We start from the raw sequence: 49,720 nt of genomic DNA, 5'->3' as shown, positions 1-49,720 counted from the left end.
AGGCAGATGCGCAAGCCGGGCTTGCTCCCTGCCGAATGGCCAAATACCACTGCGCGCTTCGCGCTTGCGGTATACTAACCGCAAAGCAGCTATTATACCTGGGGATGGCCAGGCAGATGCGCAAGCCGGGCTTGCTCCCTGCCGAATGGCCAAATACCACTGCGCATTTTGTGCCGGCGGGATCATCGCGGCGATTGGGAATTGACAAAACAGGCGGCACGGCTTCTGTGCCGCCGCGGAAGGGGGTGGGGAGATGGGGCGCGCCAGTGCAGAGGAGATGCTGTCCACCTGCCCGCCTGCGGTGGCCGCCGGCATTGAGCGGCGCACCTTTCCCCACGGGGCCCACCTGGTGGAGATGGGGCAGCGGGGCGGCCAGGTCTATCTCCTCTTGGAGGGGGCGGCCACCGTCTCCACCGTGGGGGAGAGCGGCGCCGCCATGGTGCTGAGCATCTACCGCGCGGGGGACATGGTGGGCGAGGCCGAGGTGGTGGACGATTTGCCCGCCATGGGGGAGGTGGCCGCCCTGGGGGAGTGCCGGGTGGCCGCCATGAGCCGGGAGACCTTTCTGCGCTGGTTGAAGGCGGATGACCGCTTTGCCCGCTTTGTGGTGGGCGGCCTCTCCCGCAAACTCTACGACTTTTCCGACAAGGCGGTGACCAACATCACCACCCCTTTGCGCCACCGGCTGGCGCTGCTGGTGGCAGAGGCCCCCGGCGGGGTGTTGCGGCTGGACAAGGAGATTGTCGCCGCCCAGCTGGGCACCAGCGTGCGCAGCCTCAACCGCACCATCAAAGAGCTGGTGCAGGAGGGGCGGCTGCGCTACCGGGCGGGGGTCCTCTCCCTAAAGGAAGGGGAAGAATAAATTACAATCTTGTCACATTGCTCCAAAAACAGCCTGGAGGAGTTGTGCAATCTGGTAAAGTGCGGTATAATGACCGCGTAAAGATGGGGGCTCAGCGCGGGGCCGAGTCCTCTGGTTTGCCCTGCGGCCGAAATTGTAACCAAATCTTCATTTTCGTTTCATTGGTTTGGTGAGCGCCGTCGGGTATAGTGATGGTACACAGTGGATACCACAGCGACAACATGGGGGAGAATCACAGATGAATGTGTTGATTTTAACAGGTCATTTTGGGCAGGGCCATTTTTCCGCTGCCCAGACGCTGGGCGATGAGATACGGCGTTCCTTCAGCGATGTGAAGATCACCCTGCGGGACATCTTTGAGTACACCATCCCCAACTACAGCAGCCGGCTCTACCAGGGCTACACCCTGCTGGTCAACCGGGCAGGGCGGCTTTACAACTGGTACTACAAGTTCACCGAGAACTGGAAGCGGGACATCCACCCGCCCTTCTGCCGGTACTTTCAGGCCAAGCTCAAGACCCTCATTGCCGAGACCAAGCCGGACATGATCGTCTCCACCCTGCCGTTTTGCTCCCAGTTGGTGAGCCAGTACAACCTGAAAAACGGCCAGAACATCCCCCTCATCACCTGCATCACCGACGTGAGCACCCACCGGGAGTGGATCAACCCCGGCACCACCATGTACCTGGTGCCCTGCGAGGCGGTGCGCCAAAACCTGATTGAGAAGGGGATCGCCCCGGGCAGGGTGTTCATCAGCGGCATCCCGGTGCAAGAGCAGTTCAAGGCCAACGTCCACCCCCTGGCAAAAGACGGCAAGCACCTGCTCATCATGGGCGGCGGGCTGGGGATGCTCCCCCGCGCCAAGTCCTTCTACCAGGGCCTCAACGGCCTCAAAGACGTCAAGACCACCATCATCACCGGCAAAAACCGGGACCTCTACCAGCGCATCCACGGCAGGTATGAAAACATCGAGGTGGTGGGTTACACCGATCAGGTCTACCGCTACATGCAGGAGGCGGACCTGGTCATCTCCAAGCCGGGCGGCATCACCCTGTTTGAGACCATCTTCTCCGAGCTGCCGATCCTGGTGTTCAGCCCCTATCTGCAGCAGGAGATCAAGAACGCGGCCTTTATTGAAAACCAGAAGATCGGCCTGGTGCTCCCCACCCGGCCGGAGGAGTGCGTGGAGGAGATCGAGCGGGTCATCCACAACGACACCCAGCTGGAGCGGCTGCGCGCCAACATGCAGACTTTTAAGGCTGGCATCGACTCCGACGCCATCCTCAAGATCGTCACCGGGATGCGCAGCGGGCTGGAGGTGCACGCCTCGTGATCCCCCTCGTGACCACCCAATCGGTACTGGCGGCCGGCGCAGCCTGCGCGGCCGCTTATTTTGTGGCCCCCAGCCTCTCCTGCAAGGCCCTCAACCGCTCGGTCTGGCGGCAGACCGGCCGCCCCGGCAAGCTGCTGCTCACCTTTGACGACGGCCCCGACCCCCGCTACACCCCGGCCCTCTTGGACCTGCTGGGGGAGTTGGGCGTTCCCGCCTGTTTCTTTGTGGTGGGGGAGAACGCCGCCGCCTGTCCGGATCTCATCCGGCGGATGGCGGCCGAAGGGCACGAGGTGGGCATCCACTCCTACCGGCACGAGAACGCCCGCTTTCGCCGCCCCTCCTTTGCCGGGGCGGACCTGGAACAGTCCCTCGCCGCCCTGCGGAGGCTGGAAGTCGAGCCGCGCTACTACCGGCCGCCCTGGGGCAACTGCAACCCCTTTACCCTCTACGAGGCCCAGTCCCGGGGGCTGGAGACGGTGCTCTGGAGCCTTATGGCCCAGGACTGGGAGCGGAGGGCCACCCCCCGCCGCACTGCCCAGCGGCTGCTGGGGCGGGTGGGCAGCTCGTCGATCATCTGCCTGCACGACCGCAGCATGGGAAAGAGCGCCGACGACACCGCCCCGGGCCGAACCATCCAGGCCCTGCGGCTGGCGCTGCCCGCCCTGCAGCGGGCCGGGTTCACCTTTATTCTGCCGGAGGAGATGGCGCGATGAACCAAAAGTCCCCCCTGGGCGACAAGAAGAAATTCGCCCTCAACCTGACCCTCTTCGGCGCCCTGATCGCCCTGACCTTTGTGGTGCTGCTCTGGGGCAGCGACCTGCCCGCCCTCTGGGCGGTGATCCGCCGGGCCAACCCCCTCTACCTGCTGCTGGGGCTGGGCTGTATGTTCGCCTTTGTCAGCTGTGAGGCCTGCAACACCCACCTGGTGCTGGGCTCCCTGGGGAAAAAACTCCCCTTTGCCCACTGCCTGCAGTCGGCCTTTGTGGGGTTTTATTTCTCCTCCGTCACCCCTTCGGCCACCGGGGGGCAGCCCGCCCAGGTCTACTACATGCAGCGCGACAAGGTGCCCCTCTCCCTGGCCTCCCTGAATTTCCTCCTCATCACCGTCTGCTACCAGGTGGTGATGCTCGGCTACGGCGGGGCGATGTTTCTCTTCCAGCGCGACTTTGTGAGCCAGAACGTCAAGGGGATCGGCCTCCTGCTGGTCTACGGCATCGCCGTCAATGGCCTGTGCATCGTCGGCATCACCTGCGCCATGTTCTCCCACAAGCTGGTGCGGCGCTTTTGCTACTTTGTGCTGCGCCTCCTCTGCCGCCTGCGGCTGTGCAAGCACTTTGAGGAGACCGCCGCCCGGCTGGACAACCAGCTGGAGCAGTACCGCGAGGGGGCGGCCCACATCCGCCGCCACCCCACCGTGTTGCTGCGGGTCCTCCTCTACACGGTGGCCCAGCTCACCGCCCTCTACCTGGTGCCGGTCTGCGTCTACAAGGCGCTGGGTCTCTCGGGTCACTCGCCCTTGCAGATTCTGGCGGTGCAGGCCCTGCTGACGGTGGCGGTCTCCTCCCTCCCCCTGCCGGGGGCGGTGGGCGCCCAGGAGGGGGGCTTTGTCACCCTCTTTCGCCTCTTCTTCGGGGCCGAACTGGTGCTGCCGGCCATGCTCATGAGCCGGGGAATCAGCTTTTACGCCTTCCTCCTCATCAGCGGCGGGGTCAGCATGGCGGTCCACATTCAGTTTTTAAAACACCGCCAGCGGCAGCGCGCCGAGGGGAAGACAGAGGGATGAGGGCAGAGAAACAGACCCTGGCGAGGGCGGCGAAAGCCGCCCTTTTTTTGGCGCCGGGCCGACAGCCCCAGTGAGGGGGACGGCAAAAAAGAGGCGGGAAGACTTCGGGCCTTCCCGCCTCTTTTTTAAGCATTGGTGCGTGGCTATATCTTGCGGCCGTCGTCCAGGGTGAAAAAGCCCTCATAGGTGGCGCCGCAGGCGCGGGCAATGTGGTGCAAGTCGCGTTCGGTCAGGTTGTCCCGCTTGAGTTTGGCCCCGATATTCTGTGCGGAGGTGGGGGGATCTAAGCGACCGGCCAGGTCGCTGACAGACATCCCCCGCGCGGCCAGGAGCATTTTTACCTTTACAGCAAGTCCCATCTGCTTTAGTCCTTCTTTGCTCCGGCCTCCCCCATGTCCTCCATTTCGGGGGCGAGCTCCAGACGCTCCAAGGCGTAGCGCAGGGCCATGCACATGACCTCGTTGCGGGAGCGGCCACTTGTGGCGGCAAGCCGGTCAAAAGCCTCTTGTAGCTCCCGCTCGAGGCGAAGGGTCATGATAACGGATTTATCTTCTTTCGGCTCTCGTTTTTTGGGGGTGACAATGAATTTGTCTTCTATGGCGTCCACCTTCTTCCTGTGTAATTTAGTATAATATTTATGGATTGACGTTTATATAACAAATTATATAATACAAATAATAATATCAAAATAGAGAGTGACATTGTGAAACCCATTTTGGAGATGCTCTACAACGGGGAGATTTTTCCAGCGGAACAGTTTTGCCCACAAATAGGGGCGCATCGGGAGGCGTACCGACGGCATGCCATGCACCAGCGGGCCTTTATTGAGCGGTTGAAGGGGTTGAACCCTCCGCTGCACAATGAGTATATGGACATTGTGGATGAACAGCTGGACGAAGACCCACTGGAATTGGAGGAGGCCTTTGCCGACGGCTTTCGGCTGGGGGCGCGCATCGCGATAGACGTGTTCTCTGCCCCTTATGAACAGGGGGATTGAGGGACAGAGAAAGGGGCGGAAGCGGGCCTTCTGGGAGCCCGCCTCCGCCCCTTTCGGAAAAGAGGAGAAGAGAAAATGAAAAAAGTGGGAAAGCGCTGGAAAGGGGCCGCCCTCTAGTAGAGCTGCTGTCTGCCCCAGGGGAAGGTCTGTGTGGCGTCAGACCCGCCGCCATGGGTTTCCTGGCTGCTCTGCTCGTCCCCGCCGCCGGCCATCAGCTGTTCGAGGATCGGCTTGGCGGTGTCGATGGGGATGGCGAATCCCAGCCCCTCGATGCCGGTGCCTGAGGACTTGGCGTTGACAATGCCGACGAGTTCGCCGTTTTTGTCAAACAGCCCGCCCCCCGAGTTGCCGGGGTTGACAGCCGCCGAGGTCTGCAGCAGGGTCATGGTCTCGCCGTCGATGGTGATGCTGCGGTCCAGGGCGCTGATGATGCCGTCGGTGACGGTGCCGCCCAGCTCGCCCAGCGGGTTGCCGATGGCCACCGCCAGGTCGCCCACCTGCAGGGAGGAGGAGCCGCCCAGCACAGCGGCCTGCAGGCCGCTGGCCCCGATCTTGATGACCGCCAGGTCGTTTTGCGAGTCGGTCCCCACCAGGGTGGCGGGGTACTGAGTGCCGTCGGAGAGGGTGACGGTGATCTTGGAAGCGCCGCTGATGACGTGGTTGTTGGTGGCGATGTAGCCGTCGGCGGTGAGGATGACGCCGCTGCCGGCGCCGGTGGCCACCGATTGCTGCACCCGGCCGTAGTAGCCCTGCATCGTCTCGGTGGTGATGGCCACCACCGAGGGGGCGGCTTTGGCGGCCACCGAGGAGACCGCGCCGCTCTCGCCGCCGGCGCTGGTGTTTTGGGTGGGAACGCCCTGGTAGAGGACCGGGGAGCTGCCCGAAAGCTGCTGGGTGAGCAGGTTGCCCGCCACCGCGCCGCCAAAGCCGAAGAGGCCGGCCCCCATGCAGCAGGCCGTCACCAGGGCGGCGGTCTTGGCCTTGGCCCCCATCTTTTTCCGCGCCTTTTTGGGGGGCGGCGCGAAGGGGGCGGGGCCTGCGGCATGGGGGGCGTAGGGCGAATAGGGGGCCGCCTGCTGGGACAAATTGGGGGGAGGGGGTGTGGAGTGCTGTTGGTTCCAAGATTGATCGTTCATGGCGGGTGGGCCTCCTTTTGTCTTGTTCGCTTTCGGTGATTTTAGAATACCGGCCCTCTGTGAAAGCTGGATGATGAAAAAATGAAGCAAAAAGACGCATTTTGTAAAGGATTTGTTTCCAAAACCGCGGGTTGAGGCAGAGGTGAACGGGGCGTTAAGAGGCGGTCCAAAGGGACGAAAAGCGGGCCCCGAGCCAAAGCTCGGAGCCCGCTTTTGCGCTGATAGGGACAGGGCCTGCTACCGGCCGGAGACCGAGAGGCCGTCCACCCAGACGGTGGGGGAGCCGATCTGCCCGGCGCCGCCCGGCGCGTCGAAGGCCAGGTCGTCGGCCAGCCCCCGCACGTCCTTTAAGAGCTGGTAGAAGTTGCCCGCCACGGTGATGCCCGAGACCGGCCGCCCCAGCTGTCCGCCGGCGACCAGGTAGCCCTTGGCCTCCAGGGAGAAGTCGCCGGTGGTGGGGTTGGCCCCGGCGTGCAGCCCCTTGACATTGGTGATGAAGACGCCCTCCCCCATCTCCTTCAGCAGCTGTGCGCGGCTGCGCTCCGACGGGGTAAAATAGAGGTTGGTGGGAGTCACCCCCAGGGGGGCGGAAGCGCCGGACTTGTAGGCGTTGGCGGTGGTCTTTGCCCCCAGCAGCGCGGCGGTCTTGCGGTTGTGCAGCAGGGTTTTGAGCACCCCTTTTTCAATGAGGTTTTTGCCGAAGGTGGGCACCCCCTGATCGTCAAAGCGCCGGTGGAGGATGGCCTCCATGCAGAAGGGGTCGTCCCGCAGGGTGAGGCAGGGGGCGGCCACCGCCTCCCCCTCCCGCCCCTTTAGGAGGGAGAGCCCCTTTACCGCCGCCAACCCGGAAAAGACGCCGGAGAAGGTGCCCAGCAGGTCGCAGGCCACCGCGGGGGCCAGGGCCACGGCGTAGCGGCCGGTGTCGGCGGGCTCGCTGCCGATGAAGGAGAGGGTGGCCTCCACCGCCTTTTGAGCGGCGCTTTGCAGGGAGAGGGCGGACGGGTCGGGGGCGGAGGCCACCTCGTACTCGTTGTAGGAGCGCCCCCCCTCCTTGGCGGTGGGGCCGATGACCCCCACGGCGTAACAGGTCTCGTCGGAGAGGTCCAGCCCCCGGCTGTTGTAGATGGCCCGGGTCCCGCCGCCCCAGGCGGCCTGAGCGTCGCTGACCGAGGTGATGCGGCTGTCGGCGGCGAGGCAGGCCCGCTCGGCCGTCAACACCTGGCGCTGCAGCTGGCTGTAAAGGGCCTCGGGCTCCGAGAGGCCGCCGGATCGGGCGGCAAAGCCCTCGGCCGGGGCGCAGATCTCGTCGATGTCTGCATTTTGGGTGGCGCGGGCGCTGTCCAGGGCGCTCTCCACCAGCCAGCTCGCCTCCTCGGGGGAGAGGACCTGGGTGGTGGCGTACCCCATCCGCCCGCCGGCGAGCAGCCGCAGGTTGACGGCGAAATCCTGGTCGCTGGAAAAGGTGTCCACCTCGCCCTCGTGGGCGGCCACCTCCATGGTCTTGTTGCGGACGCTGTAGAGTTCAAACGCCTCCGCCCCTGCCTCTTTGGCCCGGCGGGCCACCTCTTCCTTAAACGAATCAAAGGTCATCTCATTTTCCCCCCACTGTGATCTCTCTGACGCGGATGAGCGGCTGGCCCACATTGGTGGGCACCGCGCCGCTGGCGGCCCCGCACATTCCCTGCCCGTGAGCCAGGTCCCTGCCCACCATGTCGATGTCCAGCAGCACCTGGGAGCCGGTGCCGATGAGGCTGGCCCCCCGCACCGGGGTGGTGATCTCCCCGCGCTCCACCAGGTAGCCCTCGCTGACGGCGAAGTTGAATTCCCCGGTCACCGGGTTGACCGAACCGCCCCCCATCTTCTTGCAGTAAAGCCCCCTGTCCATGGAGCGGAGGATGGCCTCGTTCTCGTCGGGCCCGGGGGCGATGAAGGTGTTGCGCATCCGCGAGACCGGGGCGTAGCGGTAGGACTCCCGCCGGCCGCTGCCGGTGGAGGGCAGCCCCATCCGCCGGCCCCCCAGCCAGTCGACCATGTAGTTTTTGAGGATGCCGTTTTCGATGAGGACGGTGCGCTGGGTGGGGTGTCCCTCGTCGTCGATGTTGGTGGAACCCCAGGCCCCGGGGAGGGTGCCGTCGTCGATGGCGGTGACCTTCTCCCCGGCGATCTTTTCCCCCAGCCGCCCGGCGAACTCCGAGTTGCCGCGGCCCACCGCCTCCGCCTCGAGGGAGTGGCCGCAGGCCTCGTGAAAGAGCACCCCGCCAAAGCCGTTTTCAATGGCCACCGGCATCCGCCCGCCGGGGCATTCGGGGGCGTGGAGCATGGTCAGGGCGGTGCGTGCGGCCTCCTTGGCGGCGGCCTCCACGTCGATCTCCCCGGCAAAAATTTCGTACCCGGCGCTGCGGCCGGGCCCCTCGAAGCCGGTCTGGTTTTGCACCCCGTCGGAGGCGATGGCGCTGATCCCCATCCGGGTGCGGGCGCGCCGGTCCTCGGCCCACAGCCCCTCGGTGTTGGCGATCAGCACCCGCTGTACCCGGTCGGCCAGGGTGGCGCTGACCTGGGCGATCTCGTCCCCACAGCTGCGGGCGGCCCGGTCGGCCAGGTGGAGAAGGGCTGCCTTCTCGCCGGTCTCCACTGTGGTGGGGGAGAGGCGGCAGGGGTGCAAGTCGGCAAATTGCAGGGGGGCAAAGGGCAGGGGCCGCACCAGGGCGGGGCCATCGCAGCAGGCGGCAGCGGCCTCCCGGGCGGCCTTCAAAAGCCCCTCTCTGCCCACGTCGGCGGTGGAGACATAGGTGGAGCGCAGCCCCTTCACCACCCGAATGCCTGCCCCGCGGATGTGGTTTCGCAGGGCGTTTTCGATTTTTTGGTCGATGAGGTTGACCGAGTGGGTGTGGGTGTCCTCCCAAAAGAGTTCGGCAAAATCCGCCCCCCGGGAACAGGCGGCGGTCAGCACCTCCTCCACCAGGGCGGGGGAGGGCGGTTGGCAACGGCGATCGGACACGGCGTATTACCTCCTTTATCGCCCGCCCCCGGCGGGGCGGGCGGGTGATTTGTACCATCACCTGTTATTATAGTCAAAATTGTGCTAAAATACAAAGCGAATGGGCGCTCTTTCCGCCGCCGGAGGGGGATTGTAACCAAACGGTAACCCAATCGGGGCGGCGGGTGTGATACAATACCGACAGAGGGACGAAAACCGGAGGGGGGATGACCTGTGGCTCACAAAAGACATCTGTCAAGGCGGGTTCTGCCGCTGCTGTTGGCGGCGCTCATCTGCTTGAGCGGCTGCACCTTCGGCCTCTCTGCCTCGGTGGAGGATCTGATGAAGGCCCCCCTCTTTTCCAAAGAGCAGCAGGCCATCATCCAGGCGCTGAATCGGGGCACCAAGGGGGAGATCAAACTCAGCTACCCCAAGGAGGGGGCGTACCGCACCCCCGTCGTCCTCTTTGACATCAACTCCGACGGGGTGGAGGAGGCGCTGGCCTTCTACACCGAGAAGGACAAGGTCAACGTCCACCTGGCGGTCCTACAGCTGCAGCAGTACGGGGACGGGGACAGCGAGTGGAACATCGTCTTTGACCAGGAGGGGCGGGGCAACCAGATCGGCTTTGTCCGCTTCGACCACATCAGCCACCTCTCCTATTACAATATCCTGGTGGGGTGGAACGTCTTTGGCGAGAGCAACAACAGCCTGGCCATCTACGGCTACCAACAGGGGGAAGACGGCGAGCACATCGCCGAGTTCATGAGTCGGGAGTACGAGCAGTTTATCTGCGAGGACATGGACGGCGACTACTTTTCCGAATTGGTCTTCCTCTCGTCCTCCCGCACCGAGGAGGGGGTCAAGGCCTCGGTCTACAAAGACGTGGGCCGCTCGGCGGTGGAGAAGGTGACCGAGCAGACCCTGGACCCCCGCATCGTCGCCGTGCGGCAGTTGAAGACAGGCGGGGGAGAGAGTGGCAAACTGCTCTACATCGACGGGCTGACCAGGGAAAACCTGCTGGCCACCGAGGTGCTGGCCTATCAAAACGGCGTTTTGAGCTTGGTGCAGCAGGAGGCGGTGGTGAGTCAGAGCCAGCGCCAAAAGACAGAACTGTACAGCCAGGACATCGACCGGGACGGGAAGATCGAGGTCCCCATCTTCACCGCCGACAAGAAAGCCAGCCTGGTGCAGATGCGCCCGGCCTCCGGCTACCAGGTGGACTGGTACGAGGTGGGGGAGAAGCGGTTTGTCTACGACCGCACCACCTATGAAAACGAGGTCTATAAATTCCGCCTGACCCTGCCCGCCCAGTGGCAGGTCGGGGTCACCTTTGAGAGCAACCTGGACAACACCGTCATCACCTGCAAGCGGGGAGATGTGGCCCGCTTCTCCATCCTCCGCCTCCCCCGGGACGAGAGCGCCCAGAGCTACCAGTCCTCCGGCTTTGAAAAGATCGGCAGCAGCGGCAACTACATCTACTACTGCAAGCCGCAGGAGGACAGCAACCGGGAATCCATTCTCAACGTGGTCAAGAGCGGGTTCTCCATTCTCAACTAACGACAGACAGGAGGGGCTTTGCGTGGCAAAAAAGACGATCTTGGTGGTGGAGGACGAGGAGAACATCCGCGAACTCATCTGCCTAAACCTGCAAAAATCGGGCTTTGAGGTGCTGGAGGCCGGCACCGGCGAGCGGGCGCTGGAAGTCTTTGCCGAGCGGGGGGAGGGCATTGACATGGTGATGCTGGACATCATGCTCCCCGGCGTCGACGGGTTGAGTGTCTGCCGCCAGATCCGCGAGAAAAACAGCGCGGTGGGGATCATTATGCTCACCGCCAAAACCCAGGAGATGGACAAGATCAGCGGGCTGATGCTGGGGGCGGACGACTACGTCACCAAGCCCTTTAGCGTCTCCGAGCTGATGGCCCGGGTGGACGCCATCTACCGGCGGGTCTCGCTGCAAAACAGCCGCCCCCAGGAGGAGCTGGAGGTGGGGCCCTTCACCCTCAACCTCAAGAGCCGGATGCTCTTTAAAAGCGGGCAGCCGGTGGAACTGACCCAGGTGGAGTACCAGATCATGGAGCTGTTTTTAAAAAACCCCGACACGGTGTTGGGGCGGATGGAAATTTTGCAGAAGATCTGGGGCGACAACTACTACGGCGACGACAAGATCATCGACGTGAACATCCGCCGGCTGCGGATGAAGATCGAGGAGGAGCCCTCCCATCCCCGGCACATCAACACCGTCTGGGGCGTGGGCTACCGGTTCAAAGCGTAAAGAAAGCCCGCCCCGCCGCTGTGCGGGGCCCGGGCGCGAAGGGGCGTTTTCATGCAGAGCGTAACCAAGCGGTGGATGCTCAATTTTCTCACCATCATCGTTGTCATCCTCACCGTCATCATGCTCCTCATCGTGGTGGGGGTGCGGGAGTTTTACTACTCCAGCGCCCAGCAGGTGCTGACCTCCCGCATCGAGGTGATGGTCAACGCCATCAAGTACCGCACCAGCGACGCCCTCACCCCCCAGGAGCGGGTGGAGCAGGTGATCACCGGCTTTGAGGAGAAAACCAAATACGAGGTGATGGCCCTGGACCGGGACGGCAACCCCACCGTCACCTCCAGCGGGTTTTACCCGGGGGAAGCCTTCACCGGGGTGGACTACGCCCGCGCCCTGCAGTCGGACAACGGCTATGGGGTCTACACCGGCCGGGCAAAGGACGCGGGGAATGTGATGTCGGTGTGCTATGTCTCCGACAGTTTGGGGGACGGCGTCGGCGGCATCCGATTGGTCTGCGACCTCTCCCTGGTGGACGGGGAAATTTTTAAGACCGCCCTCTTCTTCCTCCTCTTCTCCACGGTGGTGGTCCTCTTTGTGGTCCTCTCCAGCACCTACTTCATCCGCTCCATCGTCACCCCCATCGGGCAGGTGGGGGTCATCGCCACCAAGATCGCCTCGGGGGACTTCAGCGTCCGCCTCAAGACCCAGCACAACGACGAGATCGGACAGCTGTGCAACATCATCAACTACATGGCCGATGAGTTGCAGAAGGCCGAAGAGGTGAAAAACGACTTTATCTCCCAGGTCTCCCACGAGTTGCGCACCCCCCTCACCGCCATCAAGGGCTGGGGGGAAACGGTCCTCGACGCCGACCCGGTGGAGAACCGGGACACGGTGGAGCGGGGCATCCACGTGATCCTCAGCGAGACCGACCGCCTTTCGGGGATGGTGGAGGAACTGCTGGACTTCTCGCGGATGCAGAGTGGCCGGCTGACCCTGGTGCTCTCGAAAATCGACGTCTTGGCCGAACTGGAGGACGTGCTCATCATGTTCGGCGAGCGGGCAAAAAGAGAAGGGGTCACCCTGGAGAGCGAGCTGCCCGAATTTGTCTCCCCGGTGTTCGGGGACAGAAACCGGCTGCGGCAGGTCTTTGTCAACATCCTCGACAACGCCCTCAAGTACAGTGAAAAGGACGGGGTCATCCGCACCTCGGCAGCCGAGGAGACCGGCTATGTGGTCATCCGCATCGCCGACACCGGCCTGGGCATCCCCCGCAGCGACCTGCCCCACATCAAGGAGAAGTTTATCAAGGGCGCCAACAGCCGCCGGGGCACCGGTATCGGCCTGGCGGTGGCCGACGAGATCATCGCCCTGCACAAGGGCCTTTTGACCATCGACAGCACCGAGGGGGAGGGGACGACCGTCACCATCTCCATCCCGGTGATGGACAAGAAGGTGGATTCCACCACCATGCAGATTGCAAAAATAGACGAAGAGGAGATACGGCGCTATCGTGAACAGCAACAACGGGACAAATAGCGGGCCCCGCCGCACCAAGATCGGCGGCCAGGCCCTGATGGAAGGAATTATGATGCGGGGGCTGGACTGCTACAGCGTGGCGGTCCGCCGCCCCGACGGGGGGATCGAACTGGAGGTCAAACCCGACAAGCACCTGGCGCGGTGGTACAGCCGGGTGCCCTTTGTGCGGGGCATCTTCAACTTTGTCTCCACCCTGGTGCTGGGCTATACCTGCCTGATGCGCTCGGCCGAGATTTCGGGCGCCCTGGACGAGGAGGAGCCCGCCAATGCAGGCGAGGAGAGCGGCGGGGTGGAGTTCGCCCCGCCCGCGGCCGCCGCGTCAGAGGGGGCTGACGGCGAAGGGGAGACTGCTGTTCCCCCGGCCGCCGCCCCCGCCGAAGAGGGCGCGGGGCAGCCCGCACCCCTACATACCGCCGCCCCGGCGGCGGAGAAAAAAGAGGAGAAGGGCCTGGGGGCCGGCTTCTCGGTGGCGGTCAGCGTGCTGGCGGTCTTTTTGGCCCTGACCCTCTTCATGGTGCTGCCCACCGCCATTGTGGGGGGGCTGGGCAAACTGGTGGAACTGGGCCGCTGGCGCACCCCGCTGGAGGGGCTGGTCAAGCTCTGCATCTTTCTGGGGTACATGGCCCTGGTCTCGCGGATGAAGGAGATCCGGCGGATGTTTGAGTACCACGGGGCCGAGCACAAGACCATCGCCTGCTACGAGCACGGCGAGGCCCTGACGGTGGAGAACATCCGCCGCCACCGCCGCTTCCACCCCCGCTGCGGCACCAGTTTCCTGCTGATCGTCATCCTGGTGAGCATCCTGGTCTCCTCCTTCGTCTCCTGGCAGAGCCTCTGGCTGCGCATGGCGCTGAAGGTCCTCCTCCTGCCGCTGGTGATGGGCATCTCCTACGAGATCATCAAGTACGCCGGCGGACACGACAACCTTCTGACCAAGGTCCTCTCGGCCCCCGGCCTCTGGCTGCAGCGCCTCACGGTCAAGGAGCCGGACGACTCGATGATCGAGGTGGCCGTGGCCGCCATGGAGGCCGTCATCCCCCAAAACGGGGAGGACGACCGGTGGTAGAGCCCCTCACCGTCCGCGCCCTCTGGCGGGAGGGGGAGGCCCTGCTGCGGGAGCAGGGGGTGGACGCCCCCAAATTCGACGCGGCCGAGCTCCTCTGCCACGGGGCGGGCTTTCCCCGGGGCGAGTTGCCCCTGCACCTGACGGAGGAGCTCCCTCTGGCCGCGGCTGGGCGGGTGCGCGACCTCTTTGCCCGCCGCGCCCAGAGGGAGCCGCTGCAGTACCTGTTGGGCAGCTGGGAGTTTTACGGCCACCCCTTCCGGGTGGGGGAGGGGGTGCTCATCCCCCGGCCGGACACCGAGTGCCTGGTGGAGGCGGTGCTGGCCAGGGCCCCCCAGGGCCCCTGCACCATCGCCGATCTCTGCAGCGGCAGCGGCTGTATCGCCGTCTCCCTGGGGATGGCCCTCCCCCAGAGCCGGGTGCTGGCGGTGGAGAAGAGCGGGCGCGCCTTTGGCTATCTGCAGGCAAACATCCGCCTGAACGGGGCGGCAAACGTCTGGCCGGTGCGGGGGGACGCGCTGCGCTACCAGGGGGTCTGCCCACCGCTGGATGTGCTGGTGGCCAACCCCCCCTACATCCGCTCGGAGGAGATGGAGACCCTCTCCCCCGAGGTGCTCGCCGAGCCGCGGGAGGCGCTGGAGGCCCCCGAGAGGGGGCTGGCCTTCTACCGCCACTTTGCCGCCGCCTACCGGCCGGTCCTCCGCCCCGGGGGCCTGCTGGCGGTGGAGATCGGCTGCGGCCAGGGGGCCGAGGTGTGCGCCCTCTTTCGGGATCAGGGCTATGAGGGGATCGCCTGCCTGCAAGACCTGGGCGGCCGCGACCGGGTGGTGTTGGGCAGGCGTCCCAAATAGGGGGAAGAGGAGGGCTGCAGCCCTCTTTTTTTGCCCTTTGGGGGGCGGGCGGCCCGGGCAGACCGGTTTTTTCTGCCAGGGGCGGCAAAGGCCTTTCAGCGCTTGCGGCAGCGGGAGAAATGCAGTATAATAACCCTGTAATGGCAGTCGCGGCCCGGGCGGCGCGGCCGTCTTTTTTGAAACAGCTGTCTGCGCCATGCCCGCCCCGGCGGGAATGGTTCTATTTTTATCAACAGAGCGAACGAACGTTTGGGAGGACGATCCATGGCGGAAAAGAACAAGGCCAAGGAGACGGCTCAGGAGAGCCGCCAGAAGGCGCTGGAAACAGCTCTGGCCAACATCGAAAAACAATTTGGCGCGGGCGCTGTCATGCGCCTGGGCCAGCACTCCACCCTGAACATCGAGGCCATCTCCACCGGCAGCCTGTCGCTGGACATGGCCATCGGTGTGGGCGGGGTGCCCCGGGGCCGGGTGGTCGAGATCTACGGCCCGGAGAGTTCGGGCAAGACCACCGTGGCCCTGCACATCGCCGCCTCCGCCCAGAAGGAGGGGGGCACCGCCGCCTTCATCGACGTGGAGCACGCCCTCGACCCGGTCTATGCCGCTGCGTTGGGGGTCGACATCGACGCCCTGCTGGTCAGCCAGCCGGACACCGGTGAGCAGGCCCTGGAAATCTGCGAGGCCCTGGTGCGCTCCGGCGCCATCGACGTGGTGGTCATCGACTCGGTGGCGGCCATGGTCCCCAAGGCCGAGATCGAGGGGCTGATGGGCGACAGCCACGTGGGGCTGCAGGCCCGGCTGATGAGCCAGGCCCTGCGCAAACTCACCGGCATCATCGGCAAGACCAAGTGCGTGGCGGTCTTTATCAACCAGCTGCGCGAGAAGATCGGCGTCATCTACGGCAACCCCGAGACCACCGCCGGCGGCCGGGCGCTGAAGTACTACGCCTCGGTGCGCATCGACGTGCGCAAGGCCGAGACCCTCAAGGTGGGGGGCGAGTTTGTGGGCAACCACACCAAGGCCAAGATCGTCAAGAACAAGGTGGCCCCCCCCTTCAAGATCGCCGAGTTCGACATCATGTACGGCACCGGCATCTCCAAGGAGAGCGAGATCCTCGACATCGGCGTCAACATGAATATCATCCAGAAGTCCGGCGCCTGGTTCAGCTATAAGGGCGAGCGGCTGGGCCAGGGCCGCGACAACGTGAAGAAGTACTTTTTGGAGCACCCGGAGGTGGCCCAGGAGATCGAGGCGACCATCCGCCAGAACGCGGCCGAGGCAGAGAAGTCGCTGATGCCCAAAAAGCCCGCCGCCCCTCCCCCTCCCCCTGCCCCCAGCGCCGCCCCCGCCCAGCCCGCCTCGCCCGTGATGGACATCGACATCGAGGTAGAGGACTAGGCCATGCCCGAGTGCGGCGAGATCACCGGGCTGGAAAAGACCAAGCGGGGCCGGTACAGCGTCTTTGTGGACGGGGAATTTCTCTGGTCGCTGGACGGGGAGACCCTGCTGAAAAGCCGGGTGCGCCCGGGCGCGGTGCTGGAGTACGCCTATTTGGAGGAGATCAAGGCCCAGTCCGACGCCGTGGGCTGCCGGGAGAAGGCCCTGTCCCTGCTGGGCCAGCGGGCCTATGCCCGGGGGGAGCTGGTGGAGCGGCTCTGCCGCGACTGGCCCCGCCCCACCGCCCGCCAGGTGGTCGCCCAGCTGGAGGAGGCCGGACTGGTCAGCGACGGCGACTACGCCCTTCGCCTGGCCGACGAGCTCTACCGCTACAAGCACCTCTCCCGCCGCTTCATCGAGCTGGAGCTGCAGAGGCGGGGGATCGCCCCCGAGCTCTGCCGGGAGGTGTTGGAATCCGGCAATTTTGACGACGGCGAGAGCATCCGCGCCCTGCTGGAACAGAAGTACGCCGCCCGCCTGGGCGGCCGGTCAGACCGGCAGAAGGTGCTGGCCGCCCTGGCCCGCCGCGGGTTTGCCTACGGCGACTGCCGGGCCGCCATGGAAGAATACGACACCGATTACGAGACAGGAGACCCTTATGTCGATTAATGTGGGAATGGTCTCGCTGGGCTGCCCCAAAAACCAGGTGGACGGCGAGATCCTCTTAAACCTCATCCAACAAGACCCCGAGTTTGCCCTGCAGGGCGATCCCGAACAGTGCGACGTGGTGCTCATCAACACCTGTGGCTTCATCGACGACGCCAAGCAGGAGTCCATCGACACCATCCTCGAGTTCTGCGCCCTCAAAGAGACCGGGCGGCTGCGGTGCGTCATCGTCACCGGCTGTCTGGCCCAGCGCTACAAGGAGGAGATCCTGCGGGAGATCCCCGAGGTGGACGGGGTGGTGGGCATCGGCTCCAACGCCGAGATCGTCTCCATCATCCGGCGGGCCCTGGGGGGCGAAAAGGCCCAGTCCTTCGGCAGTGAGTACGACCTGCCCCTGGGGGGCGGCCGCATCCTCACCACCCCGGCCCACTACGCCTATCTAAAAATTTCCGAGGGGTGCTCCAACCGCTGCACCTTCTGCGCCATCCCCTACATCCGGGGGGACTTTCGCTCCCGCCCCATCGAAGAGGTGGTGCAGGAGGCCGGTGAGCTGGCCGACTTCGGCGTCAAAGAGCTGATCGTCATCGCCCAGGACACCACCCGCTACGGGGAGGACCTCTACGGCGAGCCCAGCCTGGCCCGGCTGCTGCGGGAACTGGTCAAGCTGCCCTTCCGCTGGATTCGGCTGATGTACTGCTACCCCGACCGGATCACCGACGAGCTGCTCTCCATCATCCGCGACAGCGACAACATCGTCAAGTACATCGACATCCCCCTGCAGCACACCAACCGCGAGGTGTTGCGGCGGATGGGCCGCAAGGGGGATGACCGCTGGGTGCGCTCGGTCATCGAGCAGATTCGCCGGGAGGTCCCCGGGGTATTCATCCGCACCACCCTGCTGGCCGGCTTCCCCGGTGAGACCGAGGAGCAGTTTGAGGAGCTCTGCCGGTTTGTGGACGACATGCGCTTTGAGCGGCTGGGCTGCTTTGCCTACTCCCAGGAGGAGGGGACCCCCGCCGCCCGGCTGGACGGCCAACTCGAGGAGGAGGAGAAGCGCGCCCGCGCCCAGCTCATCATGGACAAACAGACCCTCATCATGGGCGAGTACTGCCAAAAAAAGGTGGGCGCCCAGGTCGAGGTAATGGTGGACGGCTACGATCCGGAGGAGTTTTGCTATGTGGGGCGCACCCAGTACGACGCCCCCGAGATCGACGGCACCGTCCGCTTCACCTCCCAGCGGGAATTGGAGCCCGGCGAGTTTGTACAGGTGCTGGTGGAGGAGGCCGACGACTTCGACCTCTACGGCCGGCTGATAGAAGAGGAGGGAAACGGCGATGAATCTGCCCAATAAACTCACAGTCCTGCGGATGTGCATGGTCCCCTTCTTCGTGGCGGCGCTGCTCTGGCAGGGGCTGTGGCAAAACAGCTTCATCGCCCTGATTCTCTTTGCCGCGGCCTCCCTCACCGACCTGCTGGACGGACAGCTGGCCCGCAAAAACGGCCAGGTCACCACCTTCGGCAAGTTTCTCGACCCCCTGGCGGACAAACTGCTGGTGGTCTCGGCCATGATTTGTTTCATCGACATGGGGCTGGCCCACAGCGTGGCAGTCCTCATCGTCATCGCCCGCGAATTTGTGGTCAGCGGCATCCGGCTGGTGGCCGCGGGCGAGGGGACGGTCATAGCTGCCAACATTTGGGGCAAAGTAAAGACGGTGGCCCAGATGGCGGTGATCATCGGGGTGCTGCTGCTGTTGGGGCTGGGGCAAAACGGCCTGCTCCCCGCGGGGATCGACGTCCCCCTCATCAGCAACATCGGCATGTGGTTGGTGGCGGCGCTGACGGTGATCTCCGGCGCCACCTATGTGGTGGACAACATCGGCTGTATCAACGCCACCAAGTAAAAAGCCGGTTTTTGAGAGCAGAGAATGAAATGGAATACTTTTTCATTCCTGCGCATTCTCTTCATAAAATGTTGTAAACCCCGTTTTTCGCTTCCCAGTTCCCGTTTTATCGCCGCTTTTTGGTATTTTTAGCAGACGAATGAAAAAGCATATAAAAGAAGACGGATCGCCGTGGCCTGTGTGGCGGCGCTGGTGGTGCTGGCGGCGGCCGCGGGACTGACCCTGCTCCTCCACCCGGCCCCCCGATTCACCTTTGACGGGGAGAAGGCCACTGCCGGGACCATCACCGTCTCCTCGGCCGACATCAGCGGGGAACTGGGGCGGGTCAAGGCCCACGACTGGCTGGGAAAAGAGCGGCCGGTGCAGTGCCCCGGGATCGGCTTTGCCGGGCCGGGGGAATACGCCCTGACCCTCACCGCCGAGGACGGCCTGGGCAAACGGACCCAGTTTGCCCTGACGGTGGTCTGGGAGGCGGTCCCTGAAGTTCCGGCCGAGCCGGAGGAGGAGCCCGAGGTCCCCTCCGGCGGGGCGGGAGGGGGATCCTCCCAGGGGGGGCAGTCCTCCGGCCAGGTGGTCTATGAGGGCGGGATCGTGGAGCCCGCCTCCATCACCCCGGAGATCATCTCCAACCCCTCCGCCATCACCGCCATTGTCAACAAGTACCACGCCCTGCCCGAGGGCTACGCCCCCAGCGACCTGGTGGCCATCACCACCAACTGCGGCAAAAACCTGCAGCTGCGAGAGGAGGCGGCCGCGAGCTGGGAGCAGATGATGGAGGCGGCCAAGGCCGACGGCATCACCCTCAAAGCCGTCAGCGCCTACCGCACCAGGGACTATCAAAACGGGCTGTTTACCAACTACACCAAGAACAACGGCAAGGAGTTTGCAGCCCTTTACAGCGCCTATCCCCGCCGCTCGGAACACGAGTTGGGGTTGGCTCTGGACATCAGCAACACCGCAGGCATCCCCGACAACTTTGAGACCACCGCCGAGGGCAGGTGGCTGATGCAAAACGCCCACCGGTACGGCTGGATCCTGCGCTACCCCGAGGACAAGATCAAGATCACCCAGTACGGATACGAGCCCTGGCACTACCGCTATCTGGGCAAAGATTTGGCCGAGACCCTCTACAAGAGCGGCCAAACCTACGAGGAGTACCTGGGAGTCAAATAGCAAATAAAATGACGCGATATGCGATGACGCGGGAAAGAGTACCCGGCATGAGAGGGCGGCGACAGAGAGGCGCGCAGCGAGCTGAGAGCGCGCCGGCCGCACCCGCCGGGGAAGGTGCCCCCGCCAGCACGCGGGCCGAACGCAGAGGACGATCCCCCTTTCAGTAGGCCGGCGCGGCTGGGCCCCGTTAACGGCCCCAAGAGCGAGAAACAGAAGTGGAACCGCGGACTTTTGGTACCCAAAAGCCGCCTTCGGTCGCGCGCCGGTGGACCCGGCCGCGCCGGAGGCGGCTTTTTTGATAGAAAGAAACGAGAAACCCAGTTGCGAGAGAAAGGGAGAAGGGCTTTTATGAAAATTTTTAACACCCTCACCAGACAGAAAGAGGAACTGCAAACCATCACCCCGGGCCAGGTCAAAATCTACGCCTGCGGCCCCACCGTCTACAACTACATCCACATCGGCAACGCGCGGCCCATCTGCGTCTTTGACACCCTGCGCCGGTTTTTGGAGTACATCGGCTACCAGGTGATCTTTGTGCAGAACTTCACCGACATCGACGACAAGATCATCCGCAAGGCCAACGAGGAGGGGAGCGACTTCGCCCAGGTGTCCGAGCGCTTCATCGCCGAGTACAAGGTGGACGCCAAGGGCCTGGGGGTCAGGGAGGCAACCTACCACCCCAAGGCCACCGAGAACATCCAGAACATCATCGACTTGATCTCCTCCCTCATGGACAAGGGCTTTGCCTACCGCGCCGAGAACGGGGACGTCTACTTCCGGGCGGCCCGGTTTGAGGAGTACGGCAAGCTCTCCCACATGCCGCTGGAAGACCTGGAGGCCGGCGCCCGCATCAGCGTGGGCGAGATCAAAGAGGACCCTGTGGACTTCGCCCTCTGGAAGGCCGCCAAAGAGGGGGAGCCCTACTGGGAGTCCCCCTTTGGCAAGGGCCGCCCCGGCTGGCACATCGAGTGCTCGGCCATGGCCAAACACTACCTGGGCGACACCATCGACATCCACTGCGGCGGCCAGGACCTGATCTTCCCCCACCACGAAAACGAGATCGCCCAGTCCGAGTGCGCCAACGGCTGCGCGTTCGCCCACTACTGGATGCACAACGGCTACATCAACATTGACAACCGCAAGATGTCAAAATCCCTGGGCAACTTCTTCACCGTCCGCGAGGTGGCCGAACAGTTCGGGTACGAGCCCATCCGCTTTATGATGATCGCCGCCCACTACCGCAGCCCCATCAATTACAGCGCCGAGGTCATCAGCCAGTCCATCTCCGCCCTGGAGCGGCTCTACAACTGCCGGGATGAGTTGGACTTCGCCCTCTCCCAGGCGGGGGCAGAGGGGAGCGACGCCCTGCAAAAGGCCGCGGACGATGCCAAGGAGAAGTTCATCGCCGCCCTCTCGGACGACCTGAACACCGCCGACGGCATCGCCGCCCTCTTTGACCTCTGCAAGGAGATCAATCTCCGCCTCAACGGGGAGGAGCCCCAGCAGAAGGCCGCCCTGGAGCACGCCGCCCGGATCTTTGACGAATTGGCCGGGGTGCTGGGCCTGCTCTACAACCGCAAGAAAAACGAGGTCACCCCCGAGATCCAGGAGCTGGTGGACCGCCGTCAGGCCGCCCGCAAGGCCAAGAATTTCGCCGAGGCCGACGCCCTGCGCGACCAGTTGGCCGCCATGGGGGTCACCCTCAAAGACACCCCCGAAGGGGTGCAGATCACCGTCAAATAGCCCTGCCGGGACAAAGGGCAGTGGAAAAGGCGCGGGAATCGAGCGATTCCTGCGCCTTTTTTGGTTTGGCAAAACCGGCGGAGAGGGGTGACATCCCCGCCATCGCTTCTTGTACAGACAGGGCGGGGAAATCAGGCCAAGGCGATCTCCCCGGCCAGGTCAGTCTCGAAGAGGGCCCGCACCCGGGCGGGGTCCTGGGTCTGGCCCAGGGCCCAGATTAGCTTGGTCACCGCCGCCACCGAGGTCATGTCCCGCCCCTGTATGACCCCCTTTTCCAAAATCCGCTTGCCGGTCTCGTAGACGGAGAAGTCGCTGGCCTCGTAGAGGCACTGGCTGCAGACCACCACCGAGATGCCGGCCTCGGTCACCTTTTGCAGCTTGCTCACCAGGTCCCGGTGGATGAAGTGCAGCCCGCCAATGCCAAAGGCCTCGATGACGATGCCGCGGTAATCCATCCCCAGCAGCATGTCGAAGATGTCTGGGTTGAAGCCGGGGGTCAGCTTGATGAGGATGACCCGGCAGTCCAGCTGGTCTTTCAGCTGGCAGAGGCCGGCCGCCGGCCGCACCACCGAGGGGTTGATGCGCAGCCCGCGGGAGTCCACCTTGGCGGCGTAGGGGCAGTTGACGCTCTCAAAGGCGTCAAAGCCGGTGGTGCGCACCTTCACCGCCCGGCAGCCCAGGGACACCTTGCGGTTGAAGCAGAGAAAGACGCCCGGCTGGCCGCTGGCAGCCATGGCAAAGGCGTCGCGCAGATTTTCCCAGGCGTCGGAGAGGGGGTCGGCCAAGGGGAGCTGGCTGCCGGTGAACACCACCGGGATGGGGATTTGCGGCAGCATGAAGGTCAGGGCCGAGGCGGTGTAGGCCATGGTGTCGGTGCCGTGGGTGATGACGATCCCGTCGTACCCCAGGTGCCGCTGGTAGACCCGGCGGGCGATGACCTGCCACTCCTCCGGCTGGATGTTGGAGGAGTCCAGGTTGAGCACGTCCTCGCTCTCCAGCTGGTACTGCTGTACCGAGGGGGCGATGCGCGACAGCAGTTCCCGCCCGTCCACCGCCGGGGCGAGCCCGTGTTCGGTGAGGGCCGAGGCGATGGTGCCCCCGGTGGAGAGGAGGAGAATCTTTTTTGACATGTTCGAAAACCCCTTTTCAGGTGAGATGAGGGCCCCGCCCTCTCCCTTGCCCCTGTCGGGAGGACAAGGGGCAGATGGCAATGGGCGATGGGCAAAAAAAGAGAGGGGAACAACCTTCCCCTCCATTTTACATGGGGCCGCCGGCCATTGCAATGGCGGCGGGAAAACCCTTTCCTTTTTAAAGGGAAGGGGGGCTCTGGCTCATCTTTCTTCGGTTTTTGAGAAAGAAGTCCCGGCGCTCCCGGTGGGCCATCCGCCGCAGAAGCTCCTCTTCCTCTACAAATTCCAGGGTGTCGATCTCGCTGTCGGCGGGCGTCAGAGGGAGCTGACCGGTATAGCGCAGCAAAAACATCCGGGTCTCCTGCCCGGCAAAGCCCAGGCGCTCCGCCATCTTTGGCGGGAAGGAGAAGGAGATGGGTCCTGCAAAAGCCGCCTCCAACACAAACGACCGGCTGCCGGTCTCCTCCCACAGTTCCCGCCAGAGGGCTTCCCCGGCCCCCTCTCCCGGCTGAACACCCCCCTTGACAAATCCCCACTCGGGGGGGGGGGATGGCGCCCTCGCCCTGCCGGGCGTCCACCCGCACCTTTCGCGCCAGCAAAAACCGGCCCGCCCGGTCCCTGACGATTGCCCCTACCGCCTGTCGAATCACTCCAGCCGCCTCCTTTTCTAAAAGGCAGCACACCGGCGTCCGGCAGCGGTGGACAGTTTGTAAAATATTTTTTCCGGCGAGGGTATAATGAAGCGCTTTTGGGGCAATGCTCTCACTGTCAACAGGAGAAGGGGGAAGCGAGGATGAAGCAGTACATAGAGGACAGGGATCGGGCGCTCTTTTCACTGGACCGGCGGCGGATCGAGGCCTACGCGCAGAAGTACCAAATCCCCATGCCGGGGGACAGCCGCTCCTTCTGGGCGGTGGTCTACAAGGCCATCCTCCAAATCGAGGGTGCGCCGGCAAGTCTGCGCCGGGCCGCCCAGGCGTGGCTGCAGTGCTGGGGGTACCGCGGGGCTGCAGCCTAGGCGCTTTGGCGGGACATAGGACAAAGGACAGAGAGCAAGGGCGAAGGGAGCGGGGAGAGAGAAGGAGAAAGGGGGCCGCCCGGACGATCGGTCGTCCGGGCGGCCCCCTTGGCCGTCGGCGAAAAAATAGACGCAAAAAAATGCCGCCCCCGCTATTGCAGGAACAGCACCCCTGGTGGACGATGAGGGACTCGAACCCCCGACTTCCTGCACGTCAAGCAGACACTCTACCAGCTGAGTTAATCGTCCATATACCCTTTGTCCATTCGGAAAAAGAACAGAACCAGATTGTTAAAAGAACTTTAACTTCTCTTGTCCTGTGGTTGAAATTATAGTACAAGACAGCAAAAAAAGCAAGTCCTTTTTTTCGTTTTCTGCAACTTTTTTTGGCGGGGGCGGTCGCGCCTCCCCTCGCCGGGCGGCACCGGGAGGGGAGATCTTGGCTGGAGGCCGGTGCGGGCCACCCCTCCCCCCTGGCGGCCCACCCGCTGGGCGGGGGGAAGGGGGGCCTCTCTCTTCCCTTGGGGCAGGGCCGCTTTTTCGGTTGTTGTGCCGGGGAGTTTGTGCTATACTGATACCGTTCAAATTCTAAGATGGAGAAGTGTGCGTATGAAGATTCTGGGCATTGACCCCGGCTATGCCATCGTGGGCTACGGGGTGGTGGAGTATCGGGCCAACCGCTTTACCACCCTGGACTACGGGGCCATCCTCACCCCGGCCCACACCCCCTTTGGCGGGCGGCTGTGCACCATCTACGAGGAGATGTGCCGCATCCTCGACCTCCATCGGCCCGACTGCATGTCGGTGGAAAAACTCTACTTCACCAACAACAAGACCACCGGCATCGACGTGGCCCAGGCCCGGGGGGTGGTTCTCCTGGCGGCGGCCCAGCGGGGGGTGCCGGTGGCCGAGTACACCCCCATGCAGGTCAAACAGGCGGTGGTGGGCTACGGCAAGGCCGTCAAGAGCCAGGTGATGGAGATGACCCGCGTCCTCCTCAACCTGAAGGCCGTCCCCAAGCCCGACGACACCGCCGACGCCCTGGCCGTGGCCGTCTGCCACGCCCACAGTTCCGGCTCCCTGCTGCAGGCGGCCATCGCCCGCCAGGGGCGCAGATAGCAAACACTTCCATTTTACACTGCCGAGAAAGGGGACATGTGCCCGTGATTTACAGCCTCACCGGCGAGGTGGCCGTCAAGACCGACAAGCTGGCCGTCATCAACTGCGGCGGGGTGGGCTTTTCCTGCAAGACCACCCGCAACACCATCGCCGACCTGCCCCGCACCGGGCAGACGGCCACCCTCTACACCCACCTGGCCGTCAAGGAGGACGCCCTCGACCTCTACGGCTTCTCCACCCAGGCCGAGCTCTCCTGCTTTCAGCTGCTGGTGACCGTCTCGGGGGTGGGGCCGCGAAACGCCCTCTCCATCCTCTCCAGCTACCCCCCCGACCGGGTGCTCCTCTGCATCGCCAGTTCCGACGCCAAGAGCCTGACGGCCGCCCCCGGCGTGGGGCAGAAGCTGGCCAACCGCATCGTCCTCGAGCTCAAGGACAAGATAAAGGGCCTCGACTTCGGGGGGAGCCAGGGGGTCTCGCTGGAGGACATCACCCCCGCCGGGGAGGACAGCGAGGTGGGACAGGCTGTGGCCGCCCTCACCTCCCTGGGCTACACCCAGTCCGAAGCGGCGCTGGCGGTCTCCAAGCTGGAGCAGAGCCTGCCGGTGGAGGAACTGATCAAGGGGGCCCTCAAGGCCCTGGCGGGAAGGAGGTAGCGCGCCTGTGGAAGGGTATGAGATGGACTTTGAAAACCGGCTGGTGACCCCCGAATACACCCCCGACGAGGCCCAGTTGGAGCAAAACCTCCGCCCCCGCACCCTGGAGGAGTACGTGGGCCAGACCAAGGCCAAGGAAAACCTTTCGGTCTTTATCGAGGCGGCCAAGAAGCGGGGCGAACCGCTGGACCACCTCCTCCTCTACGGCCCCCCCGGCCTGGGCAAGACCACCCTGGCCTGCATTGTCGCAAATGAGATGAACGTGGGCATCCGCATCACCTCTGGCCCGGCCATCGAGAAGCCGGGGGACCTGGCCGCCCTGCTGACCAACCTGGCCGCCGGGGACATCCTCTTTATCGACGAGATCCACCGCCTCAACCGCAGCGTCGAGGAGGTGCTCTACCCGGCGATGGAGGACTACGCCCTGGACATCATCGTGGGCAAGGGGCCCAGCGCCCGCTCCATCCGCATCGACCTGCCCCCCTTCACCCTCATCGGGGCCACCACCCGCGCCGGGCAGCTGACCGCCCCCCTGCGGGACCGCTTCGGGGTGGTGCTGCGGCTGGAGATGTACACCCACCCCGAGCTGCAGAAGATCGTCTCCCGCTCGGCCGCCATTCTGGAGATCCCCTGCGAGGAGGGGGGCGCCCGGGAACTGGCTGTCCGCTCCCGGGGGACCCCCCGCATCGCCAACCGGCTGCTCAAGCGGGTGCGGGACTTCGCCCAGGTCATGGGCGACGGGGTCATCACCGACCAGATCGCCGACGAGGCCCTTTCCCGGCTGGAGATCGACCCCCTGGGACTGGACCAGAACGACCGGCGGATGTTGGAGATCATGATCCACAACTACGGCGGGGGGCCGGTGGGGCTGGATACCCTGGCCGCCGCCATGGGGGAGGAGTCGGTGACCATCGAGGACGTCATCGAGCCCTTTCTCATCCAGCTGGGCTTTTTGGGCCGCACCCCCCGGGGGCGGGTGGCCACCGCCAAGGCCTACGCCCACCTGGGGCTCCCCGACCCCCGGCAGGCCCCGCCGGCCGACGACGGCCAGCAACGGCTGCTCTAAAACGGGGCAAAATCGGCAAAAAATCACGGCTGCCGGGGCAAAAGGCGTCCGCTTTTTGCAATTTGTTCATATCCTGGTGGTATCTTATAGAGAATTCATTTTGGAGGAATCGAAATGGGCAAGTACTTTGGGACCGACGGTGTGCGCGGCGTCGCCAACACCAGCGAACTGACCTGCGAGATGGCGCTGGCCATCGGCCGCGCCGCGGCCACCGTGCTCACCGAGCACAGCCACAAAAAGGCGCGGATCATCATCGGCAAGGACACCCGCATGTCCTCGGACATGCTGGAGTCGGCCCTGGCGGCCGGCCTCTGTTCGGTGGGGGCCGACGTGGAGCTGCTGGGGGTGGTCCCCACCCCCGCCGTCGCCTATCTGGTGGGGGCCTACGGCGCCGACGCCGGGGTGATGATCTCCGCCTCCCACAACCCGGTGGAGTTCAACGGCATCAAGATTTTTAACGGCCAGGGCTTCAAGCTGCCCGACGCCATCGAGGCCGAGATCGAAGAGCACATCGACCACCCGGAGAAGCTGACCCTCAAGACCGGCACCGAGATCGGCAAGGTCCACGTCAGCACCACCGCGGTGGAGGACTATGTGGCCCACATCCTCTCCACCGTGGAGGAGCGGGCGGCTGCCGGGCTCAAGGTGGCCATCGACTGCGCCAACGGCTCGGCCAGCGCCACCGCCCGCAAGCTCTTCACCGCCCTGGGGGCCTCCTGCACCATCATCAACGACCGGCCCGACGGCACCAACATCAACCTGCACTGCGGCTCCACCCACATGGAAGAGCTGCAGCGGTGTGTGGTGGAAAACGGCTGCGACATCGGGGTGGCTTTTGACGGTGACGCCGACCGCTGCCTGGCGGTGGACGAGACCGGTGCGCTCATCGACGGCGACAAGATGATCGCCATCTTCGCCAAAGCCCTCAAAAAGGGCGGCCGGCTCAAGCGGGACACAGCGGTGATCACCGTCATGACCAACATGGGATTTTTCGAGTTTGCAAAAAACAACGGCATCGAGACCGCCGTCACCACCGTGGGCGACCGCTATGTTTTGGAGGAGATGCTCAAAGAGGGCTACAACATCGGCGGCGAGCAGTCGGGCCACATCATCTTTTTGGACCATGTGACCACCGGTGACGGCCAGCTCTCGGCCTCGCAACTGCTGCAGACGCTGGCCCAGAGCGGCCGCCGCGCCAGCGAGCTGGCCTCGGTGATGGCAGTCTACCCCCAGGTGCTCATCAACCTGGAGGTGCCCAGCGACAAAAAGGACATCGCCGCGAGCCCGGCGGTGGCCGCCGCCATCGCCGCGGGGGAGAGCGAGCTGGGGGAGAGCGGCCGCATCCTGGTGCGCGCCTCCGGCACCGAACCGCTGGTGCGGGTGATGCTGGAAGGCAAGGACAGCGACCAGATTCAGCGCATCGGCAATGCCATCGCCGACGCCATCCGGGGGCAGCTGTAAGCCGTGCGCCCGGCTGCCAACTGGCGGGACTACCAGGTGCTGGACTGCTCCGGCGGGGAGAAGCTGGAGCGGTGGGGGGACAAACTCCTCATCCGCCCCGACCCGCAGATCATCTGGAACACCCCCAAAGACCCCGCCCTCTGGGACAGGGCCGACGCCCGCTACCTCCGCTCCAAGACCGGCGGCGGCCGCTGGGAGTACCGCAAAAAACTCCCCGAGAGCTGGCGGATTTGCTACCGGGAGCTGACCTTTAAAATCTCTCCCACCGGCTTTAAGCACACCGGCCTCTTCCCCGAGCAGGCCGCCAACTGGGACCTCTTCGACGGCTTGATCCGCGCCGCCGGCCGGCCGATAAAGGTGCTCAACTTGTTTGCCTACACCGGCGGGGCCACCCTGGCCTGCGCGGCGGCCGGGGCCAGCGTCTGCCATGTGGACGCCTCCAAGGGGATGGTGGCCTGGTCGCGGGAGAACGCGGCCCTCTCCGGCCTGGGGGAGCGCCCCATCCGCTGGATCGTGGACGACTGCGAGAAGTTTGTCGCCCGCGAGATCCGCCGGGGCAACCGCTACGACGCGATCATCATGGATCCGCCCTCCTACGGCCGGGGGCCGGGGGGCGAGGTGTGGAAGCTGGAGGACCAGATTTACGACTTGGTCTGCCTCTGCCAACAGGTCCTCTCCGACACCCCCCTCTTCTTCGCCCTCAACAGCTATACCACCGGCCTCTCCCCCTCGGTGATGGCCCACCTGCTGGGGGCCGTCCTCATCCCCCGCCGGGGCGGCCGGGTGGAGGCGGACGAGATCGGCCTGCCGGTGCAGTCCACCGGCCTGGCCCTCCCCTGTGGGAACACGGCGCTCTGGCTTCGCTCAAACGCTAAAAGCGTTTGAGCTTTGACACCCCCCTTCGCCAAACACCGTTTGGCGATTTTGCCACAGGCAAAACCGGGCCGTGTCCCGCCGCTTGGGGCTCCCCGGTGAGACAGTGCCGTCAGGGGCGGGCGGCTTCCCGCCGCCCGATGGCGTTTGCGCTTTGACACCGGCTTCCCGCCGCGGCCCTGTCGCGGAGGACGGTTTTTTTGATTCGGCGGGGCGGTTTCCTCCCGCCGGCAGTGTTGGCCCGGGACTGGTTCCCGGCAGCCCTCGATTCGGCCCAGCGCCCCGCTGCACAGCGGGGGCCTTCATCCACAGACAACCAGTTAGGAGATACATTGGAAAAAATGGCAGAGAATTTACTCGAGTGCAGAGACCTGGTCTTTCGGTACAGCAGGGAGGGGCGACAGGGCGAAACCGTCCTCAAAGACCTCACCCTCTCGGTGCCGGGCGGCCAGTTCTTGGCTGTTTTGGGGCACAACGGCTGCGGCAAATCCACCCTGGCCAAGCACCTCAACGGCATCCTCCTCCCCACCGAGGGGACCGTTTTGGTCGAGGGGATCGACACCCGCGACGACGAGCGGATCTTCGACATCCGCCAGAAGGTGGGGATGGTCTTTCAAAACCCCGACAACCAGATCGTCGCCACCATCGTCGAGGAGGACGTGGCCTTCGCCCCTGAAAACCTGGGCGTTGCGCCGGAGAAGATTCGCCAGCGGGTGAATTGGGCGCTGGAGCAGACCGGGATGGCGAGCCGGCGGGAGAGCGCCACCTACCAGCTCTCTGGCGGGCAGAAACAGCGGGTGGCCATCGCCGGGGTGCTGGCCATGGGGCCGGACTGCATCGTCCTCGACGAGCCCACCGCCATGCTCGACCCCCACGGCCGCCGCCGCATCCTCGCCACCCTGCGCGAACTCAACCGGGCGGGGATGACAGTGGCCCTCATCACCCACTACATGGACGAGGCCGCCCAGGCCGACCGGGTGGTGGTGATGAACGACGGCGAAATCCTCATGGACGACAGCCCGGCGGCGGTCTTTGCCCGGGTGGAGGAGCTGCAGGCCATCGGCCTGGACGTGCCCCAGACCGCCGAACTGCTCTACCAGCTGCGCCGGGAGGGGATCGACTGTCCCGAGGACGCCCTCTCGGTGACAGACTGTGTCGAGGCCCTCTGCGGCCTGTTGGGGGAGGTGGAGAGATGAGCGCGCCGGTGATTGAGACCCGGGGCCTGGGGTATGTCTACAACCCCGGCCTGCCGACGGAAAAGGTGGCCCTTCAGGACGTCAACTTGCAGATCGAGCGGGGGGAGTTCGTGGGGGTCATCGGCCAGACCGGCTCGGGCAAATCCACCCTTATCCAGCAGCTCAACGGGCTGCTGCGCCCCACCTCGGGCCAGGTCCTCATCGACGGGGAGGACATCTGGCAGGACAAGGAGCAGCTCCGCAAGTTCCGCTTTAAAGTGGGGCTCTGCTTTCAGTACCCCGAGTACCAGCTCTTCGAGGAGAGCGTCTACAAGGACATCTCCTTTGGCCCCAAGAACATGGGCCTTTCCCAGGGGGAGGTGGACGCCCGGGTGCGGGACGCGGCCCGCTTTGTGGGGTTGGGGGAGGAGATGCTGGACAAGTCCCCCTTTGAGCTCTCCGGCGGGCAGAAGCGCCGGGTGGCCATTGCCGGGGTGCTGGCCATGGACCCCGAGGTCTTGATCCTCGACGAGCCCACTGCCGGTCTGGACCCCCGGGGCCGGGATATGATCCTGGGCCAGATCAAGGCATACCACGCCGAAAAGGGGAACACGGTGCTGCTGGTCTCCCACTCGATGGAGGACGTGGCCAAGTTCGCCACCAAGGTGCTGGTGCTAAACGACACCGGGGTCCTCCTCTACGGCACGGTGGACGAGGTCTTCTCCCGGGCCGAGGAGATCCGCGCCATCGGCCTGGGCATCCCCCAGATCACCCAGGTGTTCAGGGCCCTGCGGCAGCGGGGCTACCCGGTGAGCGACACCGTCTACACCGTGGCCCAGGCCAAGGAAGAAATTTTGCGCCTGCTGGCAGAGAGGGGGGCGGCGAGATGATCAAGGACATCACCATCGGCCAGTACTTCACCGGCCACTCCCCCCTGCACCGGATGGACCCGCGGGTCAAGCTGCTGCTGACCATCGCCTATGTGGTGGCCCTCTTTCTGACAAACAGCTTTTGGGGCTACCTGCTGGCGGGGGCCTTCCTGCTCTTCTGTTACGCCCTGGCCAAAATCAAGATCAAGGTCATCCTCCGCAGCCTCAAGCCGGTGATCCCCCTGGTGATCTTCACCGGCGTCCTCAACATGTTCTTTGTCACCGGCGAGCCCATCTGGGAATTTTGGGTCTTTCACATCACTTGGGAGGGGCTGCGCTTTGCCGCCGTCATGTCGGTGCGCATCGTCTGCCTCATCGCCGGCACCTCGCTGTTGACCTACACCACCTCTCCCATCGCCCTCACCGATGGGCTGGAGCGGCTGCTTGCCCCCTTGAGCAAGCTCCATTTCCCCGCCCATGAGCTGGCGATGATGATGACCATCACCCTGCGCTTCATCCCCACCCTGGTGGAGGAGACCGACAAGATCATGGCCGCCCAGAAATCCCGCGGGGCCGACATCGACTCCGGCGGGCTGATGAAGCGGGTCAAGTCCCTCATCCCCATCCTCATCCCCCTCTTTGTCTCCTCCTTCCGCCGGGCGGACGAACTGGCCCTGGCCATGGAGTGCCGCTGTTACCAGGGGGGGGAGGGCCGCACCCGGATGAAGCAGCTGCGGCTGCGGCTGGTGGACGGCGGCGCCGTCCTCTGCATGGCCGCGGTGGTGGCCGGCTGCATTCTGCTCAACTACCTCTAAACCACCCATGGGAGGGGCCTATGCGAAACATCCTCATCGCCCTGTGCTATCGGGGTACCGCCTACCACGGCTTTCAGGTGCAAAAAAACGCCCCCAGCGTCTGTGCGGCCATCCAGGACGCGCTGGAGCGGGTGCTGGGCCACCGGCCCGACGTGAAGGGCTGCTCCCGCACCGACGCGGGGGTGCACGCCAACATGTTCTGCCTCTCCTTTGGCACCGAGCGGCCGATCCCCTGCGAAAAGATCCCCCTGGCACTGAACTTTCATCTCCCCCCAGACATCGCCGTCTACCACGCCAGGGAGGTGCCGGCGGGCTTTCATCCCCGCTATGACTGCCTGGGCAAGGCGTACAGCTACCGCCTGCTGGAGAGCCACTGCCGCCCCCCCTTTGGGGCCGACCTCTGCTGGCAACAGGCCGGGCGGCTGGACGAGGGACGGCTCAACGCCATCTGCCGCCAGTTTGAGGGCCGCCGCGACTTTCGGGCCGTCTGCTCACCCAAGACCGAGCAGGAGGACACCGTCCGCTGTCTGGAGGAGTTCTCGGTGCGCCGGGAGGGGCCGCGGCTGCTCTTCACCGCCCGGGCCGACGGCTTTCTCTACAACATGGTGCGCATTCTGGTGGGCACCGCGGTGGAGATGGAGCGGGGTCTCCTCCCCGCCGACGTCAACGCCCTCCTGGCCGGCAGGGACCGGCTGAAGGCCGGCCAGACCGCCCCGGCCCGGGGCCTCTACCTGGACCGGGTCTTTTACGACCTCCCCGGCTGGGAAGCGGTGCGCTCCCTGGCCCCCACACTCTGGTGAGAAAGAAGGTGACTCCCCGTGCGGGAACTCTCTGACATCGAAATCGCCCGCCGCAAGAAAAAGCGGAAGAAGACCGTCAAAAAATTGATTCTGCTGGCCCTGTTGGCGGTGGTGCTGGTGGTGGGGTACAGCTACCGCCACCTCCTCACGGCGGAAAACCTGGGCGCCCTTTGGGGCAACATGACCTCCAACTGGCAAAAGGGGGAGGGCTATCCCCTGGATCTGGGCAGCGGGGTCCCCCGGGATATGCAGTGTTCCACCATGGGGGCGCTGGAAGTCCTGACCGACAGCGAGATCATCACCTACAACAAGAGCGCCAAACAGGTGAAGAACATCCCCCACAGTATGGACGAGCCCCAGATGAAGGTGCGGGGGGGGAACACGGTGGTCTTTGACCGGGGCAACCGGGAGTTCGCCCTCTACTCCAAGACCACCCAGGTCTACAAGAAAGCCGCCGAGACGACCATCGTCGACGCCGACGTGGACGCCAGCGGCAATGTGGCGGTGGCCACCGGCTCTGATCGGTACCTGGGTCAGGTCTCGGTCTACGACCGCAACCAGCAGCTGCTCTTCAGCTGGTCCTCCTCCAAGGAGTACATCCTCTCGGTCTCCATGGGCAGCGGGGGGAATCTGGCGGTGGCCTGTGTGGGCGCGGTGGACGGGCGGATCACCACCGTGGTCTATGCCCTGAACATCCACCGGGAGGAGGAGCTCTCCCGCACCGCCTTTCCCGGATCCCTCGCCCTGCAGATGCAGTGGGAGGGCAGCTATATCCAACTGGTCTGTGACGACCAGGTCTTTGCCCTGAAAAAAGACGGCTCCCTGGCGGGGAGCACCGCCTTCGAGGGCAGTGTTCTCGCCATTGGCAACATCGGCAGCGGCGACTACGCCGTGGCCCTGGGGGACAACACCCAGAGCCACCTGAACAAGGTGCTGCTGGTGGGGCAGAAGGGGCAGGTCAAGGCCACGGTGGAGGTGGGCCACGAGATCGTGGGGGTCTACGCCGCCGGGGGGAAGATCGCGGTCCTCGGCCACAGCGAGCTCACCGTCTACAAAAAGGACGGCTCTGTCCTCTCCACCACCGACATCGGCAAGCCCTGTCTGGACCTGAGCGGGACCGGCAAGACCCTCTTTGTGCAGACCAACGACAGCCTGGAAAAATTGACCCTGTAGCCCCTTTGAGGCTGTCCGCACCCAAATAGACAGAGAAAGGGGGCCCGCCGGTGATCTGGCTTGTATACGATTTGACCGCCCTGCTGGTCGTCATCATTGCCGCCTGCGCGGCCGCCAAGCGGGGTTTTATGCGCACCCTGGTGAGTTTTGTGGGGGGGCTGGCGGCCCTGGCCGGGGCCTATTTTGCCAGCGAGCCGGCGGCCCGCTGGGTCTTTGCCCGCTTTGTCCGCCAACCGGTCTACGACAGCGTGCTGCAAAACCTGCAGGGCTTTACCGGCGCCGACGCGGGGGCCGCCCTCCAGCAGGGGATGGGGAAATGGGCCGGCTGGCTGGCCCACCTCAGCGGCGAGGAGGGACAGATCGCCGCCCACCAGCTGGAGCAGTCCCTCTCCAAAGGGGCCGAGGGGATGGCCGCCGCCGTCACCGACTACGCCTGCAGGCCGGTGGTGGTGATGGCCCTGCACATGGCCTTTTTTCTGGTCTTGCTCGTCCTCTTTGGCATTGCCGTGGGACTCATCGCCCGGGCCTTCGACATCTTCAACCACCTCCCCCTCATCAGCGGGGCCAACCACTTTCTGGGGGCGCTGCTGGGGGTGTTGCAGGGCTGCCTCATCCTCTTTCTGTCGGCGGCGGTGCTGGGGCTGCTCATCTCTCTCACCGGCGGCTGGCCGGGCGTCAACGGTGAGGTCATCTCCCAGTCATATCTTTTTAACATTTTCTACAAAATGGGTCCATTTATTTAGGGCGGATATTTGGTATACTGTCCATCGGGCACCAGTGAACAATCAATTTGTCGGCGGGAGGGCGTGTGCTCTCCCGTTTTCTTGATGATTCCAGTACCCTTTTTTACCAGATTGGTGTATAATAGTCTCGTTATTTCGCGCCCCCGGGCGAGCTTGCCCGGCGGGGACCTTTGAGTTTAGGAGTTATTGTTATGCTTTGTTCGCGCTGTAAAAAACGTATGGCCGTGGTCTTTATGACCCGGATGGAGGGGGACAAGACCATCAACGAGGGCCTCTGCCTCACCTGCGCCAAGGAACTGGGGGTCAAACCGGTCAACGACCTGCTGGATAAAATGGGCATTGGGGACGACGACATCGAAGCCATGAGCGAGCAGCTCATGGAGCTGGCCGGCCAGAGCCCCGAGGGGGAGGAGTCCGACTTTGAGGCCGGCGGTTCCGCCACCTTCCCCTTCCTCAACATGTTCCAAAACGGCGGGGTGCCGGAGACCAGTGCCGAGCCCCCCAAGGAGGGCCAGAAACAGCCCCCGAAGAAGAAAAAGGGAGAGGCGCGCCCCAAGCGCAAGTACCTGGACACCTACTGTGAAAACCTCACCCAAAAGGCCCTGGACGGGAAGCTGGACAACATTGTCGGCCGGGACAGCGAGGTCTACCGGGTGACCCAGATTCTTTCCCGGCGCACCAAGAACAACCCCTGCCTCATCGGCGAGCCCGGCGTCGGCAAGACCGCCATCGCCGAGGGGATTGCCCAGCGCATCGCCTCGGGAGACGTCCCCGCCCGGCTGGCCGACAAGGAGATCTACCTGATGGACCTGACCTCCCTGGTGGCGGGCACCCAGTTCCGGGGCCAGTTCGAGAGCCGGATGAAGGGCCTCATCAGCGAGGTCAAGGGCCTGGGCAACATCATCCTCTTCATCGACGAGATCCACAACCTGGTGGGTACCGGCGACTCCGAGGGGTCGATGAACGCCGCCAACATCCTCAAACCCGCCCTCTCCCGAGGGGAGATTCAGGTCATCGGCGCCACCACCTACGACGAGTACCGCAAGTACATCGAGAAGGACGCCGCCCTGGAGCGCCGCTTCCAGCCCGTCAAGGTGGAGGAGCCCTCCATCGAGGACGCCACCGAGGTGCTGCGGGGCATCAAGCAGTACTATGAGCGCTACCACAAGGTCAAACTCAGCGACAACATCGTCGCCGCCGCCGTGGAGATGTCCGAGCGCTACATAACCGACCGCTTCCTCCCCGACAAGGCCATCGACCTGATCGACGAGGCCTGCGCCTGTGCCTCCCTGGCTAGCAAAGAGCTGGCCGAGTACGAGAAGCTGGGCAAGGAGTACGACGCCCTGCAGCAGGAGCAGCGGGACATTGAGAGCGCCCAGGAGAAGGGGGAGGAGATCGACTACGAGCGGCTGGCCGAGGTCAAGAGCCGGGTGCTGCAGCTCAAAGACCGGCTGCTGGAACTGGAGCCCGCGGCCTGCTCGGTCCAGGTGACCGAGGACGACCTGGCCACCGTCATCCAGCTCTGGACCGGCATCCCCGCCTCCAAAATCAAGGAGACCGAACTGCAGAAGGTGGCCGGGTTGAAAGAGGCCATCCACCAGAAGATCGTCGGCCAGGACGAGGCGGTGGACCAACTCTGCAAGGCCATCAAGCGCCACCGGGTGCAGCTGACCGACAAGCACCGCCCCGCCTCCTTCATCTTTGTGGGGCCCACCGGGGTGGGGAAGACCGAACTGGTAAAGGTCATGTCCTCCATCCTCTTTGACTCGGTGGACCCCCTCATCCGGCTGGATATGTCCGAGTACATGGAAAAGCACTCGGTCTCCAAGATCATCGGCTCCCCTCCGGGGTATGTGGGCTATGACGAGGCCGGGCAGCTCACCGAGAAGGTGCGGCGCAAACCCTATTCGGTCATCCTCCTGGACGAGATCGAGAAGGCCCATCCCGACGTCCTCAACATCCTCCTGCAAATCCTCGACGAGGGCCGCATCACCGACGCCCACGGCCGCCGGGTCAACTTTGAAAAGACCATCATCGTCATGACCTCCAACGCCGGCAGCGAGCGCAACCAGAACGCCATGGGCTTTGCCAAGACCAAGGCCGAGGTCTCCCGCGAGAACGCCAAGAAATCCCTCTCTGAATTCCTGCGCCCCGAGTTTTTGGGCCGGGTGGACGAGATCATTGTCTTTGACCCCCTGAACGTGGAGCAGTACGCCAAGATCGCCGGAATGCAGATGAAGGAGCTGGCCGAGTCCATCGCCAAGCGGGGGATTGCCCTGCGCTACGGCGACGACGCCCTGCGCTTCATCGCCCAGAAGGCCTTTGACGAGAAGGCCGGCGCCCGCAGCATTGCCAAGTGCATCCGCCGCGAGGTGGAGGACCCGGTGAGCGAACTCATTGTGCAGCAGTTTGCCGCCCCGCCCACCGACATCGCCGTCACCGTGGGCGAGGAGGGCCTCATCGTCGCCGCCATGTGATTTAGTCCCCAACCAAAAAGAGCGCCTCTGCGGAGTTTTGGCCCCGCAGGGGCGCTCTTTGCGGTGGCGGGGGAAAGGGGGCAAACGGCCTGACTGTGTGGAAAAGCGGCTTTGCGCAGGGCAAGGTAGGGCAAGGTAAGGCAAGGGGGAATTTTAAACACAAAGGGGCTTTTGGGGAAGTGCTGCTCGAGGAGAGGGCGCCGTGTACTTTCCCTGCGCCCCTGCGGCGAAAAAGCCGCGGCAGTCCCGGCAGCGCAGAGAGAGGGCGCTCGGAGGGGCCGGCGGGGACATGGGGGCGTCTCGGGCGGGCTTTTCCCATTCTCCGCCGTTGGCCTCCTTCCAAGCGGGTTCCCCGCCCTTTTGGGGAGGGGATTGGGCATCTCCCACCCTTGCCCCCCTTTAGGCATTTTCGGCCTTTTTGGGGCTGCATGTCGAGGGATATGCGGGCCGGCGCACTTCCCGGGCCCACCTCTCTACTCGGTACACAAAGGTTGCGATTTTGTAGCGCAATTGGCTTGACAAGAAGGGAAGTGGTGTGGTAAAATAACTATCGCTGCCACATGCGGGTGTAGTTCAATGGTAGAATTCCAGCCTTCCAAGCTGGCTACGTGGGTTCGATTCCCATCACCCGCTCCAGCGCTCCTGCCGGTTTGCCACACAGGCGGCAGTCGCCACAACTATGCGCCTATAGCTCAGCAGGATAGAGCAACTGCCTTCTAAGCAGTGGGTCAGGAGTTCGAGTCTCTTTAGGCGCGCCATTATGGTGGGTATGGTTCAGCTTGGTTAGAACGCCAGATTGTGGCTCTGGAGATCGTGGGTTCGAATCCCACTATCCACCCCATATGTGTGTTTAAAGCTGTGAACGACCTTCACAGCTTTAAACATTTTATTGGACCGTCGCCAAGGGGTAAGGCAACGGACTTTGACTCCGTCATTCCGCAGGTTCGAATCCTGCCGGTCCAACCAGCGGCAAGTTGCCGCACCCAAGTCACACACCTCATTTTGTGGGGTGTGTTTTCTTTTATGCCTGTGCCGAAACAGGTGTCTTTTTTGTCAGCGCTTCTCAGCGGCGATCTGCCGCTTCCGAGATGCGCACCTCACTTTCGTGGGGTGCGTTTTCTTTTGCCCATGCGACTGTGACGGGGTATCCAGTTTGTCAACATTTCACAGTTGAGGGCCTCGGCGCGCCAGTCGCGTTTGGGGCTTTTTTTGTTGGAAGTTAGCACCCTCGCCCAAAGGACTGCCTCTGTGTGGCGCAAACCCAGCGGCAGTCTGCCGCCCCCAAACCGCACCCGGCCTTTCTGGGAGGCGGTTTGCTTTTCGCCTGCGCCGCATAGCATAAGGCAGATGTGAAACGGGGAGCCGCACACCAGTTGGCGTGCGGCCCCCTATTTTGCCCGCCCGGCGACATGCGCTCGAGGCGGCCCGCGGGTAAAAGGCAGGGGGGACATCGGTCCAACAGCCCTCCCCCAAAAACAGGCCGTGTCTCCCCACAAAGATCCCCTACCCCACCGCCTCCCGGACCTGCTCCAGAAAGGCCTTGACGGCGGGGGAGAAGGTCTGGTATTTTTTGGTGGCAATGTACAGCCCCACCGACAGCTCCGGCTCGATGGGGCGAAAGGTCAGGTCGCGCCCCTGGGTGTTCACCAGCCCCTCTAAACAGAGGGCGTAGCCGATCCCCCGCTCCACCAAAAAGGTGGCGTTGTAGACCAGGTTGTAGGTGGCGACGACCTGAAGGGCACCGCTGTCCACCCCAAACCAGTCCAGCTCCTGGCGGCCGGAAAAGGTCTGTTTGGACAGGATCAGCAGCAGGGAGCCAAGCTGCTCTACCCCGATGGCGTCCTGCCCGGCCAGGGGGCGATCCCGGGGCATCAACAGGCCGAAGGTGTCCTTTTGGTGGATGTTCAGGTAGTCAAAGCGCTCCTGGCGGATGGGTCCCAGGAGCAGCCCCATGTCCACCAGCCCCCTGTCCAGCCGTTCCAAAACTGATTCCGCGTCGCCGCTGAAGGTGTGCAGCCGCACCTCCGGGTGCTGTCGGTGAAAGGCCTGGTAGACCGCGGCGATTCGATCCATCGCCGCGGTCTCGCCGCAGCCGATGGTGATGTCCCCGCTCAAAATCTCCCCCTCGGTGTGAAAGGCCGACTCGGTACTGCCGATCAGCTCCAAAATCTCCTGCGCCTTGTGGCGGAGAAAGTTGCCCTCCTCCGTCAGGGTCAGCCGCCGCTTTCCCCGAATAAAGAGCTGTTTGCCCAGCTGCCGCTCCAGATCCATCATCTGTTTGGAGAGGGTGGACTGGGTGAGGTGCAGGGTCTCGGCCGCCCGGGTGATGGTTTGCTCCCTGGCGACGGCCAGAAAGTAGTGCAGCAACCTGGTCTCGATCATCTCTCTTTTCCCCCCTGTGCAGGTCGTTTCGCCTTTAGGGTACTCTGCACTACCATTCCTGTCAACGATGGTAAACGATGCACAACAACTGTTTGCTATTTTTCACTTGGCTGTGTATCCTGTTGGCAGAGGGAAGGAGAAGAGATGGAGAGAGAAACACCCTCTGCCGCCGACACCGAGCGCTGCCTTTTGGACTGCGGCTTTCCGGGGGAGGCGCGGCGGCAGTATCTGCGCTGCGCCACCGACCGGCTGCCGCTGCTCCACCGGCAGAGAAAGGCCCTGATGGACGATCTGCACGCGGTGCAGCGAAAGGTGGACGCGGTGGACTATTTGATCCGCGCGGTGGAGCGGGCGTCCGGCCAGCGGTGAGAGCGCCCGGCCAGACGGGAGAAGGGAGCGAGAGATTGTGAAGCGCGTGCGTCTGTTGGCAGCCGTCCTGGCGCTCTGCTGCCTGGCAGGTTGCGGCGCGCCGGCGGACGGGGGCCAGACCGCCCCCTCGCCCAGCCAGTCGGCCCCCACCGAGGGGAGCGAGGGGGGGGAGAGCGGGGAAGTGCCGCCCCGGGTACTGGTGGCCTATTTTTCGGCCACAGGGAACACCGAGACCCTGGCCCGCTATGCGGCGCAGACCCTGGGAGCCGACCTCTATAAAATCGAGCCGGAGATCCCCTACACAGCCGGGGACCTGAATTGCAGCGACGACGGCAGCCGCGCCACCGTCGAGATGGGGGACGCCGCCGCCCGCCCGGCCATCGCCGCCCAGTTGAAGGGGATGGAGGGGTACGACGTGATCTACCTGGGCTTCCCCATCTGGTGGTACCTGGCGCCGACCATCATCAACACCTTTTTGGAGAGTTACGACTTCAGCGGCAAGGTGATCGTCCCCTTCGCCACCTCCGGCGGCAGCGGCATGGGCCGCACCAACCAGGGATTGCAGGCCTCCTGCAGCGGGGCCGACCTGCGGGCGGGCAGGTGCTTTCGCGCCGGCGCGTCGAGGGCGGAACCAAAGGCCTGGGCCGACGGGCTGGGACTGTAAAGGACTTCCCCTTTTCACCGGCCAGCCGCAGCCGTCCCCCCAGTGGGAACGCCGTCCGACATTGGCGGGCATTTGAAGTGATAGATAGCCGAGAAGGGAGGGTGCGCCTGCACCCTCCCTTCTTCTGTCATTCGGCAATGGACGGCAGAAAGCGCCCATCCAATTATACAAATAGTTTTATACTTACAGGATACAACAAAAATCCCTGCAAAATGCCCCTGTATCTCGCTGAAAAGAGGTCATCATGGGGGAAAGGGTCCCTTTTTAGAAGGAGGAGTTTTCACGACCTGTGCCGTCGTCTTTGCCGGCCAAACCGGCAATACCCGCCGGGTGGCCAGGGTGAGCTGTGATCGGTATCGCTCGGGGTGCTCCTTTGCCGTCAGCGTCTTTACCGTCTCCCGCAGCTTGTGCAGGGTCGATTCGATCTGCCGCTTGGCTTCCGTCAATTCTTCTCTTGAAAAATCCATTTTGCAATCCCTTTCAATATTTTTGAGAGGCTGACAAGTGAATATCAAATCGCTTATTAGATGGTTTTAAAAACGAAAACAATTAAGTCTACTGAAAAATGCGTTTGTGAATTGTAGAAAGTGCTTCTATCCCATTTGAAATGCCTCCACCAATACGGTTAGTTACATAGATTTTGGGGAAATCTTCAATTAACTTTTTTTCAACTCCATCGGATAAAGACTTTTTCCAAACATATATTCTTGTTGTGTCCAGTGCTCGAAAAAAATCAATAGAGAAGCAAGATGTCGTTGACTCATACATTGGAAATAACGTGCGATCAAATGGTTTTGAAGAAGACCAATGCTGCTGAATTCTTCTCTTTATATTAGCGGCTTTCCCGATATATACTTGCTTATATTCGTCCAGAATCATTAAATAATACCCACTTACCTTGTTATAGTCAAACAAATTGCTGATTTTGCAAAATCCATTATGTTTTTTTAAGAATTCGTAAATTGTATTGTTAAATTCTTCTCTGTCTAAAAGACTAAAATATTTCATGTTGAGGTCAAAGTTCTGGAGACAAAGTTTTCTATATTCTTCACACCATTCTTTTCTATATCTGGTGCCTGTCTTGTCTGTATATGCATCTTTTTTTACCAGATAATCAAACATAGGCAATGAAGGTTTGGTGCTTATTAATGCAAATTCTTCCCGCTTTAATTTAAAGGAATATTTTCTTTTAATTAATTTTACTCCAAAATGCTCCATACAATTTGTTCCTCCATTTGTATTAGAAACAGTTGTTTTATCTAGCTTACCGATATTAAAAAATATGTCAAAATCTTGCCATTAACTTTTGCAAAGTGAAAAAGTGCAAGACTATAAATACATCCTTTTTATATCTCTAGAAAGGATACTTTCTGATGTAGCAGCGTTTATCTTACAATTTTTGCCCATGTGTCCGCACAGAGTACGACGGGGTATAGAGAATTTAGTCGTAGGGCAGATTAACCATATTCCATTTTTTGCAAAAGGATAGAGAAGCTTGAAGATAATTTACAGTATGGATTGGCGCACTTCTATTTACTACCGTTCAATAATGAGATCGATGTAGCGATAAAAATAGGTGTATACTGTTTTTCCGCGGACAGAGAAAACCTCTGCCGTCTGCAAGTCGGATTCTCAATGGATAAATTATCTATCGAGAGAAAAGGTTTGCTGTAAATTAATGTGATGTCTTCCTACGTGGAAAGCTCGACGGTCAGCCAGGGTAAATAGGACTGGCGTGATGAAAGGAGCTGGGCTGATTCGGTCGGAGCCACCGGGCCAGGTGATTGTATTTCAATCCACATCCCCCGCACGGGAGCGAGACCGACGAGACCTGCGAACAGATTTTTATAGTTGGCTTTCAATCTGTTCCCCTCGCATAGAAAATGGCGTAGTTTCTATATGATGATTTTACGGTGGCCCGTCTCCAAAGTCAACGGCAGGACGGAGAAAAGCGGGTACTGATCTTGCAGACCGCCTAAAAGAAGTGGCCGGGCGGCGGCTGAGAGCACTTTCGGCTAAAGGAAGGAGAGCGCACAGGGTATGGGGATTTTAATCGTCTTGTTTTTTTGCGGAGATGGTCGTACTCTAATTGCGCGGGAGGACGCGCGACAAAAGGATTTTACGGCAGGGGTTTGAGCAACTCATCTTTTTACTATCGTGCAATAGTGAAATCAACACGGCAATAGAAAACAGGTGTATACTGCTTTTCTGCGGGCAGCTAGGAGGGCTTTTGCCGCCTGCAAGCCAGATTTTCAATAAGCTAAATGATCCGTTGGGGGAGGGGGCCGCAAATTGGCGCGGAGCTTCCCCATCCATTTGCACCCACCAAAATGGGTGCAAAAATAAGGTGTTTATTGGGGGTGCGGCAGACACTACAATGGGGGTAAGAAAGATGGGCGGTGATTGCGGTGTTTGAAGTGAGAAAAGAGGAGTATGTCAGCAAGACCTTCCGGCTGAAAAAAGAGCTGGTGGACGAACTGGCAAAATGCGCTTCAGAAAACGGCATCTCGGTCAACGAACTGGTCTCCCAGTGCTGTCGCTACTCCCTCGACAACATGGTGGTCAAGCAGCCCGCAGGGGCGGGTGGCGCTCTGTGAGGACCGGGCGGACAAAAGAGGAGCGGGTGTTGCGCCGGCTCTACTGGGGGTTTCAAAAAACCGTCCTGCGGATGGACAGGGAGATGGCCTACGTCCTTGACCAGTGGGTCAAGGTGCGCAAAGAGCCGCAGGGGGTGCGGGAGGCCTGGTTTTACGGCCGTCTCCCCGCCCCGGCGCTGGTCTGTCTGGCCCTCGCGCCGGTGTTGGCGGCGGTGGGTGTGGGGGCGGGGCGCGCCGCCATCTGGGGGGCGGCGGCCCTGCCGGTGGTCCTCTCCCTGATCGTGGAGGGCTGGCAGCGCTGGCGGCTGCGGCGGGCCCCCCTGATGGACACCCATGTGCGCTGCCAGTGCATCCTCCGCACCGCGCGGGAGCTGGACGGTGCACTCCACAACGCCATCGACAAGGGGGAGGGGTGACCCGTACCCCTTTGTATAAAAAGAGCGCCGTCCCGGTCGGCTGATCGGGGTGGCGCTCTCCTGCTTTTGGGAGGGGCGGCCCGGCAACCCGCCCCCCGCCAAAACTGCTGCCAAAGGGAGGGCGCGGCGCGGGCGGGGAAGGGGTTCTCTCGCCGCCGTCTGGGCCGGCCGTCGCGCCCCAGACAGTTCGGCCTTTGCCAGGGGCGGGGGGGAGGAACGGCCCGCCCGCTGGAAAGCGGGAGCTGGCGGCGCGGCGCAAAACAGGCGTTTGGACGGCCCCTGGCCCGGGCGGGGCAGAGGCAGGGAAAGGGTGGGCAAAGGCGGGGGGGAAAAAAAGTTGGGGGGAGGGCCCCTTCGGCGCAACTGCCGGAAAGGGCCCTCCCTCTTAGATGGCGGTTATCTGCGGTCGGTGCGGTGCTTTTCCAGCGCCCGGGCGATGTCGCCGTGGATGAGGATGCGCAAGCGGCCGACAATGGCCTGGGCTCGCCCTTCATCCCGCGGCGAATCCAGTCCAGCAGGACGCCCGCAAAGGCGTACTTGTAAAAGCCGGCGATGTCGGTGACGGTGATTTTGTCCAGCGGCTTTTGGAACAGCAGCTTTTTCAGCGAGGCGCCAGCGCCAACTTGGTGGTCTGTGACATGGGCGGTTTCCTCTCCCTCTTCGGTTGGCGGGGGTCAGAGGGACGCGATCAGGGCCCGGTAGCAGTCGGCCGCGGCGGCCACCTCTTCCAGGGAAACCCGCTCGTCCCGCTTGTGGCAGAGGGCGTCGTCCCCGGGGCCGAGAATCACAAAGGGCAGCCCCGTCTGGGGGATGAACTGGGACGCGTCGGTGTAGAAGTAGAGCCCCTTTTCCCCGCCGGGCAGGCCGCAGGCGGCCAGGGCCTCCCCCACCGCCAGGGCGAAGGGGCTGTCGAGGTCGGCCGCCACCGAGGGGCGGTCGTTTTGCACCCGCAGGGAGAGTTTTAGCCCCGGCCGCTGGCCCTCCAGCGCTCGGGCCACCCGGTCGGCCCGGGCGAGGACGTCGCCGCTCCCCAGGCTCGGCAGGGTGCGGATGTCCAGGGTGCCCGTGGCGGCGTCGGGGATGACGTTGGTCTTGACCCCGCCGGCAAGGGTGGTGAGACTGACGGTGGTGCGCCCCAGAAGGGGGTGGGTCTCGCCGCTGTCCAGGGCGGCGCGCAGCCCGTCGGCAAAGGCGGTCACCCCGTCGATGGCGTTGACCCCCAGCCCTGGCCGGGAGCCGTGGGAGGAGAGGCCGAGGGCCTCCACCTCCAGCCAGAGGCAGCCCTTTTCGCAGCTTCCCGGGCACAGGCCGGTGGGCTCGCAGATGACGGCGGCCACCGCGCCGTCAAAGGCCCCCTCGTCCCGCAACAGGCAGACCCCCATGCCGCTGGTCTCCTCGTCGGCGGTGAAGCACAGGCGCAGGTCCAGCGGGGGAAGGACCCCCTCCCGCAAGAAGGCGAGGGCGGCGGCGACCATGGCGGCGGCCCCGCCCTTCATGTCCACCGCGCCCCGGCCGTGGAGATAGGCGCCGTCAAACGCGCCCCCAAAGGGGTCATACTGCCAGAGGGGGGCGTCGGGCACCGGCACGGTGTCCAGGTGCCCCACCAGGCAGAGGGCGCGGCCGCGATCCCTGCCCGGCAGGGTGATGACCATCGAGTCCCGCCCCGGGCCGTGGGGATAGCGGCGCACCTCCACCGGCAGGCCGGCGAAACACGCCTCGATGCGGTCGCAGACGGCGGCTTCGTTCTGCCCGTCCGAGCGAATTTGGACGAGCTCGCTCAAAAGGGTTTTCAGTTCCTGCATGTCCATGGGCAAAGGCTCCTCTCGGTTGGCGCGCGCCCCCGGCAGAGGGAGGCGGTGCGGTTGTGTTGGGTTTGGGGAGATGCGTTTGGGCGCGGGTGGCGCGGGCGCATCTGGCAGGGTGATCCCGCCGCCCTGCGGGGGAGCAGCGCTCCCGCCCGGCCGTGTTTTGGCCTGGGCTCGGGGGGTGAGAAGCGGGGGCGGCTTTTGCCCCCCCCGCCGCAGCTTGTCGGGGAATTGTCACATCTGGGGGAGGAGGACAGGCGGTGGGAAAAGGAAGCGGATTCTCCGCTGTTTCAAGTTGTGCGTCTGTGCGGGGGTCGGCAGGAGGGCGACGGTGGGCCAGGGGCGGTGTAGTGGGAATTGGGTTTGTCCACCTGTGCAGCGCCCCAAAAGCCGCCGCCCCCTTCGCCGGCCCCGGCACACAGGGCGACCGCGTTTTCACCCCCGCGCCGGTGCCAAGCCCGGCGGGGATTTCTCCCGTCCGCCATTCCCACCCCATCCCGCACAGGAGGCAGGGAACACCGGCCGCCGGCAAGGCGTCCACCCATTGATTCCAGCCCCGGCCCGCGCGGAAAATCTCCCCGTGTGATTCTAAGCGATTTGGCCCGTCGGACGGAAAAGGGGCTTTCCCGCCGGGCCTGGCGGCAAGGCGGGCCGTCGGGCGCGGCTTCTCTACTCCGCCCTGTCCCAGAGGGGCAGGTTCCCCACCCCAAAGGGGTGCGCCTCCCCCAGATGGGAGAGAAACCGCCCGGCCCCGGCCCCGCGGCGGACACACCGTCCCTCAAAGGCGGCCATCTCCCCGTTGACGATGGTGCAGACCGCCCGCTTGGCCCCCTGGTCGCAGAGCACCACATTCGCCCGCGCCCCGACCCCCAGCTGCCCCAGCTTCTCGGCGAAGAAGGGGACACCGGTGATTTCGGTCAGGTAGGCGGCGGGGTTTTGCGTCATGGTGGCCACCGCCCGCGAGAGGGGGAGCACCCCCTTTTCCGCCAACTCCAGGATGGCGGGCAGGTTGTCCCGGGTGTCGCCAAAGCCCTTCATGGTGCAGTCGCCCTGCCCGTCCGAACAGAGGATGGAGACGGTGCCGTCGGCCAGGGCCTCAAAGCAGAGCGCCTGCGCCTGGGGGTCGATGCGCAGCCCCTCCCGGTTGCCCCGGCCGGGCCGCAGCATGGAGGAGACCAGCTCCCCGGTGACATTGGGCTGGCGGCAGAGGGCCAGCACCCGGCGCATCCCCTCCGCCCCGCTGGCATGGGTGCCGCACCCGGCGGCCGAGGCGTGCCCCAGGTAGAGGGGCCGCCCCCCGGCCAGGGCCGCCATCCGCTCGGCGTGGGCGGGGTCCTGGGTGTGGCTCATCAGCAGCAGCCGGGCGCGGGAGGTGACGGCGAAGAGCCGCTCGATCTGCGCGTCCGAGAGGATCAGGTGGCCTATGTGGTCCTTCACCCCCATCACCAGCGCCCCGGTGGCGGCAGTCAGAGGGGCGCGGGAGAGCTTTTGCAGGGCGGTGTCCCAGGGCAGGTCGCCGGCAAAGTAGGCCGCCAGTTCGCCGTCCTCCAGCTGGCAGGCAAGGAGGCTGGCCGCCCCCAGGTAGCAGCCCCCGCTGAGGGGGAGCCCCCGGTCGAACTCCCCCCCAAAGAGGGCGGGGGCCATAAAGGTGTTGCCCGCCCCGGGGGTGAAGGCGACGGTCACCCCGTGGCAGACAGCATTTTGAATGGGGGCAGTGCTCACCTCGAAGAGGTCGCCCATGTGCAGGTGCATGTCAATGAGGCCGGGCAGCACCAACAGCCCCCGGCAATCCATCACCCGGTCGCCGGGCCGGGGGTCGATGTGGGGGGCCGCCCCGGCGACACAGTCCCCCTCCAGGGCCAGGTCAAAGGGGCCCTCCCGTCCGTTTTTGGGGTCCACCAGGTAGCCGCCCTTCAGGAGCAGCCGCCCCTGGGCCGCCGGAGCGGGATGGACCCGCCCGCCCGCAGCGGTGGCCACCCCCTGGGGCCGGGGGACAGATGGGTAGAGAGACATGGAAAACCCTCCTTCTAAAAAGTGCGTTTGGGCAGATCGGTCCTCCCTCTGCCTGCCCAGCGCCACGCCAACCGCGGCTCCGCCGTCCCCCGGGCAGCAGCCAGGGCGGACAAGCGCACAGCGGTCTGTCTTTTCTTTTTATTCTACCATATTGAGGGGGAAGAGTTCAAACAGGGGCAGGGGGGGCAGCCCCTGTTGCAAATGGCTGGCAACGTCTTCCCGTGGGGGAAAAGGGGCTGGGAAATCGTGGAGAGATGGGAAAGCGAGCGGGTGCGTTTTGACGAGGTCGCCGTGCTGCAATAGAGAAGAGGCCGTCCGCTCGGGCGGCCTCTGTCTGTTATCCGTCTGTCAGCGCCTCCAGCGCTCGGTAGTAGCTCATCGTCTCCTCCTGGGTCCTGCCGTTTAAAAAGACGGCCTTCCCGTCCACCACCATCTGAATAAAGGGCGGATTTTTCTTGTAGATGTAGAACTTGCACGGGCCGTACACGGTGGAGGAGTAGTTGCCCATATCGTACTCGCTGGTGCTGCCGCCGCCGGCCCGCACGGCGCTGCCCTCGATTTCCTCCACCAGGGCGACCGATTCCAGTTCGGCGGCGTCGAAGCGGTAGCCGAAGGCCGGGGCGGCGATGCGCACCTGCGCGCCGTCGATTTGCAGCCGCAGGGGGGTGAAGTCCAGCCGCGCCAGCAGCCCCAGGACCGGGAGGAGGACGAGGGCCAAAACAAGGTAGGGGGCCCGCGCCTTCCACCGCCCCCTGGGGTGGGCGCGGTTGTAGGGGGAGAGAAAGGGGTCGCGCTCCTCCGCCCGGTCCCTCGGGTCGCGGGGGTTGCAGTAATAGCCGGCGGCCCAGTACTCGTCGTCATCGGCGAGGAAGGGTGTTTTGACCTCTGTCGTCGCGGCCTGCTGCACCTGCTCCAGCCGGGCCTGAAAAAAGAGAGCGCCTCCCGCCCCCGCCAGGGCAAAGAGGTGGAAGAAGGCCCCCAGGGGAAAGCTGGGGGGCTGCGGGGTGAAGAGGGCGAAAAAGAGGAGGAGGAAAAACACCCCTTCCCCCAGGGCGGTGATTGCCCAAAAGGCCGACCAGAGCCGGTAGACCCGGCGGTTGCAGCGCAGGTTTACCTCGCTGTCGGCGCAGTAGGTGCGCACCCGCCCCGCCCCCCTGCCCGCGCGCCAGAGGCAGAAGAGACAGGTCGCCAGGTGGAGCGCCGCCAGCAAAGTCGCGGCGGGGCGCATCGCGGGGCGCGCCAGGGGGAGGAGGAGAAGGAGACCGGCGCAGAGCCCCAGTGCCGGCAGGAACCAGAGGGGGGAGAGGGGCAGTTCCCGGCGGGCGGCGACGGTCCGCAGGTCCACCGGCAGGGTGAGGGGCGCCCCCAAACACCAGCCCCGCCGCCGCTTCAGCGCCAGCAGGGACTGAAAGGCCCCCACCCGCAGCCGGGAGGCGAGAAAGAGACAGCAGCCGTAGACCAAAGCCATCTGCAACAGCAGCAGGGAGGGCCAGCGTTCCAGCAAGAAGAAGGGGGCCGCCGCCAGCGCCGTGAGGAGGAAGAGGAGGTCGGTCTGTCGGCGGTAGCGGCAAAGGATGGCCTGTACCTCCCCGTCGTCCCAGCGGGCGGGGGAGAGGGTCGCCCCCAACAGCCGCCCCTCCTTGGAGACCCGGCGGGCGTTTGCATAGGTGGTGGCGATGAGGATGAGATAGGTGAGACCGAAGATCAAAACGAGCATCCCGACCCCTCCCCCACCGGTTTGGCCCCCCTGCCAAATCGCCGGTACTGCTTGCGGCAGAGGGCCAGAAAGGTCTCCTCGTCGATCCCCCGCAGCCCCGACTCGGCTGTCAGCAGGGAGAGATCGCGCTCCAGCTTGGCGGTGAAGTCGGCAGCGGGAGGGAAGCGGTCGGCCACGGCGGTCCCCGCCCGCCGGTCCTGCACCAGATATCCCTCCTGCTTGAGGAGGGCGTAGGCCTTGTTGACGGTCATGGCGTTGACCCCCAGATGGGCGGCCAGCTCCCGCACGGTGGACAGCCGCTCCCCCGGCTGTGCCAGCCCCTCGCCGATTTGCAGGACGATCTGGTTTTGCAGCTGCAGGTAGAGGGGGACGTCGCACTGCAAGTTGAGTTGGATGATCAAAGAAAGGCCCTCCCTTTTTGCACTGTCGCGGTTTTACAGGTTGTTTGTATTATGTATCGCAATACAAAATTGTCAAGGGGATTGCCCGAATGGAGTGGCGAACGGCCTGCGTAAAATGGGAGCCCGGGTGCCGCCGGACCGGGGAGCGGCGGGCGCCAGGCCCCGCAAGGGGGCGGAGAATGCGGTGATAAAAATGGCCGGGCAGATGCGCAAACGCCCTTTGCTCCCCGCCTGATGGCCAATACCACTGCGCGCTTCGCACTTGTGGTGGCATAGCCGCAAAACGGCTGTGCCACCGGGATGGCCAG

Annotated in this window: 46 protein-coding genes, 5 tRNA genes and 1 pseudogene; 37 read left to right on the top strand and 15 right to left on the bottom strand. The window is 63.8% G+C overall.

Annotated elements, in window-relative coordinates:
* Positions 1-253: 253 nt before the first annotated feature.
* The 4 genes from HJY11_RS12570 (at position 254) to HJY11_RS12555 (ending at position 3,978) form a co-directional block, all read left to right on the top strand.
* Positions 254-862, top strand: a complete 609-nt coding sequence (locus tag HJY11_RS12570; RefSeq protein WP_208076291.1) for a Crp/Fnr family transcriptional regulator — start codon at positions 254-256, stop codon at positions 860-862.
* Between the two features lie 238 nt (positions 863-1,100).
* On the top strand, positions 1,101-2,195 hold the full coding sequence (locus tag HJY11_RS12565) for an MGDG synthase family glycosyltransferase (RefSeq protein WP_208076290.1): 1,095 nt from the start codon (positions 1,101-1,103) through the stop codon (positions 2,193-2,195).
* Positions 2,192-2,908, top strand: a complete 717-nt coding sequence (locus tag HJY11_RS12560; protein ID WP_208076289.1) for a polysaccharide deacetylase family protein — start codon at positions 2,192-2,194, stop codon at positions 2,906-2,908. Before HJY11_RS12565 ends, HJY11_RS12560 begins: the two co-directional genes overlap by 4 nt.
* Entirely contained in the window at positions 2,905-3,978 is a 1,074-nt protein-coding gene (locus tag HJY11_RS12555) for a lysylphosphatidylglycerol synthase transmembrane domain-containing protein (protein ID WP_208076288.1), read from the top strand. The genes HJY11_RS12560 and HJY11_RS12555 overlap by 4 nt, the downstream gene beginning before the upstream one ends.
* 143 nt (positions 3,979-4,121) lie before the next feature.
* Here HJY11_RS12555 and HJY11_RS12550 read toward each other — a convergent pair whose 3' ends face one another.
* Complete coding sequence (locus tag HJY11_RS12550; RefSeq protein WP_208076287.1) at positions 4,122-4,337, bottom strand: transcriptional regulator; 216 nt, start codon at positions 4,335-4,337, stop codon at positions 4,122-4,124.
* Between the two features lie 5 nt (positions 4,338-4,342).
* Positions 4,343-4,585: a ribbon-helix-helix protein, CopG family gene (locus tag HJY11_RS12545; RefSeq protein ID WP_368041595.1), complete on the bottom strand. Its 243-nt coding sequence runs from the start codon at positions 4,583-4,585 to the stop codon at positions 4,343-4,345.
* A 96-nt stretch (positions 4,586-4,681) separates the two neighbouring features.
* Here HJY11_RS12545 and HJY11_RS12540 point away from each other — a divergent pair, with 96 nt between their 5' ends.
* Positions 4,682-4,975: a DUF6809 family protein gene (locus HJY11_RS12540; RefSeq protein ID WP_208076286.1), complete on the top strand. Its 294-nt coding sequence runs from the start codon at positions 4,682-4,684 to the stop codon at positions 4,973-4,975.
* A 113-nt stretch (positions 4,976-5,088) separates the two neighbouring features.
* On the opposite strand, the gene HJY11_RS12535 is transcribed toward HJY11_RS12540, so the two are convergent.
* The 3 genes from HJY11_RS12535 to HJY11_RS12525 all read right to left on the bottom strand — a co-directional run bounded on the left by HJY11_RS12535 (position 5,089) and on the right by HJY11_RS12525 (position 9,109).
* Entirely contained in the window at positions 5,089-6,111 is a 1,023-nt protein-coding gene (locus tag HJY11_RS12535; RefSeq protein WP_243764509.1) for a S1C family serine protease, read from the bottom strand.
* Between the two features lie 237 nt (positions 6,112-6,348).
* Positions 6,349-7,701 (bottom strand): TldD/PmbA family protein, encoded by a 1,353-nt coding sequence (locus HJY11_RS12530; RefSeq protein ID WP_208076285.1) that lies wholly within the window; start codon positions 7,699-7,701, stop codon positions 6,349-6,351.
* Between the two features lies 1 nt (position 7,702).
* Positions 7,703-9,109, bottom strand: coding sequence for a TldD/PmbA family protein (locus tag HJY11_RS12525; protein ID WP_438820435.1), 1,407 nt, complete (start codon positions 9,107-9,109; stop codon positions 7,703-7,705).
* 213 nt (positions 9,110-9,322) lie between these two features.
* Between HJY11_RS12525 and HJY11_RS15285 the strand changes: the two genes are divergently transcribed.
* The 11 genes from HJY11_RS15285 to cysS all read left to right on the top strand — a co-directional run bounded on the left by HJY11_RS15285 (position 9,323) and on the right by cysS (position 21,676).
* A complete protein-coding gene (locus tag HJY11_RS15285) occupies positions 9,323-10,648 on the top strand; it encodes a hypothetical protein (protein WP_243764507.1) in 1,326 nt (441 codons plus the stop codon).
* A 22-nt stretch (positions 10,649-10,670) separates the two neighbouring features.
* Positions 10,671-11,366, top strand: a complete 696-nt coding sequence (locus tag HJY11_RS12520; RefSeq protein ID WP_368041594.1) for a response regulator transcription factor — start codon at positions 10,671-10,673, stop codon at positions 11,364-11,366.
* A gap of 51 nt (positions 11,367-11,417) precedes the next feature.
* Entirely contained in the window at positions 11,418-12,902 is a 1,485-nt protein-coding gene (locus tag HJY11_RS12515) for a HAMP domain-containing sensor histidine kinase (protein ID WP_208076283.1), read from the top strand.
* The gene (locus HJY11_RS12510; RefSeq protein WP_368041593.1) at positions 12,877-13,968 is read left to right on the top strand and encodes a DUF1385 domain-containing protein; all 1,092 of its coding nucleotides are present in this window, start codon (positions 12,877-12,879) and stop codon (positions 13,966-13,968) included. The genes HJY11_RS12515 and HJY11_RS12510 overlap by 26 nt, the downstream gene beginning before the upstream one ends.
* On the top strand, positions 13,962-14,816 hold the full coding sequence (gene prmC / locus HJY11_RS12505; protein WP_208076282.1) for a peptide chain release factor N(5)-glutamine methyltransferase: 855 nt from the start codon (positions 13,962-13,964) through the stop codon (positions 14,814-14,816). Before HJY11_RS12510 ends, prmC begins: the two co-directional genes overlap by 7 nt.
* A gap of 264 nt (positions 14,817-15,080) precedes the next feature.
* Positions 15,081-16,214: a recombinase RecA gene (gene recA, locus HJY11_RS12500; RefSeq protein WP_208076281.1), complete on the top strand. Its 1,134-nt coding sequence runs from the start codon at positions 15,081-15,083 to the stop codon at positions 16,212-16,214.
* Between the two features lie 3 nt (positions 16,215-16,217).
* Positions 16,218-16,862, top strand: a complete 645-nt coding sequence (locus HJY11_RS12495) for a regulatory protein RecX (RefSeq protein WP_208076280.1) — start codon at positions 16,218-16,220, stop codon at positions 16,860-16,862.
* On the top strand, positions 16,852-18,210 hold the full coding sequence (gene rimO / locus HJY11_RS12490) for a 30S ribosomal protein S12 methylthiotransferase RimO (RefSeq protein ID WP_208076279.1): 1,359 nt from the start codon (positions 16,852-16,854) through the stop codon (positions 18,208-18,210). The genes HJY11_RS12495 and rimO overlap by 11 nt, the downstream gene beginning before the upstream one ends.
* Entirely contained in the window at positions 18,194-18,760 is a 567-nt protein-coding gene (gene pgsA / locus HJY11_RS12485) for a CDP-diacylglycerol--glycerol-3-phosphate 3-phosphatidyltransferase (protein WP_208076278.1), read from the top strand. The genes rimO and pgsA overlap by 17 nt, the downstream gene beginning before the upstream one ends.
* 171 nt (positions 18,761-18,931) lie before the next feature.
* Positions 18,932-19,933 carry a M15 family metallopeptidase gene (locus tag HJY11_RS15705; protein ID WP_208076277.1) on the top strand — a complete coding sequence of 334 codons (1,002 nt, stop codon included), beginning with the start codon at positions 18,932-18,934 and terminating at the stop codon, positions 19,931-19,933.
* Positions 19,934-20,281: 348 nt separating this feature from the next.
* Positions 20,282-21,676: a cysteine--tRNA ligase gene (cysS, locus tag HJY11_RS12475; RefSeq protein WP_208076276.1), complete on the top strand. Its 1,395-nt coding sequence runs from the start codon at positions 20,282-20,284 to the stop codon at positions 21,674-21,676.
* A 131-nt stretch (positions 21,677-21,807) separates the two neighbouring features.
* Here cysS and HJY11_RS12470 read toward each other — a convergent pair whose 3' ends face one another.
* Positions 21,808-22,806: an asparaginase gene (locus HJY11_RS12470; protein ID WP_208076275.1), complete on the bottom strand. Its 999-nt coding sequence runs from the start codon at positions 22,804-22,806 to the stop codon at positions 21,808-21,810.
* A 178-nt stretch (positions 22,807-22,984) separates the two neighbouring features.
* Positions 22,985-23,344, bottom strand: a pseudogene (locus HJY11_RS12465) (NUDIX domain-containing protein); the annotation flags it as partial.
* A gap of 255 nt (positions 23,345-23,599) precedes the next feature.
* Here HJY11_RS12465 and HJY11_RS12460 point away from each other — a divergent pair.
* Entirely contained in the window at positions 23,600-23,824 is a 225-nt protein-coding gene (locus HJY11_RS12460; protein WP_208076274.1) for a hypothetical protein, read from the top strand.
* Positions 23,825-23,997: 173 nt separating this feature from the next.
* On the opposite strand, the gene HJY11_RS12455 is transcribed toward HJY11_RS12460, so the two are convergent.
* Positions 23,998-24,073: transfer RNA gene (locus HJY11_RS12455), tRNA-Val, on the bottom strand.
* Between the two features lie 360 nt (positions 24,074-24,433).
* On the opposite strand from HJY11_RS12455, the gene ruvC reads away from it, so the two are divergent.
* The 16 genes from ruvC (at position 24,434) to HJY11_RS12375 (ending at position 38,014) form a co-directional block, all read left to right on the top strand.
* Positions 24,434-24,943, top strand: coding sequence for a crossover junction endodeoxyribonuclease RuvC (gene ruvC / locus HJY11_RS12450; RefSeq protein ID WP_208076295.1), 510 nt, complete (start codon positions 24,434-24,436; stop codon positions 24,941-24,943).
* A 44-nt stretch (positions 24,944-24,987) separates the two neighbouring features.
* Positions 24,988-25,596 carry a Holliday junction branch migration protein RuvA gene (gene ruvA, locus HJY11_RS12445; protein WP_208076273.1) on the top strand — a complete coding sequence of 203 codons (609 nt, stop codon included), beginning with the start codon at positions 24,988-24,990 and terminating at the stop codon, positions 25,594-25,596.
* Between the two features lie 22 nt (positions 25,597-25,618).
* Entirely contained in the window at positions 25,619-26,662 is a 1,044-nt protein-coding gene (gene ruvB / locus HJY11_RS12440; protein WP_208076294.1) for a Holliday junction branch migration DNA helicase RuvB, read from the top strand.
* 114 nt (positions 26,663-26,776) lie between these two features.
* Complete coding sequence (gene glmM, locus HJY11_RS12435) at positions 26,777-28,123, top strand: phosphoglucosamine mutase (protein ID WP_208076272.1); 1,347 nt, start codon at positions 26,777-26,779, stop codon at positions 28,121-28,123.
* Positions 28,124-28,126: 3 nt separating this feature from the next.
* Positions 28,127-29,008 carry a class I SAM-dependent methyltransferase gene (locus HJY11_RS12430; RefSeq protein ID WP_208076271.1) on the top strand — a complete coding sequence of 294 codons (882 nt, stop codon included), beginning with the start codon at positions 28,127-28,129 and terminating at the stop codon, positions 29,006-29,008.
* 329 nt (positions 29,009-29,337) lie between these two features.
* The gene (locus tag HJY11_RS12425; protein ID WP_208076270.1) at positions 29,338-30,192 is read left to right on the top strand and encodes an energy-coupling factor transporter ATPase; all 855 of its coding nucleotides are present in this window, start codon (positions 29,338-29,340) and stop codon (positions 30,190-30,192) included.
* The gene (locus HJY11_RS12420; RefSeq protein WP_208076269.1) at positions 30,189-31,061 is read left to right on the top strand and encodes an energy-coupling factor transporter ATPase; all 873 of its coding nucleotides are present in this window, start codon (positions 30,189-30,191) and stop codon (positions 31,059-31,061) included. Before HJY11_RS12425 ends, HJY11_RS12420 begins: the two co-directional genes overlap by 4 nt.
* Entirely contained in the window at positions 31,058-31,855 is a 798-nt protein-coding gene (locus tag HJY11_RS12415; RefSeq protein WP_208076268.1) for an energy-coupling factor transporter transmembrane component T family protein, read from the top strand. The genes HJY11_RS12420 and HJY11_RS12415 overlap by 4 nt, the downstream gene beginning before the upstream one ends.
* Positions 31,856-31,875: 20 nt before the next feature.
* Positions 31,876-32,655 carry a tRNA pseudouridine(38-40) synthase TruA gene (truA, locus tag HJY11_RS12410; RefSeq protein ID WP_208076267.1) on the top strand — a complete coding sequence of 260 codons (780 nt, stop codon included), beginning with the start codon at positions 31,876-31,878 and terminating at the stop codon, positions 32,653-32,655.
* Between the two features lie 18 nt (positions 32,656-32,673).
* Complete coding sequence (locus HJY11_RS12405) at positions 32,674-33,828, top strand: DUF5711 family protein (RefSeq protein WP_208076266.1); 1,155 nt, start codon at positions 32,674-32,676, stop codon at positions 33,826-33,828.
* A gap of 50 nt (positions 33,829-33,878) precedes the next feature.
* A complete protein-coding gene (locus HJY11_RS12400; protein ID WP_208076265.1) occupies positions 33,879-34,571 on the top strand; it encodes a CvpA family protein in 693 nt (230 codons plus the stop codon).
* A 191-nt stretch (positions 34,572-34,762) separates the two neighbouring features.
* Positions 34,763-37,048 (top strand): ATP-dependent Clp protease ATP-binding subunit, encoded by a 2,286-nt coding sequence (locus tag HJY11_RS12395; RefSeq protein ID WP_208076264.1) that lies wholly within the window; start codon positions 34,763-34,765, stop codon positions 37,046-37,048.
* A gap of 562 nt (positions 37,049-37,610) precedes the next feature.
* A tRNA-Gly gene (locus HJY11_RS12390) sits at positions 37,611-37,684 on the top strand.
* A gap of 45 nt (positions 37,685-37,729) precedes the next feature.
* Positions 37,730-37,806: transfer RNA gene (locus tag HJY11_RS12385), tRNA-Arg, on the top strand.
* Positions 37,807-37,811: 5 nt separating this feature from the next.
* A tRNA-His gene (locus HJY11_RS12380) sits at positions 37,812-37,889 on the top strand.
* Between the two features lie 49 nt (positions 37,890-37,938).
* Positions 37,939-38,014 (top strand) — tRNA-Gln (locus HJY11_RS12375).
* A gap of 537 nt (positions 38,015-38,551) precedes the next feature.
* Here HJY11_RS12375 and HJY11_RS12370 read toward each other — a convergent pair.
* Positions 38,552-39,430, bottom strand: coding sequence for a LysR family transcriptional regulator (locus HJY11_RS12370; RefSeq protein WP_243764505.1), 879 nt, complete (start codon positions 39,428-39,430; stop codon positions 38,552-38,554).
* Positions 39,431-39,574: 144 nt separating this feature from the next.
* Here HJY11_RS12370 and HJY11_RS12365 point away from each other — a divergent pair, with 144 nt between their 5' ends.
* Together HJY11_RS12365 and HJY11_RS12360 are read left to right on the top strand one after the other, a co-directional pair.
* On the top strand, positions 39,575-39,799 hold the full coding sequence (locus HJY11_RS12365; RefSeq protein ID WP_208076263.1) for a hypothetical protein: 225 nt from the start codon (positions 39,575-39,577) through the stop codon (positions 39,797-39,799).
* A gap of 181 nt (positions 39,800-39,980) precedes the next feature.
* A complete protein-coding gene (locus HJY11_RS12360; protein WP_208076292.1) occupies positions 39,981-40,463 on the top strand; it encodes a flavodoxin in 483 nt (160 codons plus the stop codon).
* A 242-nt stretch (positions 40,464-40,705) separates the two neighbouring features.
* Here HJY11_RS12360 and HJY11_RS12355 read toward each other — a convergent pair whose 3' ends face one another.
* The gene (locus HJY11_RS12355; RefSeq protein WP_208076300.1) at positions 40,706-40,930 is read right to left on the bottom strand and encodes a hypothetical protein; all 225 of its coding nucleotides are present in this window, start codon (positions 40,928-40,930) and stop codon (positions 40,706-40,708) included.
* Positions 40,931-41,018: 88 nt separating this feature from the next.
* On the bottom strand, positions 41,019-41,681 hold the full coding sequence (locus tag HJY11_RS12350) for a hypothetical protein (RefSeq protein ID WP_208076262.1): 663 nt from the start codon (positions 41,679-41,681) through the stop codon (positions 41,019-41,021).
* Positions 41,682-42,871: 1,190 nt separating this feature from the next.
* Between HJY11_RS12350 and HJY11_RS12345 the strand changes: the two genes are divergently transcribed.
* Both HJY11_RS12345 and HJY11_RS12340 read left to right on the top strand, forming a co-directional pair.
* Positions 42,872-43,060 (top strand): hypothetical protein, encoded by a 189-nt coding sequence (locus HJY11_RS12345; protein ID WP_208076261.1) that lies wholly within the window; start codon positions 42,872-42,874, stop codon positions 43,058-43,060.
* Entirely contained in the window at positions 43,057-43,476 is a 420-nt protein-coding gene (locus HJY11_RS12340) for a hypothetical protein (RefSeq protein ID WP_208076260.1), read from the top strand. The genes HJY11_RS12345 and HJY11_RS12340 overlap by 4 nt, the downstream gene beginning before the upstream one ends.
* A gap of 674 nt (positions 43,477-44,150) precedes the next feature.
* On the opposite strand, the gene HJY11_RS12335 is transcribed toward HJY11_RS12340, so the two are convergent.
* The 4 genes from HJY11_RS12335 to HJY11_RS12320 all read right to left on the bottom strand — a co-directional run bounded on the left by HJY11_RS12335 (position 44,151) and on the right by HJY11_RS12320 (position 49,412).
* Complete coding sequence (locus HJY11_RS12335; protein ID WP_208076259.1) at positions 44,151-45,284, bottom strand: M20 family metallopeptidase; 1,134 nt, start codon at positions 45,282-45,284, stop codon at positions 44,151-44,153.
* A 666-nt stretch (positions 45,285-45,950) separates the two neighbouring features.
* On the bottom strand, positions 45,951-47,294 hold the full coding sequence (locus HJY11_RS12330; RefSeq protein WP_208076258.1) for an amidohydrolase family protein: 1,344 nt from the start codon (positions 47,292-47,294) through the stop codon (positions 45,951-45,953).
* Positions 47,295-47,631: 337 nt separating this feature from the next.
* Positions 47,632-49,011, bottom strand: coding sequence for a hypothetical protein (locus HJY11_RS12325; RefSeq protein ID WP_208076257.1), 1,380 nt, complete (start codon positions 49,009-49,011; stop codon positions 47,632-47,634).
* Positions 48,999-49,412, bottom strand: coding sequence for a GntR family transcriptional regulator (locus tag HJY11_RS12320; RefSeq protein WP_208076256.1), 414 nt, complete (start codon positions 49,410-49,412; stop codon positions 48,999-49,001). Before HJY11_RS12320 ends, HJY11_RS12325 begins: the two co-directional genes overlap by 13 nt.
* Positions 49,413-49,720 lie beyond the last annotated feature (308 nt).

Origin of the sequence: Bittarella massiliensis (ex Durand et al. 2017), from assembly GCF_017566145.1 — a bacterium.
GTDB classification, from domain to species: Bacteria; Bacillota; Clostridia; order Oscillospirales; family Ruminococcaceae; genus Bittarella; species Bittarella massiliensis_A.
Note: the sequence above shows the minus strand (reverse complement) of the source record. Positions and strands in the feature narration are given on the sequence as shown.

Excerpts from the sequence above, each read along its gene's own strand:
- HJY11_RS12570 (WP_208076291.1), top strand. The coding sequence starts at position 254 with ATGGGGCGCGCCAGTGCAGAGGAGATGCTGTCCACCTGCCCGCCTGCG.
- HJY11_RS12565 (WP_208076290.1), top strand. The coding sequence starts at position 1,101 with ATGAATGTGTTGATTTTAACAGGTCATTTTGGGCAGGGCCATTTTTCC.
- HJY11_RS12555 (WP_208076288.1), top strand. The coding sequence starts at position 2,905 with ATGAACCAAAAGTCCCCCCTGGGCGACAAGAAGAAATTCGCCCTCAAC.
- HJY11_RS12550 (WP_208076287.1), bottom strand. The coding sequence starts at position 4,337 with ATGGGACTTGCTGTAAAGGTAAAAATGCTCCTGGCCGCGCGGGGGATG.
- HJY11_RS12535 (WP_243764509.1), bottom strand. The coding sequence starts at position 6,111 with ATGAACGATCAATCTTGGAACCAACAGCACTCCACACCCCCTCCCCCC.
- HJY11_RS12530 (WP_208076285.1), bottom strand. The coding sequence starts at position 7,701 with ATGACCTTTGATTCGTTTAAGGAAGAGGTGGCCCGCCGGGCCAAAGAG.
- HJY11_RS12515 (WP_208076283.1), top strand. The coding sequence starts at position 11,418 with ATGCAGAGCGTAACCAAGCGGTGGATGCTCAATTTTCTCACCATCATC.
- recA (WP_208076281.1), top strand. The coding sequence starts at position 15,081 with ATGGCGGAAAAGAACAAGGCCAAGGAGACGGCTCAGGAGAGCCGCCAG.
- HJY11_RS12495 (WP_208076280.1), top strand. The coding sequence starts at position 16,218 with ATGCCCGAGTGCGGCGAGATCACCGGGCTGGAAAAGACCAAGCGGGGC.
- rimO (WP_208076279.1), top strand. The coding sequence starts at position 16,852 with ATGTCGATTAATGTGGGAATGGTCTCGCTGGGCTGCCCCAAAAACCAG.
- pgsA (WP_208076278.1), top strand. The coding sequence starts at position 18,194 with ATGAATCTGCCCAATAAACTCACAGTCCTGCGGATGTGCATGGTCCCC.
- cysS (WP_208076276.1), top strand. The coding sequence starts at position 20,282 with ATGAAAATTTTTAACACCCTCACCAGACAGAAAGAGGAACTGCAAACC.
- HJY11_RS12470 (WP_208076275.1), bottom strand. The coding sequence starts at position 22,806 with ATGTCAAAAAAGATTCTCCTCCTCTCCACCGGGGGCACCATCGCCTCG.
- HJY11_RS12460 (WP_208076274.1), top strand. The coding sequence starts at position 23,600 with ATGAAGCAGTACATAGAGGACAGGGATCGGGCGCTCTTTTCACTGGAC.
- ruvC (WP_208076295.1), top strand. The coding sequence starts at position 24,434 with ATGAAGATTCTGGGCATTGACCCCGGCTATGCCATCGTGGGCTACGGG.
- ruvB (WP_208076294.1), top strand. The coding sequence starts at position 25,619 with ATGGACTTTGAAAACCGGCTGGTGACCCCCGAATACACCCCCGACGAG.
- glmM (WP_208076272.1), top strand. The coding sequence starts at position 26,777 with ATGGGCAAGTACTTTGGGACCGACGGTGTGCGCGGCGTCGCCAACACC.
- HJY11_RS12425 (WP_208076270.1), top strand. The coding sequence starts at position 29,338 with ATGGCAGAGAATTTACTCGAGTGCAGAGACCTGGTCTTTCGGTACAGC.
- HJY11_RS12420 (WP_208076269.1), top strand. The coding sequence starts at position 30,189 with ATGAGCGCGCCGGTGATTGAGACCCGGGGCCTGGGGTATGTCTACAAC.
- HJY11_RS12415 (WP_208076268.1), top strand. The coding sequence starts at position 31,058 with ATGATCAAGGACATCACCATCGGCCAGTACTTCACCGGCCACTCCCCC.
- truA (WP_208076267.1), top strand. The coding sequence starts at position 31,876 with ATGCGAAACATCCTCATCGCCCTGTGCTATCGGGGTACCGCCTACCAC.
- HJY11_RS12395 (WP_208076264.1), top strand. The coding sequence starts at position 34,763 with ATGCTTTGTTCGCGCTGTAAAAAACGTATGGCCGTGGTCTTTATGACC.
- HJY11_RS12370 (WP_243764505.1), bottom strand. The coding sequence starts at position 39,430 with ATGATCGAGACCAGGTTGCTGCACTACTTTCTGGCCGTCGCCAGGGAG.
- HJY11_RS12365 (WP_208076263.1), top strand. The coding sequence starts at position 39,575 with ATGGAGAGAGAAACACCCTCTGCCGCCGACACCGAGCGCTGCCTTTTG.
- HJY11_RS12355 (WP_208076300.1), bottom strand. The coding sequence starts at position 40,930 with ATGGATTTTTCAAGAGAAGAATTGACGGAAGCCAAGCGGCAGATCGAA.
- HJY11_RS12350 (WP_208076262.1), bottom strand. The coding sequence starts at position 41,681 with ATGGAGCATTTTGGAGTAAAATTAATTAAAAGAAAATATTCCTTTAAA.
- HJY11_RS12335 (WP_208076259.1), bottom strand. The coding sequence starts at position 45,284 with ATGGACATGCAGGAACTGAAAACCCTTTTGAGCGAGCTCGTCCAAATT.
- HJY11_RS12330 (WP_208076258.1), bottom strand. The coding sequence starts at position 47,294 with ATGTCTCTCTACCCATCTGTCCCCCGGCCCCAGGGGGTGGCCACCGCT.
- HJY11_RS12325 (WP_208076257.1), bottom strand. The coding sequence starts at position 49,011 with ATGCTCGTTTTGATCTTCGGTCTCACCTATCTCATCCTCATCGCCACC.